The organism is Candidatus Schekmanbacteria bacterium RIFCSPLOWO2_02_FULL_38_14 (genome assembly GCA_001790855.1).
In the GTDB taxonomy this organism is placed as follows: Bacteria; Schekmanbacteria; GWA2-38-11; order GWA2-38-11; family GWA2-38-11; genus 2-02-FULL-38-14-A.
Map to the genome: position 1 here is coordinate 1 of MGDH01000018.1, position 57,671 is coordinate 57,671.

A 57,671-nucleotide genomic window follows, 5' to 3' on the forward strand; every position below is an offset into this window, starting at 1 on the left:
GCGGTTTTGTGTTCCTTTTCCTTTTCAGCAAACTTTTCATTGGTATTTTTAGTGACTCTGAAATACATCTTCCAAGTTCTTCAGACTGATTAAACCCTCTGCTCCTCTTTTTTATCCAGTGAAGAGGAACAGGTATTAATACATCAGCTTTTAAAAATTCTGGTTCCCCCTTTATTCTTTTTATCATAATCTCAGACAATATATCCTTAAGCTGTTCTTTTTTATTATATTTATAAATGTGTATTATTTCCTTTAAGGTTCCAGCATATTCTCCCAATCCCAAAATAGCGTCATATCTGATACGATTGCCTTTATTCTGACATTTACCGCATACAGGTTTCTCAATACCTTCTAAAGCATTTTTAGATACAAAGCCTCTCCCGCATTTTGCACAGAAAGGCGGATTAATCTCTTTTATCTGATCCAGACAGGATTCACATATATACTTACTTCCGTCTCCTGATGTATCCTCTTTGCATACAAGGCAGAAAGGGGGATAAAGGAAATCTGTAAAGGAAGACAATAAAGAGATTAAATATGAAAACATAAAACCTTGCTTCATTGAAAAAAACTATAAATTCAAATATCATATTTTCAAATAATAAAACAACGCCAAAATTACGTTTTGTTATTTGACATTAGATTTTCTAGTGTTTATATTTTGTAGCAAATAAAATGATTATCAGGTTAAAATAGGATAGGAGGAATAAAAAGAATGGTCCCATTTAATATAATGAAAAACCTTTCAACGCCAACTGATTCAAAAATACTGTTTATAGTCCTTGATGGATTAAGCGGGCTTCCTGATGAAAAGAGAGGGAAAACAGAGCTTGAACAAGCCAACATACCAAACCTTGACTCCCTTGCAGCAGATTCAGTTTGCGGAATGTCAGTTCCTGTTGCCCATGGAATTACTCCGGGAAGCGGTCCATCCCACCTCTCACTTTTTGGATATGACCCTCTAAAATACGAAGTCGGCAGAGGTATTCTTGAAGCGCTTGGAATAGACTTCCCCCTTGAGCCTTCTGATGTAGCCTTCAGAATAAATTTTGCAACAGTTGATGAAAACAATATTGTTACTGACAGAAGGGCTGGAAGGATAAGCTCAGAAAAATGTAAGGAAATCTGCGAAGAACTTGATAAAATAAAAATAGAAGGGGTTGAAATTTTTGTAAGGGCTGTAAAGGAACACAGGGCTGCGATGATTCTGAGAGGAAAAGGGCTTGCAGGAAACATTGCAGACACTGACCCTCAAAGGATAGGACTTAAAGTAAAAAAAGTTATTGCCATTGACAGTGAAAGCAAGAAAACAGCAGCTCTTGCAGATGAATTTGTAGAAAGGGCAAAAGAGGTTTTAAAAAAACATTATCCTGCAAATATGCTTATGTTAAGAGGTGCGTCAAAGCACGAGGAATTTCCATCAATGCAGGAAATCTACAAATTAAATCCTGCAGCCATTGCTACTTACCCTATGTACAAGGGAATTGTAAGGCTTATTGGGATGAATGTCCTTGACGCAGGAGAAACTTATGAAACTGAAATAGAAACTCTTAAAAGCAATTTTTCTAAATATGACTTTTTCTATTTCCATTACAAAAAAACCGACTCAACAGGCGAAGACGGAGACTTTGAAAGAAAAGTCAAAGCCCTTGAGGATTTTGACAAGAAACTTCCTGAGATTTTATCGCTGAACCCCGATGTGGTTGTCCTGACAGGAGACCACTCCACACCATCTGTGCTCAAAGCCCATAGCTGGCATTCTGTGCCTGTCCTGATTAACTCAAAATACTGCAGAAAAGATGAAGTGAAAGTTTTTAATGAAACAGAATGTACAAAAGGCGGTCTTGGCACAATTCAGGCAACTGATATAATGCCTCTTGCTATGGCAAATGCGCTGAAGCTGCTGAAGTTTGGAGCGTAGATTATAGGGTCAAGTAGTAAACGATTTCGGTCAAAAAATTCTACTTATCTCTTACGGTTTCAACTCCCTATAATACCCCTCAAACCACTTCCGTTTGAATAAATCATTGACCTTTGGGTCAGAGAGTTTCTTGTAGAGGTCTATCTTGGTATTAAAACTTTAAAGGGGACGGTTCTCTTTATTAAGAAAAGAGAACCGTCCCCTTTAACACGGGGCCGCGGGCGGGGTGGATGTTGATGTTGGATGTGGATCTCATGTCCCTTTTGCATCGATGGCAGCTTCAAGGGCTTTGACCTTCTTTTTGAGCCCGATTTTCGGGTTCAGCTCCATAGCTGCCAAATACTCTGCGAGTGCAGCCCTTACGTCGCCTCGTCTCTCCGCTATCTCGCCGAGGATACGGTGGGCGCTTGCCTTCGTGTTGGGGGACATCTTCTTTTCCAACGCCTTCCTGATCCACTCTTCAATCTCTGCGATCGCCTCAGCGCAGCAGTCGCCAGAAAGCTTGTTGTCAAGGCGAGATCGTGCCAGGTCGAAGAGCTGATATCCGTACTCGTCACTGAGTGCGCGCCGCATACTCGCGCGCCCCAGAGCTTCAGCATCGAGGAATTCACCGTCGTACGTGTAGCGGAAGATGTCCTCCGATTCACCATGCACAACGACGTGGCGCGATGCCTCATCGAACGTAATGCGTTTCGGCCAGACAACAGGGACGGATTGTTTCCACAGAATCACTGAGTCATGAAGATCCACAAGGAAAACGCTCTCGCCATCCTCTGGCCGCGGGGATTCGTGCGGAGCCGTTAGCGTGTGAAATGCGAGGTAGCGTCCATCTGCCGAGAGGGTTGGAAGTTCGACTGCAGCGCCAGCGCGATGCTGGAGGACGCACCTTTCTTCAGGGGTGAACACTCGCAGGCGACAACGCGGCCCAAGAAACTCGCTGGACGGCCCCCACTCATACACAGCGAAAACGCCTGCGTCGCAGATTGCCACGGTTTCCGGCCGAGAAAGCCCGTCCAACCGGCATACCTGCTTATCATGGTCGAATAAGAGCACCGCGTCGGTTGGATTGTTGCTGGACCAACTGCCGGCGTTGGAATCGTGAATCTGTCCGTGGGTGAGGAGCCACCGCTGATTCGGCGAGCAGATCCATCTGCCATGGAAGCCTATTGTGTCAATACTGAGCCACTCATCGTGCATTTCACCGATTTCGCTCACGGGTCCTCTCCTTTCGGAATATTAGTTGGTACAAACCCGTATTGTATCTCTCGCCACCGGAATCCCAAACTCCAAGGGCATCCAACATTTACTTTTAAACTTATTCTACAGCTAAAAACATTTTATATTGAAACAATTTAGTGTCAAGTTTTTCTCAGAGCACCACAAAAGGCAGAATTACATCACCATATTCATGCTGCTTGAAAGACCCTCTTAAAATATCATCAGCAACCTACCAAATGAAGTTTGCTTTGTCCTGGAAGTTGTTCATAATTGATATTGACTCCTAAAACTAATAAATCGTAGGTTCAGGGTGTAATGTATTATTGCGTTTATAACCGGGATAGCACATTATCAAGAAGTTTTTTAAACCTTTGCGTAAGATATGTCTTTCAGTTTTCCTTCTCTTATGTCTTTATGCGGTGTTGTTACCTGCCACCATGACTGTAATGCCATGCCCTTATTCCTCCATCTCGTCTAAGATTTTATGTATGATGGGTTTTATTTCTGGTAATCTTTCTTTAATGACTTTCCAGACAACTTCATAGTCTATACCAAAATAGAAATGAGTTATCTTATCTCTCATCTTTGCCATATCACTCCAGGGCACATCTTTGTATCTCTGCCTTATATGTTTTGGGATATTCTTTGTTGCCTCACCTATTATTTCAATTTTTCTAACTACTGCACTTGAAGTTTTATCATCCTGTACAAATTTATCGAAATCTATGCCTTTTATAAATTCATCGATTCTCGCAATACACTCCAGTATGTCCTTAATAAAAAGTTTATAGTCCCTTTTCATATATAAACAACCTCTTCTAAGATTATATCTTTCAATTCTGGTCTTATTCCCTCTTTCCTTACAAGATCCACTTTCTTCTTCAAAATCCTTGTGAGATATCTTTCAATTTCAATAAATTTGAGAAGGTCTGGAACTTCCTCAAACTCAACAAGAATATCTATATCGCTTCTCTTTCTCTGCTCACCTCTGATGAAGGAACCAAATATCCCTATCTCTTTTACCTTGTATTTTTTATACAGTTCTTCTTTATGTTTTCTCAGTACTTCATTAATTTCTTTGATTGATTGCATTTTTATCACTCCCTGCTGCCTGTCTGCCGTGCTGGCACAGGCAGGTTAGCATCTATATTCTACATCATAACCTTTACTTCCTCTCAAACAATTCTTCCTGTTTTTTGACTTCTGTTTTCTTTATTTCCTTCCCATAGCTTTCTTTCCCATATAGGAATCCCTGTATCATTTGCTTTTCCTTATCTCCATCTGGCAGAACTTCAGAAATTGCCTGTGCAACCTACCAGAATGAATTGTTGCTTAAATTTCCAGTTCTAGCAAGAACCTCTGTAATTGCTTTTCTGTTATTCTGCTCCCAATAGAGAAGATAGGCATGGAGAACATCAATCATTGAGAACGGTACCTCAGCATGCACTTTGTTACCCTAAGATTATGAAATTTGTCAACAGGAAAGAAACTGATATTAGCTAAAAGATTTGAAGAATAAACAATCAATTAAATGAACTACCCCGCAGCAGAGCTGCGAGGTATCAAAGTCTCCCCTCCCTTGATGGGAGGGGACTAAGGGGAGGGTGAAAGGCAAACCAATCACCCCCACCCTAACCCTCCCCCATCAAGGGGGAGGAAACTCTGGGAGACTCCGATGCAAAGCTTCGAGGAATTCTTTGGTTCAATCCTTCTGATAGGGCAATTTGTGTATAATACAGAATCCCCTGTAAATCTGCTCAAGAAGAAACAGCCTTACCATTTCGTGGTTTATTATCATTGCCGAAAGAGAAAGTTTTTTATCAACCCTTTTTAATACCAGCGGATTAAGCCCGTAAGTTCCGCCTACAACAAATTCAATCTCTCTACCTGTTTCAATCATCTGCTTTTTCAAAATAGCGCTGAAAGCCTTTGAATCCATCATCTCCCCTTCTGAATCAAGAACGATTTTAAAAGAAGAGTTTTTAAAAGATTTTATAATTTTAATGCTTTCCTCAAGCTTTGCCCTTTCAACATCAACATTCTTTGTATACTTTTGGCTTGCTATTTCAACAATCTCAAGCCTTGTGAATCTTTTTATCCTTTTGACAAAATCACTGATTCCCTCTCTAAGATAAGCCTGTTTGGTTTTGTCAACCCATATTATTCTTATTGCCATTAAATCCAACTCCTTTATAGACTGCTTAAAAAGGAGATAACGAGCGTCATTGCGAGGAGCGACAGCGACGTGGCAATCTCTAAACAATTGTTTTAGATAAAACTGAGATTGCTTCGTTTCACTCGCAATGACAGTAAAATGGGCTTATCAACAATTTGTTACAACCTATTCTTTTCATTTATTGCAATTCCGCGGTGTAACTGTATGGAACCCCGTATCTAAAATTTTTAGGTCCCTTGGACAGAACAGTAGTGACAAGATATACCTCAGTGTATGTTGTTCCGAATCCGCTTATCTGGACTGAACCCTGTTGGTTTGAATCAAGAATTATCTCTTCTACCTCAGGAGCCCCAAGAGAATCTATTTTCACAACAACAGCCCCCCATTTGACATTAACAAAATTATATCTCTTCTTCCCTGCAAAGCCTATATTCAAAGTCTCACCGCTTCCGCCTGAAAATTTTATGTAGTTTGCCCCAAGATAACTTGGAGGATTAGGAAAAAACGTTGATGATATCGGGTCAATTGATTCGCTGACAGAATAGGTTTCGTGCACCATCATATCACTTACAGGACCATAATGCTCACCCTCCTTGTAAGATTTGCTCATTGTCACATTCCTTGCAGAAAAATCCTTAAAAGCCTTGCTCAGGTTAGTGTCATTGTTTTTAAAAAATATTTTATTAGCATCAAGGGCTGAATATTTTTTACAAAGCTCCCAGATATCCTTGAATATTCCGCTTCCACCATAGTATTCAGATAAATATTTTACCCAGATTACATCCCCGTATTCACGCAACATGCCTTTTTTTGTAAGCGATTTTCCAGGAAATTCTCCCCAGCCATCTTCTGCAAGATACTGGTAATAGTCATTAACATAATCAAAAACCTCATCCTCCATCCACGTTGCCGTTGCTTCCTGCCACCATACAGCCGTAGCCATGTTATATGCATACTGAATAGTATGGTTGAACTCATGGGCAGCAGTCACCTTCATAGCCCCTATTTCATCTCCCTCAGAGTCATCATTTATAGTATTCGGCATAAGGTTATTCACAAGAATATAAGGCGTGTCGTCTGAATAGATAGTTGTATAAGCATAGTTCCCTTTCCCGAGGGAAAGCCTCTTGCTGTCAGAAGTATTTGCTATGTAAATATCTATTTTATACTGACCTGAGCTTTTTGGTTTTTTCAGTTCCATTTCGTTAACTTCCTTATTCCAAGATTCCTCAAGATATTCTCCCCATTTTTCAACAAGGTCAGGAATATCATCATTATCATCATCAGCAGGGTTAACACCCTTTCCTGTTGCTGAATTGTATGCCTCATCTCCCCATCTGATTACAAAATTACTTGTAGCATAATAATTGGGCGCTTCCTTAAAAGTATTGCTTCTGCTAATCTTATACGATTTTCTATAGCTTCTTTTCAAAGGTTCGGGCTGTTTCTCAAATAGGTATTCCATAATCATTTTTCTGTTTTCATCACTGAAAGAATTTATATTTTTCCTGATTTCGCTGATTACAGGAGTAGCACACCTCCGGACCCTTTTATCCTCTGTCATTCTGAAAGTAAAAACAGTGCTCTCAGGTTCAGCTCCCACTACTGAAAAAAATTCATTTAAGAGAAGAGTATTTCTTTCAATCAAGCCGCCTTTATAGACTGCGTGATTGTCAGCAAAAGAGGAGTTTTCAAGGAAAGCAATTACCAATAAAACCACAAAAAAATATTTTTTCATTTTATTTTCAATTTATAATTATTTATTATCATTTTTAATCCTTGTTATTTCTCTTCCTGAAACCTTTACCAGCGCTTCTCCACTTGTCTCCTTCCACTTTTTCACTTCATTGCTGAAACGCTCCAGAAAGCTTTTTAATAACTCATCCATCTGTGTCTGCATCTCCTCCATCTTTTCCCTCATCCGCATAATTATCTCAACTCCTGCCAGATTTACTCCCAAATCCTGAGTCAACCTCTGAATCATCTCTACCTTTCTTACATCATCATCTGAATAAAGCCTGGTGTTTCCGCCAGTTCTTTTTGGAGAAATCAAACCTTCTCTCTCATAAAGCCTTAAGGTCTGGGGATGGACATCAAGCATTTCAGACACTACCCCAATAGAGTAATATCCTTTTTTCTTTGCCATATTCCTTCTCCTCTCTGAACCCTTGCCTCAAAATGCTGGTTTTTTTGTTCCTCTGTTTTTTTTTCTGCTCTCTACCCTTAACCCTATCAAAGACTCATCTCCTTTGGCACAACAACTATACCCGTATCAGATACGAAAAATCTTTTTCTGTCCTCCTCAGGATTTAAACCAATAGTTGTCCCCTGAGGAATCTTAACTTCCTTGTCTATTATGGCTCTCTTTATTTTACAGTACCTTCCTATGTCAACTCCATCCAGTATTACTGATTCTTCAACCTCGCTCCCCCTGTGGATATAAACATTCGGTGAAAGAACTGACCTGTTTACTCTGGCGCCGCTGATTACTGACCCGCTTGAAATCAGCGAGTCCTGAGCCAGACCTGCTCTCATTTCCGAGCTTTCTCCTGAAACAACAAGCTTTGCAGGAGGATATTGCCCCTGATACGTCCTGATAGGCCATTCTTCATCATACAAACTGAACGCAGGCTTAACAGAGAGTAAATCCATATTTGCTTCCCAGTAGGCGTCAACAGTCCCGACATCTCTCCAGTACTTTACCTGTTTGTTATCCTCTTCCCTGAATATAAAACCAAAGACCCTGTAATTAGAAATCATCATTGGAATAACATCCCTGCCAAAATCGTGCTCTGTATCTTTCCATGCGTCATTGTGAAGCGCTTCATAAAGTATATTGGTTTTAAAAACATAAACACCCATTGATACCAGAGCAGAAGACTGGTCGGACAAAAAAGCCTTGGGATTTTTTGGCTTTTCCTCAAAACCTGTTATTCTGTAAGAATCATCAACCTCAACAACTCCAAACTGCGAAGCCTTTTTCCTCTCGAAAGGAATTGTTGCAACGGTTAAATCTGCGTTCTTTTCGATATGAGCCTTCAGCATTAAGTTGTAATTCATCTTGTACACGTGGTCTCCTGAAAGGACAAAGATATAGCTTTGTTTTTCTCTTTCAAGAAAATATATGTTCTGGTATATTGCATCAGCAGTTCCCCTGTACCACTGCTCCCCGATCCTTTGCTGAGGATGCAATGAAATAATATATTCTCCAAGGTCGGGATTGAACACATTCCACCCAAGCCTGATATGCCTGTCAAGAGAAAGCGATTTATACTGAGGAATAATACAAATCCTTCTTATATTGGAGTTAGCACAGTTGCTAAGAGTAAAATCTATGAGCCGATATATTCCTCCAAACGGCACAGCTGGCTTTGCCCTGTCTTTTGTAAGGGGATATAGCCTGCTGCCAACCCCGCCTGCTAAAATCAGCGCTAATGTTTTTTTTGTCTCCATAATTTATTTTTAAATCCCAAATTCCAAAATAAAATGTAGAAACGGGTCTTTAGACCCATTAATAACAGACCTAAAGGTCTGTTTCTACAAATACATATCATATACAATTTGACCTTGCTCATGGTTTCCCAACAGCCTATCAAACAAATCACAGAAACCCTGAACTCTCCATTTTCTTCCTGAGCCATTTTTCTGAACCCCTGCCAAGTGTATCTCTGAGCCAGAGCCCCCTGCAGTCGCTGCATACCTGGACAGAGTTGAATTTTCCCTCAAGATGGGCAACTCTGATTTCCTGAAGCTTTTCCCCTTTCCATATTTTATTAATGCTGCTTTTCCTGAGATTTCCGAGTATGCCGCGATGATAGAAATCAATACAGCATACTGAAACAGTTCCATCCCAGTTTATTGCAAGAGCAAGCCATAAAGAAATACAAGGGTACCTTTTATCGCTTGTGTATCCGGGCTTATTATTCTCTTTTCGTATAAAACCTGGCCAGGAAAATTCCCTGCTAATCACCACTTCATCAGCAAGTCTGTTCCATCTCTTCTTAAAAGCCTCGACCTCGCCAAGGTTTTCCTCTAAAGGAATAAGTTTTACTCTTATAAGAGGCTTAGCCAGATTAAGTTTTTTTTTAGTTTCTATAAAATTTTTAATATTCTCCTCAACCTTATCAAACCCCGGGACTCTTTTGATTTTCCTGTAAGTCTCCTCAGTTGCAGCATCTACGTTTATTATTATACTGTCAATTCCTGATTTCAAAATATCCTCCATCATTTTTCCTTCTAAAAGTATTGCATTTGTGCTGAGGTGAGTCTGATAAGCTGCCTTTTTGTTAACAGCATACTCAATCATCTCTGGCAATCTTGGATGCAGAAGCGGCTCTCCGTCTTTATGGAAAAAAATTGTTGTCCTCTTACCAAATTTCAGGCTTTCATCAATTATATTTTTATACAGCTCAAAATCCATGTATCCTTTTTCAACTGCAGGAGTTAAACCTATATCAGACTCATCAGGATGGGCGCGCACGGTGGCGGCCCCTACAGAATTAGAATTTTGTAGGGGCTGGCTCAGTCCATGCCCTCTTTCAAAACCTACTGATGACTGCGGACACATACTGCATTTAAGGTTACAGAGATTTGTTGGCTCGATAAAAAGTGAAGCAGGAAACTCCATTGAAATCTGGCGTTTCTCAATCACGTTCCTGATAAACTTGCTTTTGGTAGCAATGAGAGCAATTTTTTTTGCAGAATTTTCAAAAATATTATTGAGCATACTTTTAAAGGGCTATGCAGGTTAAAAACATCTGGTCTGGAGTTTTGACTTTTGCATCTTTACTTATTATTGAATCCTTCCATCATAGAACGATTGAGAAGTCTTTCCCATTCATAATCCACTCTTTTCTGAATATCCTTTATCTCTTCCTCTTTAAGGTGCCTGAATCTCATCTGGTGTTTGAAGTATTCTGAAACAGGTATCTTTTTTGGTTGTACATTTATTATATATTCTTCACCATTTATCACTTCATATAGCGGAAATACCTTTGTAAGGGTTGCAAGCCTCGCAATTTTTATGGTCTTCTCTGTAGATGACCTCCATCCCGGAGGACATGGGGCAAGTATATGAAGAAATCTTGTTCCTTTCATGTCCCTTGCTTTTTCAGCCTTTCTGGCCAAATCCTCAGGGTATGCGACTGATGCTGTTGCTGCATAGGGAATCTTGTGCCCTGCCAGTATTTCAATAATGTTCTTTTTTGGACTGTCCTTGAACTGTCTCTCAGGAGTCGTTGTTGTCCACGCACCGTAGGGAGTTGCAGAACTGCGCTGTATTCCAGTATTCATATAAGCCTCATTATCGTAGCAGCCATATATAATATTCTCATTCCTTTCAGCAGCTCCTGAAAGCGCCTGAAGCCCGATATCAAAAGTTGCTCCATCTCCTGCCCACGCAAGGACATGAACGTCCCCGTTTCCATTCATATCAAGCGCTGCCCTTATTCCTGAAGCTGTTGAAGCCGCAGTTTCAAATGCGCAGTGCACAACCGGAACCTTCATTGTTGAATACGGGAATGGAGACTGGATTACTGAAAAGCATCCGGCAGGAATTACAACTACTGTCCTTTTTCCAAGAGCCCTGATTACATACCTCATTGCAAGAGGTGCACCACATCCCTGGCATGCAAAATGCCCCGGATGCATATGTTCGATTTCTGTTTTTTTCAGATCTTTAATCCCGCCCAAATTCCACCCTCCTCTCCGCGCTCATGGTTCAGAGTATACTTTGTAATCTCCTCTATTGTATTGGGAGTTATGTCTCTTCCGCCAAGTCCTGCAATGAATTCAAAAACCACAGGCATATTGCTGTAGCCAGAAAGGGCTGCCCTTATCTCCTGGGCAAAAATGCCACCTACTCCAAACGACATGTTGCGGTCTATAACTGCTATCTTGTCATATCCTCTCACGGCGTCTCTGATTTCCTGGCTTGGAAACGGCCTGAACATTTTTATTCTAATCATTCCTATCTTGTTACCCCTTTTTCTTAAATTATCTATCACAATCCTCGTTGTGCTTGCTGCAGTTCCTGTAGTTATTAATAAAACCCTTGCATCCTCTGTTTTGTATTTTTCAATAATACCATACCCTCTTTTAAAAATATCCCTGAACTCATCATTAACTTTAACAGCTACATCCCTTACCCCATCCATTGCTTTTTTTATCAGATATCTCATCTCCATATAATGCTCAGGATATGCAATGCTTCCAAAGGCATTTGGATTATCAACATCAACTTTTATTTGCGGCTCATAACCGGGAAGAAAAGAATCTACCGTTTTCTGGTCCGGAATATCCACAGGCTCTAAAGTATGGGAAAGGTAAAATCCGTCATAAGCAAGCATCAACGGAAGCAAAGTCTTCTCAGCTATCTTGTAAGCCTGAAAAACAGTATCAAGGATTTCCTGATTGCTCTCACAATACATCTGTATCCATCCTGTATCCCTTTGTGCGAGAGAGTCAGTTTCCTCAGTCCAGATATTCCATGCAGGGCCAAGCGCCCTGTTGACATTTGCCATTACAATAGGAAGCCTTGCCCCTGCTGCCCAGTGCAAGAGCTCATGCATTAATAGCAGTCCCTGAGATGATGTTGCAGTAAAAGTCCTTGCACCTGCTGTTGATGCACCTATGCAGGAAGCCATTGCAGAGTGCTCTGATTCAACCTTTAAAAACCGTGTATTAATTTTCTTGTCAGCACACATCTCAGAAAGAAGCTCAACCACCTGAGTCTGCGGAGTTATTGGATATGCCGCAATAACATCAACCCTTGAAAGCATTACTCCAAAGGACACTGCATGGTTTCCCATAATCAGTTTTTTCACTATCTTTCCTCCTCTTCCATTGATATGACATATCTCGGGCATTCTTCAGCACATATTCCGCACCCCTTGCAGTGGTCATAATCGAAAATATATCCCTCTTCCCCTTCTTTTCTCAGAACTGAAATATCAGGGCAGAATATATAGCAATTATCACAGCAAGTACATGAACCGCAGCTAAAGCATCTCTCTGCATCCCGCAAGGCAATCTCCCGGGACAAACCGAGCTTTACTTCTTTGAATCCCTTCAGTCTGTTCTTGACAGAAACATATGGCATCCTGCCACGTTCAGATACTTCAAAATAATCAAGGTTTATGTTTTCAAAACCTACAATTGTCCTGTTCTTCTCATTGTCCCCGGCTCCGTCAGTATAACATCTCATTGAAACGCTTCCTTTGGAACCGAGCTCAATATCTTCCATAAAGGCAAGAGGGTTTTTCCCTTTTATAAAACAGTCAATTGCTATTGCCCCTCTCTTGCCAGAGCCTATGGCATGGACAACAGTGCGGGGCTGGTCTATAATATCACCGCCGGCAAAGACTCCGTTAATTGATGTAGCTCCGACCATATCAATCTCAACAGCCCCTTCATTTATCCTGATATCTTCCGGAAGGTATGAAAAATCGGTTTCCTCGCCTGTTGCTGTTATTATGTTATCAGCCTCGATGATGAAATTTGACTCCTTTACAGGCACAGGAGTTCTTCTTCCGCCTGAATCAACATTTCCAAGACGCATCCTCACACATTCCATTCCGATTATTCTTCCGTTCTCTTCAATTACCCTCACAGGAGCTGCCAGAAATTCAAGTATAGCGCCTTCCCTCTCTGCTTCTGATATCTCTTCCTCATTAGCAGGCATCTCATTCTTTGTTCTGCGGTAAAGAATCTTAACTTTCTTTTTTAAACGCAGAGCGCTTCTTGCCACATCAATTGCCGTGTTTCCACCGCCAATCACGGCAACAAACTCTCCAAGTTCAACTCTCTGTCCTGTGTTTACTCTTCTGAGAAAATCAAGCCCTGAGTAAACTCCCGGCAAATCATCTCCCGGAATTCCAAGTTTCCTGTTCTTATGAGCCCCTGTAGCAAGAAACACGCAATCATGTCCCCGCCTGATTTTTTCAAACTCAATATCTTTTCCGATTTTTAAATTGGTTTTGACTTCAACTCCAAGAGAAAGAATCTGGTTGATTTCCCATTTCAGGATATCCTTTGGAAGCCTGTAGTCTGGTATTCCAACAGCAAGAATCCCGCCTATTTCCGACAAAGCCTCATAAACAGTAACATTGTATCCAATTCTTGCAAGATGAAAGGCACAGGTAAGTCCTGCAGGACCTGAACCGACAATTGCAACCTTCCTTTTCATTTTATTCCTGACATTTGCCTGTCTTTCTTTTGCTAAAAAAGCCTCTCCCTTTTTAGTTGTTCTTGCAAAATCAGCTACAAGCCTTTCAAGGGAATTAATAGATACTTCCCTGTCAAAATTCCTCCTGTTGCAATTATCCTCACACGGATGGTAGCATACCCTTCCGCACACTGAAGGAAACGGATTCTCTTCCATTATCAGCATATATGCTTCAACATATCTTTCCTCTTTTATCAGCTCTATGTACTTCTCTATGTCTTCCCCTGCAGGACATCCCTCCCGGCAGGGTGCAAGCTTGTCCTGGTATCTGGGCTTGATATATCTCCATGTGCCGGTTTTGTTCCACGAAATAGAATTAAACGCTGCTGGCATCTCAGGCATATCAGAAACTTTTTTGTAGCTTACGGGTCTTGAATCAATCATATGAACCTTTCAAAATACCATTGTTCTTAATAGGCGGGACATTCCTGTCCCGCAAAGACGGGGTTAGAAAACCCCGTCTATCGAAACGAAACATAGAAGTTTTATTTTATTAAAACGGCTTTTTCTCTCTTCAAATTCTCTTTGAGCTCAAACCTGCACATCTTATATGCATCCCTTGCAGCCAGTATGTTTTTTTCAGTATTAACAAGAATCTCCTCTGCTATTGCTTTTTCCAGTGACTTAAAAGGAACAATCTCTGTAATCTTCAAAAAAGCCCCAAGTATTGCTGTGTTTACAATAGGGGATGAAGGATTCCCGAGGCCATGGGAATAGGCAATTGAAGAAGCATCAACTGTGGCAACACTAAAAGAGGAAAGCTGAGGATAATCATCAGGTTTTTTATGGGTATTAATAAGTATCATGCCGCCTTTTTCCAGTCCCTCTGTTACATCAACGCTTTCAATCAGAGTAGAATGAAGGACTACTACATAGTCCGGCTCATACACACATGTGCGCAGTCTGATTGGTTCATCATCAATTCTGATAAAGGCTGCGACAGGCGCGCCTCTTCGCTCTATCCCAAAAATGGGGAAGGACTGGACATGTCTTCCCTCATTGAACAAAGCCAATGAGAGGATTTTTGAAGCAACTACTGCTCCCTGTCCTCCCCTGCCATGAAATCTGATTTCAATCATCTTTTGTATCCAAATTTTGTTTTCAAAAATAATTATAAGTTCAAATGTCAAAATCCAAATTTCAAATGAAGTTCAAATTATTAAATGCCAAAATATTCAATTTAGGCTTTAAACTTCCCCATTCATTTGAGCTTTGAGCTTTGGCATTTGACATTAGCTCCTCTACTGACCGTTACTCCTTCGGTGTATACAGCACCACCACTGCCTTGGGCTTAATATTTCCAATGCCGTTGAAAGCGTGAGGAATCTTGGAATCGAAACAAAGGCTGTCTCCTTTTTTCAAAGTAATTATTTCATTTTCCAGTTTATATTCAAGCTCGCCTTCAAGAAGAAAAAGGAACTCCTCTCCTTCGTGGCTTACAGGAGCAACCTCCTCTTCTATATTAATATCAAATTCAACCAGAAAAGGCTGCATATGATTTTCTTTCCTGTGAGATGAAAGCATTTCATAGGAATAACTCAAAGGCATTGCCTTTCTCTGAGGCAGTTTCCGTTCAACCTTTTTTCTCTCATTAACCCTGACTATATCAAATTTCCTGTCAGACCTCTCTTCACTGAAAAAATATACTATTTCAACACCCAAAGCCCTGGAAATCTTTAAAAGAGCCGGAATCGGAGGAGCAACCGTATCATCTTCTATCTGCGACAGCACAGTCTCTGAAAAACCTGTTTTCTCAGACAGTCCCTTTAAAGAAACTTCCCTGCTTTTTCTTAGCCCTTTTATTTTTTCTCCAATCTTTAAACCCCTTACCTCCTCTTTAGTATTCTTATTATCTAAAGCCATTTAATGACTCCTTTAAGCTATAAGTTGGAGTGCAAAACAGAAAGTTAAAATTATTAGTTTTTTTAAAAAGCTTACAGCTAACAGAATTATTTTGATTTTGTCATTTGCCACTTTATTAAGATTACCTTAGTTTTTTTGTCTGTTCAAGGAGTTTTCTTCACTGTCAAAATTTAATATCAAAGCCTTTGTACTCCCCTCTGTAATCCTCCCATACAACTTCTACATCTGTTACTTTTGACAGCGAAGGGCCCTTTTTTAATCTAAGGATAAACTTTTCAATTTCTTTTTTCTCTCCCTCTGCAACAGTTTCCACATTGCCATCGTAAAGGTTTTTTACATGTCCGTTTAATCCAAGGTTTGCTGCCTCTCTTACAGTAAAATAGCGGTAACCTACGCCTTGAACAAACCCCTTTACTACTGCCTTTATCCTGACCTTATCATTCATAACCCAGAAAACCTTTTGACAAACCTATTGTGTTTAAGATAAAAAACAAAAACTTGATTAGATAAGAACTTTTTTGCTCTCTAAATTATCATATTTCGCTGTTATATGCAACTTAAAGAAAAATTTCGGAAAAGAAAAGCAAAATTAGGAGTAATCGGTCTTGGTTATGTCGGACTGCCTCTGTGCCTTGAAATGGCAAATGCAGGCTTTGATGTAACAGGAATTGATGTTGATAAAGAAAAGGTTAAGAAGATTAACAAAGGAATCTCATATATCTTAGATGCCAAAGTTCAAAGTCCAAATGCAAAATAAATTTCAAATGATTAAATGCTAAAATGAATTAAAAATTAAATTTTGGATTTTAGATTTCATTTGAACTTTGAGCTTTGACATTTGAATTTTTAATTATTTTTCTTTAGAAGGAACATCATGCAAAATTGTCTTATTGCCGGCGGAGCGGGTTTTATAGGTTCTAATCTCTGCAAAGAATTACTTGAGAGAGGACACTTTGTAAGGGTTCTTGATAATCTTTCAACAGGAAAGATTGAAAACATAAAGCCATTTATTAATAAGATCGAATTCATTCAGGGAGATTTAAGATCCGGAGATGATGTCAGAAAAGCCTGCTCGGAGGTTGATTACATATTCCACCAAGGAGCAATTCCTTCAGTCACAAGGTCTGTTCAGGACCCTATACCATCAAATGATTCCAATATTTCAGGCACATTAAATTTATTAATTGCTGCAAGGGAAGCAAAGGTAAAAAGATTTATTTTTGCAAGTTCCTCTTCTGTGTATGGTGATTCCCCTTCCCTTCCAAAGAAAGAGGATATGAAACCAAACCCCCTTTCCCCATACGCAATTACAAAACTCACAGGGGGATATTACTGCAAAGTATTTTTTTCCCTCTACGGGCTTGAAACAGTAGCTCTCAGGTACTTCAATGTCTTTGGTCCAAATCAGGAACCAACATCCCCGTATTCAGGAGTCATATCAATATTTATAAAAAAGCTTCTTGAGAAAAATTCTCCCCTTGTTTACGGAAATGGAGAACAGTCAAGAGACTTCACCTTCGTAAAAAATGTTGTCCAAGCAAATATTTTTGCAGCAACTTCTCCTGATGCAGCAGGAAAAATCATCAATATCTCCTGCGGAGACAGAATTGATCTCAATAAAATGTTAGGACAGCTTAATAGAATTTTAAACTTGGATATAAAACCAACCTACATCGACCCGAGGCCCGGTGACATAATGCACTCTCGGGCTGACATCTCTCTTGCCAGAGAAATTTTAGGTTATAAACCCCTGGTCTCATTTGAAGATAGGTTACTTGAAACAGTCAGGTGGTATCAAGAAGATAGAAAAGAAATAGACAATTGAAATTCTGGCAGAACAGGCGCCTGCCTGCCGGCAGGCAGGTCTCGCCTGTCTGATAGGCAGGGTTTTCTAACCCTGCCAAACTAATTTTCAGAAAAAAGGCAAAAGAATGAATCCACAGATATTCAGGGAATATGACATAAGAGGGTTAGTTGATGTTGACTTGACTGAGGATATTGTTACAAAAATAGGAGTTGGATTTGGTACATACATGGCAGTATCAGGTAAAAGAAAATTATCTGTTGGCTATGATATCAGGCTGAGTTCAGAGCGTTTTAAGGATGCCCTCATCAAAGGGCTCACATCTGCTGGCTGCGATTGCATTAATATCGGAATGGTGCCAAGCCCTGTTCTTTATTTTTCCCTGTTTCATCTTGATGTTGACGGAGGTGTGATGATAACAGGCAGCCATAACCCTCCTGAGTTTAATGGACTGAAGCTATGCGATAACAAAACATCTCTTTATGGTGAAGAGATTCAGAGAGTCAGAAAAATCATCGAAGAAGGGAAATTCAGCAAAGGAAATGGAAATATCACTTCAAGAAATATAACTGAAGACTACATAGAGCTTATAAAAAATAAAATAAAGCTAAGAAGAAAGCTCAGGGTAGTTTTGGATGCAGGAAACGGAACAGCATCTTTAATAGCTCCAAAACTGATAAAAGGAATAGGCTGTGATGTAACAGAGCTTTTCTGTGAACCTGATGGAAGATTCCCGAATCACCATCCTGACCCTACAGTTCCAAAATACCTGGAATCGCTCATTGCAACAGTAAAAAAAGAAAAAGCAGATGTTGGTATTGGGTATGACGGTGACGCTGATAGAATCGGTGTGATTGACGACAGGGGAGAAATAATATGGGGCGACCAGCTTCTTGTCATATTTTCAAGGGAAGTCCTGAAAAAAGGAAAAGCCCCTATTATCTTTGAAGTAAAATGCTCACAGGTGCTCAATGATGACATATTAAAACACGGAGGAATACCAATAATGTGGAAGGCAGGGCATTCTCTTTTAAAGAGCAAGATGAAGGAAGAAAAATCTCCTCTTGGAGGTGAGATGAGCGGACATATGTTCTTTGCAGATGGCTACTTTGGGTATGATGATGCAATCTATGCCTCATGCAGGCTTCTTGAAATCCTCTCAAATACAGATTTAAGGCTTTCTGAAATACTTAAAGACCTTCCAAAGATGTATAATACCCCTGAAATCCGTGTTAACTGCCCTGATGAAACAAAGTTCAGTGTTGTTGAAGATGTAAAAAAATATTTCAAGGAAAAATATAAGACCATTGACATTGATGGTGTAAGAATAACCTTTGAAAACGGCTGGGGCCTTGTAAGGGCTTCAAACACACAGCCTGTTCTTGTCCTGAGGTTTGAAGCTGATTCCCAGAAGGCACTGGAAGAAATAAAAAAAATTGTCTTTGACAAACTGGCTCAGTATCCCGGAGTTTCAATCCCTGAATAAATCTGATTTCTCTTATAATTTTTTTCAAATTCCCCCCTTACCCCCCTTTTCCCTGCCTGCCGGTAGGCAAGTAAAAAAAAGGGGGATGGGGGGATTAATTCCAATATTCCTTTGTATGGCCCTAAAACTTATGAAACTTACAATAATCCTAATCTCTGTAATCATATTAAACATACACAACAACTATCTGGATTTAGAAAAAAAGGATTTCAACAGCTCTGATGCCAAATCTCTGTATATGCTGAATTCAAGCAATTCTGCCACTATTTCCTTATAGGATTTCTCTCCTGAAACAAAGTCATATATCAGCTTATACAGCTTTTCGTTTCTCTGGGATATGTGGATAATTCCATCAATTATATGGTAATTTGTTGATATATTGCAGAGCCTTCTCATTAAAATTCCGTGATAATAATCTTCAGTCAAATCCATGCACTTATAGGCATATTCTGAAAAAGCCTTTCTTGAGAATCCGTATCTGTGCATTACCAGGGCAGCCCTTATTCCTGTAATCATTGCAACATTAATTCCCTGGCTCTTAAACGGCTTCATCCATCCTGTTGCATCCCCAACAATAACATAGCGGTGGCCATATGTGTTTTTTGCGGCAGAAGTCGGGAATCTTCCCGCATAGTAATTTAACTGGCTCTTGTCATATTCCGGAAGCAGCGATTTTACCTGCGGCTGGTTTAAAAAAAAGTCCATGTCAAGGGATGTCACATTCTTTCCTGCTATGTTAATTATTATGTGGTCACCCTTTGGACCAATAGCACCAAATTCCACTGTTGGAAGAGATGAAAGAAGAAAGGCAAAGATTGAGTCATTAAATTTTTTATTGATAAATTCCGGGTCTGTATGAATTTTCGTGATAAAAGTCTTAAGATAACCTTTAGGCCTTTTGTATGGATAAAAGTTAGCAGTTGCATGTTCAAACTGATTCAGCATTGCCTCATCAAGCCCAAACGCACCAACCACAGCATCTGCCCTGAAATACTGGCTCTCGCAGTAAATCCTCACTTCATCATTGTTTGCAGTCCTTACAAATTCAACTCCGCTTACCCTGCTGTTAACAACCTCTACGCCAGTCTCCCTTGCCTTATCAAGAAGAAACCGGTCAAACTCAACCCTGCGGACAGTGTAATACCTCTTATCCCTGTTTTTCTGGTCAAGAAAAATTTCTTTTCTGCCGGAGCGAAGGACATATCCCTTTATAGTCCGTTTTATAAGCTCTTCAGGAAGGCTTATGCCTAACTCTTTTACGAGACACTCTTCAACCTTAGGAGAAAGAATCCCCATGCACTGATTATAATGAAAATTGAAATCCTTTCCTTCAAATATAACAACCCTTATATTCTTGTTCTCTTTCTGTGCTTCAAGAAGCAGTTTTATTGCACAGCTTGCGCCGCTTGGTCCTCCGCCGATTATTGCAATTGTTGTTCCGTTTTCAATAAATGGAGGTTTCTCTCTTCCTGTTTTTACTGACTTGGGCTGAGTTGCAAAACCCCTTCCGTCAAAATCATATTCAGAAGCTTTGTCAAAGTCGATTTCCTTAGGTTTTTCTCCGGAAAGTTTCCTTGAAATTTCACTGATTTTTTTTAAAAGCGTCTTTAAAAGCTGCCAGACAAGTGTAAGCTGAAGCCTCGGGTCTAACCCCTTCCAGAAGATTTTCTTGTAAGGCATTTCTCCTGTAAAGAGATACCACAGGGTTTTGCTGAAAAACCTGACCTTTGGGGCAAGCTTTTCCTGCTCAAAATTTGCTATTGAGAACTGAAGCTCAGAGAAAAATGGGTGTGATGCTGCAAACTCATTTACTTTAAAGAGAAATTTCCCAAACCGGTTATCAAAAGAAAACATTTTTCTGCATCTTGGATAATAATATTTCTTAAATGCTTCTTTTGAAACACCATGCCTGATTGCACTTTCAGCAGCAAAAAGAGAAGTATAAATCGCAGACTCAATTCCATTCTTTAAATACCTGCTGTCACAGGCATCACCAACCATTACAAGCCGTTTATAAAAAGGAACCTTTGCAGCAGTAACAGGAATCTTTGGATGGCAGTGGCAACTTATTCTCCAGCCCTCTGGCAGATAGGCGCGAACCTCCTTGTAATCCAAGACCTCTTCAAGGGCTTTTATCTTCACATGCTCGCCAATAGCGCTTATTGTAACAAACCTTCCTTTAGGCGTGAAGGCTACAAACTTAACATTCTTCTCGCCAAGGGTAAATATGTGTATCATATCCCTGTGCCTGTCTTTTATAAATCCGGGCTCCACTTCTATCTCTGCCTGACATGCATGCCATGTTTCAGGAGGGAAATATCCGAAATCCCATTTCTTTGAAAGCCTGCTGTTCACACCAAAAGCCCCGACAACAAGGTCAACCTCTTCTGTCTTTGTCCCTTCTCTTAATTTAATTAATGGCTTTTCACTATCTCTATCAGAAAGAATAATATTTTCTACAAGCTCAGGAACATGGTTGGCTCCTGATTTTATTGCGTTATCAAGCAGATATTTATCAAAGCTTACATACTCATCAACACAGGGTTTTGGAGTGATTCCCCTGAAAACAGTATAGATTGGAGAAAAAGGGTCCTGAGGTATTGCAACAACCCTTTTGTTAGAGTGGAATGCATAACCTTTTACCTCGTGCCTTATGACTTTTGTCCCAAGAGGCATCCCTTCATTTTCAAGCCTTCTGTAAAGGTTGCTTCCAATGACTCCGGCACACATATTGCAGTCCTTTGGAAGGTGGGTTGCAAAAGTCTTGCGGTCATAGATGTCAACCTTCAAGGCAATTCCGGTTTCTCTTGCAAATTTTAAAATGAAATGAGCAAAAAAGCTTCCTGCGGGTCCCCCTCCGATTACTGCAATCTTAGAGCCGTTTTGAAGTTTTGTGTAAGGTTCCATAAAAATGGGTCTTTTATTCTTAATATCTTTGCAAGAAACAGCTCTGTCAAGGGATTTCTATGAGGCTTCTGAAAAACCCGCCTCATGGTCATTGCGAGAAGCGTTAACGACGTGGCAATCTCAAAAATGTCATTGTTATTAAAGAAATTGCCACCTGCCTGCGGTAGGCAGGCAATGACAAAAAAGGAATTCTCGGACAGCCTGCTCTGCTGCGAGTTAGTTCATTTATATAACCATTTATTAGTTCTCTATTCTGAATAACTCTTCTTTTAAGAATAACGAGAGCACTGCTGCCATTAGTGCGCACAGGGAGAAGAAGATAAAGGCATTGCCATAAAAAATATTACCATTAGTTTTTGTTATTAGAAAGCCTGCAATTACCGGTGAAAGAAACGCGCCGCACTGGCCTATGAAATTACTGATTCCTGCAGCAGTTCCTACTATTTCTCTCGGATATCTTAACTGAATGAATGCAATAAAGGGGCCCCAGTTAAGATTTGCGAAGAAGCCAAGAAGGACAAAGAGTAAAATCAGCATTGATATATTTCCTGTCTGAATTTTTCCTATGGCATAAAGGCACGGTATGCAGCCTAAAAATGAGATAAGGAGAATCGGCTTTATTTTTCCATGAAAAACCTTGTCCATAAGATAGCCGCCAAGAATCTGTGAGGCTCCTCCTACTATAAAAGGTATGGCAGCTATTACTCCCATCTCCGCGATTTTAATTTTGTGCTGTTCATAGAGAAAAGATGAAATCCAAGTAGTGTTTCCCCAGAAAACCGCAAGGTTAAAAAAAAAGGCAATAGAGTAAAGCCAGAAAACAGAATCCTTCAGAATTGCCCCATAAACATTTTTTTTCTCTCCTGCAAGCGCCGGAAGAAGTCCTGAGCTGATATAGTCAAATTCATTTTTTTCCAGTCTGCCAAGTTCATATGCCTGTTTTGGAGTGTTTATAATAAAATAATAGAGAAATATTATTCCGATTAGTCCGGGAATTGCCAGAAAGAAAAAAACATTTCTCCATCCAAATGATGCTGCAATCAGAGTGGCGACAATTGGAGCAACAGCAGGGCCCATGGTGAATGAAGTGCTGTATATCCCTGTAGCCCGTCCTTTTTCTTTTGTAGGAAACCAATCAGCGCATATTTTTAAGCTTGGAGTCCAGTGCTGACCTTCTCCCAGCCCAAGGGCAACTCTGATAAGAAGGAATTGTTTAAGGTTCTGAATAAGCCCTGTAACAAAGGTTACAACCGTAAAAGCAGATATGGCAATTGTCATCATTATTTTTGCGCCAAAACGGTCAGCCATGTGACCTGCAAAGACCTGAGCAATAGCATAGGCAAGAAAGAAAATTGATGCAGCAAAACCGATTTCTGCATGGGTGAGGTGCAAGTCCTCTCTTATCAGAGGGAGAAGGGTTAAAACACTTATCCTGTCCCAGTAGTTTATGAAATAAAGAAGCCAGAGGGTAAAAAGTATCTTGTAACGAAATCTGCCGGTTTTCATTTCTTTATTTCCTTGTGATGAGGAATCTTTGACCAGTTTGAAAGTATATATATTATAACAAGAATATCACCTGCCCCTTTAAGCAGAAATGGCGTTGTAAATCCTATATTGTCAAATAAGTAGCCTCCTATGAGGGCAAAAAACATTATCCCTATTGCTCCTGTTGTGTTGAATCCCCCAAGAACAGAACCTACAATTTCCTTTGGTGCCAGGTCTGCTGTCAGGGTTTGTGCGGCAATGGTCATTCCAGAAATTCCGAATCCAAGAAAAGTCATAAAAAGATAAATAAACGGCGAGAAAGGGGAAGAGAGAAACCCGAGTCCCAAATATGCTATGCCGCTTAGACCAAGGCACAGACAGAGAACGCTTTTCCTGCTCCATCTGTCAGTAAGATAACCAAAAAGCGGTGATGAGAGCGCTGCAAGAATCACATTGAAACCCATAACAGCAGAAGCAAGCGCTGTTGCAAATGCAGAGGTTTTGCCAAAATTCTGCGCTACCTTAACAGCCCATGTAATAAGAAAGAGCCCGAGAATTGACTGGTCAGCCCTTGCAGAAAAGGCGGAAACAAAGCATACCCGCAAACCAACGCTTTCCTTTGCGGCAGTAAGAACTCTTTTCCACTCCTTTTTTTCAAGCGAGTGATGAGGAGCCTTGCTTTTTGAAGTTCTATCTACTATGCCTGCAGCAACAACAGTGAATCCAAGAACTCCGAGAATCGGTCCAAGATAGAAAAATTCCATAATTCCAACAAGCTGAGGAAGCCTTGAGAGGAAAATAAGGGAGATTACAGCTCCTAATATTCCAATAAGGTTTACTGCCCCCATCCCTTTCCCCCTGCTTTCAACAGAGGTATAGTCAGCAATCAGGGTTATGAGCTGAGGCCAGAGAAAAAGAAAAGCCAATGCATTTACCCCGCGCAGAATATATACAATTATTACAGGGTCAATTCCAAGTGATGCTGCTATTGAATTCGAGTATCCATAGACGAAGAACACGCTTCCAAAAAGGATATATCCTGTTGCCATCAGAATTTTTCTTCCAAACCTGTCTGAAAGGATTCCTATGTAGCCGACAAATGCAATGTTAACTATCTCCATAATAATCTGGAGGTTGGCATTTATCTTTCCGTATGATGAAGGGTCAATTTTAATAACCTTCTCAAGCCAGATTGGCTGGATAATATGGAAAAGAGGGAGGATTATATTGATAAGAAATGCTGCACAGATAAGGGACCAGAAGTTAACTGGCTTAAGACCTTCAGCAATTCTGACCCAGAGGGTTTTGTAACCAGATTTTGTCATTTTTAATCCTTATATATATTTAACAAAAAAATCTTTTAGCCCTTTCAGCTCTTCATATTTCTCAAGATTCTCCTTCACATATCTCAGTGTATCCGGGATATACTGCAAATAGAAATCATTTCCTTTTCCCATTTTTTGAAAAGCAAATGTTCCTATGGCTTTAATGTTTCTCTGGACAGACATAAAATCAAATAATTTTCTAAACTCTTTTCTGTCTGTGTTGGTGCTGTAATGCTCATCAATCCTGAGAATATAATATTCTATAAGTCCATCCCTTAAAGAATCATCAAGAACCACATAAGAGTCCCTCAGCAGTGACGCAAGGTCATACTGGCAGAGTCCCATCCTTGCATCCTGAAAATCTACCATTGCAAGCTCATTGCCAACAACCATCAGGTTTCTTGAATGGTAATCCCTATGGGCAAAAACTCGTGGCTCTTGCGCAAGTTTCTGTGAAAGTTTTAAAAATTCATTATTTAAATTTATTAAATCATCATTGCTGATTTCTGCCATAAGGAGACCTTCAAGGTAATGCTCTCTGAAAAAATTCAATTCAAACATAAATTTTTCAACATCGAATGACAGGGTAAAGGCTATGCTTTTTGGCTTTTTTGGGATGGATGCTTTTACCTGCAAATGAACAAGAAGAGCAACTGCTTTTTCATAGAGGTTTTTTTTTCTTTTACCATCAAGAAAAGATAACCTCCTTTCCATAGTTTCATCACCCAGGTCCTCAAGCAAGAGGAATTTTTCATCTCCGTCAAAACCATATATCTCAGGAACCCTCAACCCTGATTTTTTCAGATGTTCCTGCACATCAATAAAGGAAAGATTTTTGCCTGAAAACCCTTCCTGCAGTTCCATTACAATTAATGACTTCTTTGCGCCTCCAGTTTTGTAGCTGTACCTGTAAAAAGAGCGGTCTGAAGCATCTCCTGGAAGTTTTTCAGTTTTCAGAGTCTCAATTTTCCCCTTATGGAGATTTTCAATAGCAAGCTTGATTTTCAAACTCATGGAAGGATTTATTTGTCCACAGACTTTTGTATTAATATAATCTTGAAGTTTATCTCTTTCCAATTGTAATTCAACTTGTTTTGAATTTATAAAAATATTTTTTTTATTATCCATAACTACACCTAACGACAGACATTACTCGCGAGTGTCCGAAGGGCGCAAGTTAGGTGCATGCCTTTATTAGATTTGCTTTTACATACTAAATGATGTTGTCACTCTTTTTTCGATTACACTTCTCACACAGAAGTTCTATGTTTCTTGCAGTGTTACTTCCACCTTTTGAAACAGGTACCATATGGTCAAATTCTAACCTCTCTCGGCTTCCACATTTTACGCATGATCCATCATCACGTTTCCAGACGAATCTCTTTACTTCATCAGGAATTCTTTGTCTATCAGGCTTTATACATTTCTCCTGAATAGGAATAGTATCATAGACCCTATCAATTAATTGTTCAGGTCTCCTCTTTATTAATTGTTCAAGTCTTCTCTTTCCATCTTTTTTTATAGAGAGTCCATGACTTGGCAGGATTGTATCAAAACTATAGTTCAACAACTTTGGTAGATTATCCCATGCCTTTTTGTAGGAAAAGCAAGACCATTCTGCTGAAAGGTTTAATTCCTCAGGTGCCATTTTAGGATTTAAAAGATTCTTCCCTAAAACTGTATCACCTGTAATAAGTACCTTGTTTCGATAGAGCAAGCATATATTTCCTTTTGTATGCCCTTCAATGTGAATTATTCTTAAATCTTCATTAAAGAATTCATCATCTTTTAAACTGATATCCACTTTACAGGGCGCAACATCAAAATGTTTTTGAAGCTCTTCAGGAACAAATTGAGGATTTGAAACCTTTTCTCTGCCTTCAATGAATGGTATGTCAGCGCTGTGTGCAGCAACAGGAACATTTAATTCTTCTTTAAGTTGGGCAAGGTTTCCTGTGTGGTCCCCATGGCAGTGAGTGCATATGATGACATCAACTTTGAACTTGTTTTTTTTCAAAAAGTTAAGGATTGTATGGTGAGAGCCCTTTTTAAAAAATTCAAATCCTCCTTCGCCAAAATTATATCCGTTTTTTGAAAGAAAATTCAAGACATCATTGTGCAATGGCTTTAGCCCGGTATCTACCAGTATCTTTTCAGACCCGTCTATATAAAATGCTTTTGTATTTGCCAGCTCAATTTCATGGACACCATGAAAACTGTTCATTGCTCTCCCTCTTAAAAAATATCCCGTCCTGCAAAAAAATCAGGACGGGATTATGTTTATATTCTTACTCTTAAATAATTGTTTTTCAACAATCACTATTTTTTAATAAGAGGCTCAATTGATTTCATTGCCATAGCAAGAAAGGGCTTTGGTGTGATTTCCTTTACAACTTCAACAAGAATTTCAGGTGTTACTTTCCCGCCATCCCCGACTTTAGCAACAAGGGTTTCATTCGCTTTTTTTCTGGTCATTTCCTGAAAAGGTTTTGGTGAGCCGGAAATGAGTTTATCATAGATTTCTTTTGAGTTTCCTTCCCATGCGAATTCAGCCATTTTTTTCCTCCTGTGTAAGGTTTTTTAATAAGTAATTAATGAAATTTGTTTTGATTATAATTATTATCAAAAAGTTGTCAAGGATGAAAAAAACATAAAAGCCGCCCTGATAATCAGAACGGCTTTTATGTTTTTATAAAAACTCTCTCAGGTGAGAGAGAATGGCCCATAGTGTTTTATTGTTTGAGGATTATGAGACGAAAAACATCTCCATTTTGTTCAACTTTTAAAACCTTATGCCCTTCATCTGTAACTGACCTTGGAACATTTTTGATCGGCTCTCCATCTTTCAGAAAAACCTCTAAAATATCGCCTGCCTGAAGGGATTCAAGCTTAAGCTTGGTTTTCACAAAGGTCATCGGGCATGTTTCTCTGGTTATATCCAATGTTGCTGTAATGGAATATTCGTTCATTGCTCTTTAAGATAACCCTCCTTTTCTGCTTTCCAGATATAATCTCTCTTTAAGTTTGTCAATTAGAATTTATCTGAGGGCTTAAAGGAACTCTACTTTAGAGACTTTTTCAAAGACATATTATCTAATCCCACAGAACTGTTCGTAGTCAATCAGCTCTTTTATTGATGGGTTTTCACCACAAATAGGGCAGGCAGGGTCTTTTCTTATCTTTAATTCTCTAAATTCCATATCCAAAGCATCATACATTAAAAGCCTTCCTGTTAAAGGCTCTCCGATTCCAAGTATGATTTTTATGGCTTCTATTGCCTGTATAATTCCAATTATTCCGGGAAGTACTCCTAATACCCCTGCTTCCTGGCAGCTTGGGACTGCTCCCGGAGGAGGTGGTTGAGGGTAAAGGCACCTGTAGCAAGGGCCATCAAAGGGTTTAAAGACTGTTGCCTGCCCTTCAAACCTGAAAATACTGCCGTGCACATTTGTCTTTTTTGCAAATACACAGGCATCATTCACAAGATAACGGGTTGGAAAGTTATCGCATCCGTCTAAAATCACATCATAGTCTTTAATAATTCCCATTATGTTTTTGGAATCTATTCTCTCTTTATATGTTATTACCTTAACATCGCTGTTTAGTTTGTTTATTGTTTCTTTTGCAGATTCTACTTTTGGTCTTCCCAAGTCAGTGGTGCTGTGGATTATTTGCCTCTGAAGATTGCTCAACTCAACAACATCTCCGTCTATTATACCAATTTTTCCTATTCCTGCAGCTCCAAGATAATATGCTGACGGAGAGCCAAGCCCTCCTGCCCCGATAATCAGAACACTTGACTCAAGAAGCTTTTTCTGTCCCTTTCCGCCAACTTCAGGCAGGATTATATGACGGCTGTATCTTTCTATCTGTTCTTCAGAAAAATCAAACATTAAAAACTTACTCCAATAATTAGTCTATAGACCCACGCAACACAATATTATAAAGTAAAAATCAAATCCCCCCTCGCCCCCCTTTAGCAAAGGGGGGTTGGGGGGATTTGAACATTCAATTTATTTAACCTTTGACTTCTTTAAATTCATAAAAAATTGTTTTTGTCAAGGGCTTTTAACTCAATAAAAAAATAGGTCAAGCAAAGAAATTGAAAATGTATAGTAAGTGCAATTCCCACAGGTTGCTGCAGGGTTGGCAGGGTTGGCAAACGAATCTATAAAAACTGTTACTTGCATTTTGAGATTTTCTGCAGTTTATTGGAGGAGCTTCAATTTATTTGACAATTGGATATTTTTCTGATAGCAAAATCTGAATATGGAAATGGTAGAAATGATAAAAGTTGGAATCATCGGAACATCGAGCCTGACATCAGGCGAGATTTTAAAAATTTTAATAAACCATCCAAAAGCAAAGCTTGCCTATCTTGAATCAGAACATTTTACCGGGAAAAAGGTCTGGGAAGTCCATAAATTCTTAAAAGGAATTCTGGATTTGACTCTTAAGGCTTTTTCTGAAGAAGAGATTATTGAAAACTGCTCTGTGGTTTTTATTTCAAAGCAACATGACTATGCCTCAAAGATTTCAAGAAAATTGATTGAAAATGGAGTGAAAGTCATAGACCTTGGCGCTGATTTCAGGCTCAAGGATTGTAAGGAATATCAGAAATGGTATGGGGTTGACCACAAAGACCACGCTCTTGTTAAAATTGCAATTTACGGACTTCCTGAAATATATGGAAATAAAATCAAAAAGGCAATGCTTGTTGCAAATCCCGGGTGCTATCCAACAAGCATAATACTTGGCTGCAATCCTTTGGTTAAAAATGAATGGATTGACTTGAAGGATATAATTGTCAGTTCTTATTCTGGAATTTCAGGCGCAGGAAGGTTTGCAAAACCCGGAATGAATCTTTTTATGGACAACTACCGCAATCTTTTTCCTTACAATGTGGCTTCTCACCGCCATACCCCTGAGATTGAACAGGAGCTTTCCGTAATTTCCGGAAGTTCAGTTAATCTGACATTTGTTCCCCATGTTGCACCTCTTGATAAGGGAATTTTAAGCACAATTTACTTGAAACCTGAAAAAAAATGCTCTGAGGATGAAATCAGGGAACTTTATAATGAAGCCTACAGGAAATGTCATTTTGTAAGGGTATATGGCAAAGGTGAATACCCTTCAACACTGAATGTGGTTGATACCAATTTCTGCGATATAGGGATAAAATATGACGAGCGCAGTAATAGAATTATTGTAATTTCTGCAATTGATAATCTTGTAAAGGGAGCTGCAGGACAGGCTGTTCAGAATATGAATATTATGATGGGTATTGATGAAACAGAGGGATTGCCTGTTGGCAAAAAAATTTAAATAATAAGTTCAAATTTCAAAATCCAAAATTCAAAATCAAATAAGAGCTTCAAGTGATTATTTTTTCACTTAAACCTTTGAATCCCTGACACTCTGAACCCTTTTTTATTTGAACTTTGAGCTTTGGCATTTGACATTTTATATCATCTCCATCATTACACCATAGCGCAGCCCTCTTGTGCTCACATGTAGCTCATAGAATTTCAGATAGTTTATTATCTCTTCAAGAATAATAGCTCCAGCAATAATAACATCTGCTCTATCAGGTTCAAGACCTATTATCTTTTTCCTCTCATCCATGTCCTTTTTCTTCAAAACAGAAATAATTCTTTTTAAATTTTCACTTTTCAATTTCCAATTTTCAATTTTCAACCTGTCATATCCTGGGATTTTCAGGTCTATCTGCGCAAGGGTGGTGACTGTTCCTGCAACTCCGATTAGAAGATTATCCTTGTTAGGCAAATCCCCCCAACCCCCCTTTGCTAAAGGGGGGCGAGGGGGGATTTGCTTGAGATTATTTTTTATTGCTTCCCTTATATTTCTAACCTCATTTTCTTCTACAGGGTCTGATTTCAAGAACTTTTCTGTCAGTCTCACTGAGCCGATTTCAAGGCTTTTAGAATATTGAATTTTATCATCTGCTCCAAAAATTATTTCAGTGCTTCCTCCTCCAATATCTATGATTGTTGTATTAATACCTTTATCTTCTATTCCTGAAACTGCTCCAAGAAAAGAAAGCTCAGCTTCTTTTTTCCCTGATATTACTTCAACTATTATATCTGTTTCATTTTTTACAAGATTTAAGAAGGCTGATGAGTTTTCTGCCATTCTTAAAGCGCTTGTTCCCACTACCTTGATATTTTCTGCTCCTGATTTTTTGCACTTATCAATATAGTCCTTCAGAACGCTGAGGGTTTTTGTCATCGCTTCGTTTTTTATCAGTTTTGTATCATAAACCCCTTTGCCGATTCTTGTAACTTTTAAATCTTCGTGGATGGGTTCAATGTGTTTATTTTTATCAATTCTTCCTATTAATAATAAAACTGAGTTTGTTCCTATATCTATTGCACCATAAGTTTTCATAAGGTTACTTCAAAAATTAGTTTAATTATTTTTATTCTTGACTCTTGACTATCTTTTAGCTTGCATATATCAAATATGTTTTAAAAGATTAAAGCAAAAAAGGATTTGTAGAAACAGACCTTAAGGTCTGTTGTCAACAGGTCTAAAGACCTGTTTCTACATTTTAAAAAACTTACTACTTACAGCTCAATGCTTATAGCTTACAGCCATTAAAAGTCTTAAATCAAGGAGAAGTTTATGAGTGAAGTTTTGAATAATAATAGTTTCATAAGCTCTATTGACAAAAGTAACATGTACAGGGAACTGGATAATTTTCCAACAACTCTTTCTGAAAAAGTAGCTCTCTCACTTCCTAAAGAATACTCATCTGTTAAAAATATAATGATTGGCGGAATGGGTGGTTCAGGAATCTGTGGAGATATAATTCAGTCCCTTTTTCTTGAAAAAGCAGATGTGCCGGTTGAAGTAGTAAAAGACTACACCCTTCCAAAACATATAGGGCCAGACTCTTTGGTTATAGCAATCAGTTATTCAGGAAACACAGAAGAAACTCTTTCGCTTTATGATGAAGCCCGCAGGAGAAAATCAAAAATCATTGCTATCTCAAATGGCGGGGAATTAGAAGAAAAGGCAAGAAAAAATAAATGCCCTTTTATGAAAGTCAGGGACAGCCTTATGCCAAGGACAGCCCTCGGGCACCTTCTCAATCCGCTTTTTAACATAATCCTTAAACTTTTTCCAAAAGCATTACCTTACAAGGATATCCTTGAAGCTGAGAAAATCTTAAAAAAGCTTCAAGAAAAATATACCCTTTCATCTCTGGTTTCTGGAAACAGGGCAAAGGAGATTGCAAAGAGGGTTGAAGGTAAGAATATAATGATTTTTGGTTCTGAACAAATAACAAAGCCCGCAGTATTCCGTTTAAAGACTCAATTTAATGAGAATTCAAAACTTTCGGTCTATTATAACTTCTTTCCCGAACTTGGGCATAATGAAATTATAGGGCTTGCAGATGACCCTGAGTCAAAAAAGAGTACAATAGTTGTATGTCTGCGTTCTTCTATGGAAAATCCTGAGCTTAAGAAATGTATTGATGTAGCTCTGGAAATTATAAAACCAAAGGTTGGAAGCATTATAGAATTATGCGGAGAGGGGAAATCAAAACTGGCTCAGATGCTTTCTCTTATCTGTCTTGGTGACTGGACAAGCTATTATTTTGCAATTCTCAGAAAAGTTGACCCTACACCAGTGCCGTCAATCAATCAATTCAAGAGAATGAAGAAAGAGAGATAATTGGAAATTGAAAATTTATTTACTTCTTTAATCTTTTGTACTTAATAACATCTCCAGATGGTGTACCGCCGATTGCATCTAAATACTGCATTTTAATTCTGTTTTTCCCATTGCTTATAAGTGTTATTCTTACAAAATCACTTGGCGAACCAATTTGAGTGGCTCCTAAAATGGTAATATCAGCAGTTTTTTTGTTTTCGTTAACAGTTCCTGATGCATTTATTGTGGGAAGATCTACGCCATTATAATTTGTGTCTACTGTTCCTGAAATGTTATTTCCTTCCATTTTCAGAATGTAAACTATAATAATAGGCACTTGTTGATACTCAATGCTTGCTTCAAATTTTCCTGCAAAAGGTTTTTTTGGTTTGAATTTAAAATTTCCTCCTGCAAAGGCACTGCTGCAAACCAGAAACATTGGGATAAGAAAGATTAAGATTAGTAAACGCGACTTTTTCATTTTGAAAAACCTCCTTCTAAAAAGATTGTTGTAGAATATTATGCAAAAATTATGCCAGAGTAATCTTGGAAATATTTAAGTTGCTAACTTCTTGAAAAAATAGAGTATGATCTCTTAAAACATTTCAATTGAGAAAATAACTGAGATTGTAATGGTACAAAAATGAACATATCCGTTATATAACTAACTTAAAATTTGTAACCAACACTCATTGAAACTATATTTGCATAGCTGTTGTATTTTGCATTGAACCTGAACATGTTATTGAATCCGACCCTTGCAGTCCGGGTTGAGGCTTCTTCAAAGAAGATAGCCATATTGGAAATATCAAACTTCCATTTTCCAAGCTTGTAGCCGAGTCCAAGGGTTACAGCGTGTTTGTCAGCATCAGGTACCATCGGGTCAAGACGGTTGTTAGGAACAGTGCTTGGGTCATAAGCGTAACCTCCCCTTAGTGCCAGATTATTGTTTAACCTGTATTCAAGTCCTGCCCTGTAGGTTACTGTATCCTTCCACTGCTGGGAAATCTTTACGTTTTTCATCCTTTTATTCCTGAACTGAATTCTAAGTGTATCACTCCGCGACCAGCCTCTCCAGTCAATGTCAAACTCAGCAGTAAGATTTTTAGAGATATTGTAGGATACGCCTGCTAAAAGCTGCGGAGGCATTGTTATCTTTGTTCTTGCCCTGCTGTTAAATAATGTTGCATTTATAAGAGCTACTGTTGGACTGTTTGCACTGTTAGCTTTATTGAACTCTGTCCTTCCTGAATATCTTATTCTTATTGGAGACCTGTAGGACAGACCGATTTTTAGATTATCAGTAACGCTGTATAACCCTCCGGCATTTATTCCTGCGCCACCCCCATCCCCTTTAAGTTTTGAATGTCCTTCTATTCCGGTCAAAGTTCCTGGAGTAAAGCCGGGTATGCTGGCTGCGGCAAGATTTTCATAAACAAGCCTGCTGTTCAATACTACGTCTGAGTATACTCCAATACCTCCAACTCCAATTGATAGATTTTTTGTTGGTTGCCATGCGATGACAGGATTAAAGAAAAAGGTTTTGAGCATCGCGTAAGTAACAATGTGTCTTCCGGGCCAGCCACTCTGCCAGTCTGATGCAAGGCCAAATGGCTGGTAAAAACCAAAACCTGTTGCAAACTTGTCATTTATTTTTCCTGTTACATAGAAATAACTTGGAGTGTCTAACCTGTCTTTTGTTGAGCTTTTATCACCGCCTCCGGATTTATTGTATGTAGTTTTTACAGTTACCAGATTAGTTCCCAAAGTCATATTGATTCCATCAAGCTGTGTGATTCCTGCCGGATTGTAGAATATTGCAGATGGGTTGCTTGCCCTTGCAGCAAAGGCGCTTGCCCCACCCATTGCCTCTGCATCCTGCTCGCCAATAATAAAGCCATTGCCAAAGGAGGCAGAAGGGTGCAGAAATATAATGATTGCTAAAACAAAGAAACTTATCAGATATTTTTTCATGCTATTCCTTTCTTTTAGAATTCAAGTAAAGCAAACTTAATTCTTTATCTATGCAATTATTATGCCAACTCTTCCAATCCATTAAACTCTTGAAACCACAATAATAATACACTGTAAATTCTCATAGAGAAAGAAATATGTTAATTTTATGTCGCTTTAATGTTCTTAGTGTACAGAAATGTAATGTTACTAATGATAGCTTAAAATGGCTGGATGATTTCCTTTTTCTTTTCCGCAAACCATTTATATATGGTTGGCAGAACAAGCAATGTTAAAAGTGTTGATGATACCAGTCCGCCTACCACCACCGTTGCCAAAGGTCTCTGAATTTCAGAGCCTGGACCTTGAGCAAAGAGCATGGGAATAAGTCCCATAATGGCTACAAAAGCTGTCATAAGCACAGGCCTTAAGCGTTTCTCACACCCTAAAGTTATAGCCTCTTCAATATTCAAACCTTCTTCCCTCAGCTTATTGATGTAAGAAACAAGGACTACGCCATTTAGAACTGCCACACCAAAAAGGGCAATGAAGCCAACTGATGCGGGGACACTTAAGTATTGTCCAGAAATAAAAAGACTTAGAATACCGCCTATCAGAGCAAGTGGGAGGTTTAAGATTATCAAAAGAGCGTATCTCATGGAGTTAAAAGTCGAGAATAGCAGAAAGAAGATAAGACCAATTGTCAGGGGAACAATAATCAAAAGCCTCTTCATAGCCCTCTGCTGATTTTCAAAAGTACCTCCCCATGTAATGTAATATTCAGGTGGAAGTTTTACCTGTTCTCTTATTTTCTCCTTTCCCTCCTGCACAAAACTCCCTATGTCTCTTCCTTCAACATTGCATTCAATCACAACTCTCCTTTTGCTGTTTTCCCTACTTATTTGGACAGGACCTTCAGTAATTGAGATTTTGGCAAGCTGGGCAAGAGGAATATTAGCTCCATTAGAAGCCTTCACCCCGTTAGAACGCCCCATCACTTGGGATGGGGATGAATCTAAAGCCCCGTCCTTTCTAACGGGGTTCACAAAAATATTACCAATCGCTTTAATGCTATTTCTTTTCTCTTCAGGAAACCTTAACACCACTGAAAACCTTTTATCTCCTTCAAAGACTTCTGTGGCAGCTTTTCCACCAATAGCAGTCTCAATTATTTCTTGAATATTTGCTACATTGATTCCATATCTTGCAATTTTCCTCCTATCTATATCTATTGTCAGGTAAGGCTGGCCAGCCACCTGTTCAACTCTCAAGTCCCTAACTCCATCAACTTTAGCCATCACTCTTGCTATCTCCTCAGCTTTTTCTTTTAAAACTTCCATATCATCTCCAAAGAGTTTTATGGCAATCTGGGACTTTACTCCGGATATAAGCTCATCAACTCTCATTGCTATGGGCTGAGTGATATTAAGACCTATACCCGGAATCTTCTCAAGTTCTTCTCTAATCTTTTCTATGAGTTCATTCTTAGTCCTTGCTGTTTTCCACTTCTCCCTTGGTTTAAGCCTTACAAAGGGGTCGCTCAAATTCGGCCCCATGGGGTCTGTGGCAATCTCAGGCGTTCCTATCCTTGATACAACTCCTTCAACTTCGGGAATATTGAGAAGCGCTTTCTGCACCTTTTTTTCTATCTCCACAGATTCTGTAAGAGAAATACTTGGAAGCCTTATAATCTGTGGCATGATAGTTCCTTCATCAAGGCTTGGTATGAATTCAGTGCCAAGAAAAGGGAATAGAGCAATGCTTCCTATCAGAAGAATCAAAGCAGCGGTTATAACCACCTTGGGATGTTTCATAACCCAACGGAGGAGAATAGTATAAGGTTTCTTTACCCAATGGATAATAAAACTTTCCTTCTCCTTCCCCGGTTTTAAGAATAAAAAACAGAGAACCGGTATTACAAAGATAGAAAGGATGAGGGATGAGAGAATAGCTATGACTACTGTAAAGGCTAAGGGTGAAAATATCTTTCCCTCCATTCCCTGAAGTGTCATGATGGGGATAAAGGTTAAGGCTATTATAAGTTCCCCAAAAAAACTGGGTTTCCTCACTTCAATCACAGCATTTAAAACTGTATGCAACTTATGTTTTGATGCCCCGGTTTCTGACAAATGCCTGTGGACATTTTCCACCTGGATGATGGCTGCATCCGCAATCATGCCTAAGGATATGGCAAGGCCTCCTAAAGACATAAGGTTTGCAGAAAGACCGAGCCTCTCCATTACGATAAAGGTTGCAAGAGTTGCAAGGGGCAAACTTAAGGCCACAACAAAGGCACCTCTTATGTCTCTCAAGAAGAGATATAGAACTATGATAATGAGAATACCACCCTCCTCAATGGCCCTTGTTACGGTTCCAATACATTTTTCAACAAGCTCAGTCCTGTCATAATAAGGCTTAATCTTTATCCCTCTCGGAAGAATACTGCTCTCATTTATTTCCTTTACCTTTTCCTTAACCTTCGCTACTACATCCCTGCCGCTTCCTCCCTTTATCATCATGACAATCCCAGCAACAACCTCTCCCTTACCATCCTTCACAGTAGCACCCTGCCTCGTCTCTGGACCAATCTTTACTTCAGCTACATCCTTAACAAAAATAGGTGTTCCTGCTTCTTCCCTGACAATGATATTTTCAATATCCTGAATAGATTTGATAAGGCCAAAACCTTGAACTATATATCGCTCTGATGAGTGCTCGAGAATATTGCCTGCTGCATTTGTATTATTTTGAAGGACGGACTCAAAAATTTCCCTCAAGCTCAAGTCATATTTTCTCAGTTTGTCTGGATGGACAAGCACCTGATACTGCTTAACAAATCCTCCAAAAGCATTGACCTCTACAACTTCTGGGATGGTTTTTAAGATGGGTCTTATAACCCAATCTTGAAGAGTTCTTAATCCCATAAGATCTTTTTCTGTGAAGTTGGGATTGCCTTCCTTTTCAAAGGTATACTGATAAATTTCTCCAAGAGCTGTCGATATTGGACCTAAGCTTGCCTCTATACCTTCAGGTAACTTCTCCTTAGCTTCAATTAATCTCTCAAGAACCAACTGCCTTGCAAAATAAATATCTACATCATCTTCAAAAACAATTGTTACGAGAGAGAGCCCGAATTTTGATAGGGAGCGAAGTTCGACAAGTCTTGGAAGTCCGCTCATTTGAACTTCTATAGGGAATGTTACAAATTTTTCAACTTCAATGGGAGAACGACCAGGAGATTCTGCTATGACCACAACCTGGATATTTGTCACATCTGGGAAGGCATCAATGGGAAGCCTTTGGAAAGAATATATTCCAAAAACGGCTAACAAGATGACTCCGATTATTATAAGAAGCCTTTGCTCAAGGGCAAAAATGATTAACTTTTCAATCATCTTATTCTTCCTCCAATTCCGCTTTGAGAAGTTCTGATTTTAGATAAAAAGCTCCATCAGTGACCACACTATCTCCGGCTTTAAGCCCTTTTAGAACTTGATAAAAACCATTTATTTCTTCTCCTACTTCTATTTCTCTTTTTTCAAAGGTATTGTTGCTCTTTGCAATAAAGATAATTTTCTTTCCATCCTCCATCTGAATTGCTTTTTCAGACACAACCAACAACTCTGGGGACGATTTAGTTATAATCTGTACATCAGCAAACATTTCGGGTTTCAGAATCCCCCCATTCCCCCCTTTAAAATCCCCCTCAGCCCCCCTTTTCCAAAGGGGGGTGTGGGGGGATTCAGGGGGATTATCAATCTCAATCCTTACTTTTGCCATACGGGTTGAAGCATCTACAATATCACTAATATAAGTGACTTTTCCTTTAAACTCTTCTTTAGGATAAGTTGAGACTTTAATATTTGCTTCCAACCCCTTTTCAACTGATGATATATCCTTCTCAGGAACATCAGCTATAACCCATAATCTTGATAAATCTATAATAGTAAAAAGCTGACTTGAAGACTCAATTACTTCTCCTAAAGTCAAGTTCCTTTCAACCACTGTTCCAGAAAACGGAGATCTTATTGACATTTGAGGATTGATTATGTGGGTTGAGGTCAATCTTTCTATATCTTTATCACTTATTCCAAAAAGGTATAATTTCTCTTTAGAGGCTTGAAACTCTGCTTTGACATTTAAATACTCTGCCTCTCTCCGTTGAAACTCACCAAGTCCGATTGCTTTACCGTCAAAAAGCCTTTTTGCACGCTCATACCCCTTTTCAGCTACCCTCAAATTCGCTTCAAGTTTTAGAAAATTTGACTCTGCTTCTCCAAGTTCAGGACTGTCTATTGTGGCAAGGGCTTCACCTTTTTTAACCTCGTCACCAAGATTTACTTTTATCTCAATAACCCTTCCAGGTATTCTGCTTCCTATACGGGCAACTCTGTTTTCATCAGGCATTATTTTGCCAGGAAAATTATGAGAAAGGCTTAGTTTTTTTAATGTTACCTCTTCAACTTTTATCCCTGCTATTTTTATAGAGGAAGGATCAAAATGAACTATATTTAGATTGGTATCTTGCTTGGTTACATTTTCTTTGTTCTCTTTTTTTGGAGAACATGCGTTGAAAGTAAAAACACCAATTTGTAAAATTAAAATCATTAAAAGTAAATTAATCAGATTTTTTTTCATCTCAACTCTCCTCCAGCAAGTCTTTCCAAACGTGCTTTGCTTGAATTTCCCTCGAAGAGGGTCTGGTAATATTCAAAAGATACCTGCCTGTAAACTCGTTGGGCATCTAAGAAATCAATCAAACCGGATTCCCCTTCCACATATCTTAATTTTGCAATTCTCAAAGCCTCTTCCGCTTGTTTGAGAAGCCCTTTTTCAAAGATTTCTATCTGTTCAGAGGATATTTGATAGTTTTTAAGTTCTTCTGTGATAAGCCTTGAAAGCTCAATTTTAATTTGATTTAATTCCTCTTGTGCTTTTCTTTCCTCTGCAGAAGCTCTTGCTATTGCTCCCTGATTTCTATTCCAGAGAGGAAGTGGTAGTGAGAAGCCAAAACCAAAAGACCTTTTATCTATTTCTCTTGCAAAAATAGTTTTTAGGGAAATGTCAGGAAAACGGTTATTCTTTTGAAAAGAAATATTATATTGCTGTTTCTGTAAGCCACTCTCCTTCTGGAGTAACAAAGGTTGTTTTTTATATGCAATGTTCAGAAGTGGATTAATTTCATATATTTCATAAGGTGCTTTTAGTTCACCTGAAACATCAAAGCCTTCTGGAAGAAATTTTCCTAAGAGGCTATTTAAATTTGATTTTGCAATAATAATTTTATTCTCTGCTTTCTTTAACTCTTTCTCAGCACGCAGAACTTCAACTTGGGCTTTTATCAATTCAAACTCTGGTGCCTCACCTGACTCAACCCTTACCTTTACAGAAGTCAAAATTTTCTCTGAATCTGAAAGGTTTTCTTTTGTTAAAGTAAGCTCTTTTTCAAGTTTTAAAATTTCATAGAAAGATGTTTTAACTTGAGAGGTCAAATCTAATTTGAACTCTTCCAGTTCAAGGGTTGCTATATCTACATCTTTTCCTGCAACTTTTTTTCTATAAAACCTTTTTAAAGGCCATTCAAAGGGCTGGCTTAAGGTGAAGTTGTACTCCTTTCCTCTCTTACTTTCTCCTCCAAGTGCCCTTCCTCGCAAACCCTCTCCCTCTATTTCAGGATTTGGATATAGAGAGGCTTGAATTAAATCGCCCTGACTTGCGTCTACTCCTGCTTTAAAGGCTTTTAGCTGAGGATTTTCTTTAATGGCTATTTCAATCACTTCTTCAATGGGATAAAAATGGCTTTCTTCAAATGCATGAAGAAGGAAATTAAAAAGAGAAATTAAAACAACAAAGGTAATGATTAAAAAATTTTTCACACCTATTCCTTTCGCTACGAAAAATTAAAAGAAATTATTTGAAATTAAAAAATAGAATAGAAATTTAGAATTTTGGAGGTCTGTAAAGTAGATTGATTGAAATTGAAGGGATGAAGATGCAGTAGTAAATCGTAATTAATGAAATAAACAAATACAAGACAATTCCATTAGATAAAGGGATAAAACTTAAATTCAAACAGAAAGAACAGATATGGGAGTTAATATCAATTCCATATGGGCTTCCACATTCATCGCACAGAAAAAAGTCCACACAATATGCAAATAGATATAGAACTAGAAAAATTATTATCACTAAAAAATAAATCTTTTTCATATTGCTTTTTATAAATTATTAATTTTCTTTTTTGTCAAGACAAAAAATTGTGAGTGTAGTAAAATATTGCTTATGAAAGTCAATTCCTATATACTTCATTTGTACATCTCCTTTATTGTTTTTAATCAAGCAGTAGTTTATTCCATCTACTACTTCGAGGATCACAACTTTTTTATGTTATCATTGCGAGCTATGAGCTTGCCGCGTTGCTACTTTTCCCGCAACGACTAAGAGTAGTTTTTTCAGAGACTAATATATAAGGCATTAACATTGAAGAAGCAGTCATGGAATGAAAAATATAGTGAAGATGAATATGCGTTAGGAATTGAGCCTGCGGAATTTCTTGTTGAGCATATTGGAAGGCTTACAAAAGGAAAAGCACTTGATATTGCAATGGGCGAGGGGAGGAATGCAGTTTATTTAACAAAGAAGGGTTATGAGGTAGACGGTGTTGAATTTTCAGAGGAGGGGATAAAAAAGGCATTAGCCCTTGCCCAAAAAAACAATGTTACTATCAATGCTATAAGGGCTGACCTTGAAAAACACGAGCATAGAATAGAAAAAGAGAAATATGATTTAATCTCCTGCTTTTATTATTTGCAGAGAGACTTGTTTCCGGAGATTAAGGAAGGATTAAAAAAAGGAGGGATGGTAATCTGCCAGACCTTTACAACAGACAACCTGAAATACCAGCCCCACCCCAAAAACCCTGACCATGTATTGCAGCCAAATGAGCTTTTCAGGTATTTTCTTGATTTGAGAATTATTTTTTACAGGGAATGTGTTTTGAATAACGAGACTGCTGTTGCAAGCATTATTGCGCAGAAGATATAGTAAAAAGGTCTTAGGGTCAAGGGTCAAGGATGAAAAATTAAATCCCTCCAGCCCCCCTTTGATAAAGGGGGGTAAGGGGGGATTTTTCATAAAAGTAAAAGAGGTAAATTAAAATGCAGAATCTGAAATACTTAATAATTGATCTTGATAACACTATTTATCCTGAATCAGCAGGTGTGTTCAAGAAAGTTGACCAGAAGATAAATCGCTATCTTGAGGAAAAAATGGGGTTTTCAAGAGAAGAGGTTAATCCGCTGAGGCTTAGATATTATAAAGAATACGGCACAACACTCAGAGGACTTATGATTAACTATAAAATTGCTCCTGAAGACTATCTTGAATATGTACACAATATCAATATGAAAGAGCTTCTTTCAAAGGATACAAAACTTGATAAGGTATTGAAAGGCATTTCCATAGAAAAAGTTATTTTTACAAATGCCTCTAAGGCTCATGCTGAAAATGTTCTTAATACACTGGAAATCACGGATAATTTTGTTCGTATATTTGATATTGTTGCTATGGATTATCTGGCAAAACCTCACCCCGTAACATATGAAAAACTTCTAAATACGCTTGGGGTAAAAGGGGAAAGGTGTCTTTATTCTGATGATATTGAAATAAACTTACAGCCGGCAAAAGAACTTGGCATGAAAACGGTTTTTGTCAGCAACAACGGATATGAGAAAAAGCCTTTTGTTGATTTTGTGATAAAAGAGATTAGCGAGATTGGAAAGTTTTTTAGCTGTAAGCTATAAGCTCTCTAATCCCTCAAACATCTTTTTGAGTGTCTTATATGTCTTGCTTATATGTTCAGGAATGACTCTTACATCAGCAAGAACAGGCATAAAGTTAGTGTCGCCTTCCCATCTTGGTACTATATGGAGATGGACATGGTCTTTGATTCCGGCTCCTGCAACTTTGCCAAGGTTTATTCCGACATTGAATCCATCAGGCTTAAAGGTTTTTTCAAGAATCTTTAAGCAGACTTGCATTGTTTCAAATATCTCCAGGCTTTCTTCCTTATTTGCTTCAGTAACATTACCAAAGTGTCTGTATGGGGCAATCATAATATGACCGTTGTTATATGGATAGAGATTCATGATTGCAAAACAGAGGTTTTTCCTCAGAAGAATCAGATTGTTTTCATCTTTATTTTCTTTTGATTTGTTGCAGAAAATGCATCCATTTTCTTTATTGTTCAGGATATAATCCATTCTCCACGGCGCCCATATGTTCTCCAATACCAGTCTCCTTTTTTCTGAAAATTCTAAATTCTAATTTGGATTTAGAATTTTAATTTTTATGTTTATAATATTTCTCCATAAGCTCTTTCTGGAGGGAGTTCATTTTTTCTTCATCTTTCTTGTTATGATGGTCATAACCTAAAAGGTGAAGAACCCCATGGGTCAGCAGAAGCGTTACTTCTTTTTCAAGTGAATTCTTAAAGATTTTTGACTGAAGTTTAGCCATTTCCAAAGAGATTGCTATATCTCCCATTTCTTTTTCATTGCCTTCCTTTAGCTCTTTTTCCTGGTCTGCAGTAAATGCCAAAATATCAGTAGCACGGTTTATCTTGCGGTATCTTAGATTTAATTCTTTGATATATTCATTATTTACAAGAACAATATTGAGGCTTGCCTTTTTTTCTCCAAGCTCGGCAAGAATATCATTTAAATGTTTTTTTAGTTTATTTGTATCTATTTTAAGATCAGTCTTGGAAATATTCTGGATGGTAATTTTCATTTGGGTAATTCAAAATCCTATTCTTAACAGCCCATCAAACCCTAAAGTCCTTTTCCATTCTTGTTGTTTTCATAAGCCTTGATTATTTTTTTTATCAAATCGTGCCGTACCACGTCTTTTTCATCAAAGTAGACGAATTTAATATCCTCTATATCAGAAAGGATTTTCTGTGTTTCAATCAAACCAGAAGATTTTCCTTCTGGCAAATCAATTTGTGTAATATCTCCGGTAATTACTGCTTTTGAATTAGACCCTAACCTGGTTAAAAACATTTTCATCTGCTCAGAAGTAGTATTCTGAGCTTCATCAAGAATTACAAATGAATCGTTCAATGTTCTGCCTCTCATAAAAGCCAGAGGTGCAATCTCAATTGAACCCCTCTCAACCAGATTTTCTATTTTTTCTTTATCAATCATTTCATATAAGGCATCATAAAGAGGACGCAGATAGGGGTGTACTTTTTCATACATATCCCCTGGCAGGAATCCGAGCCGTTCTCCTGCCTCTACTGCAGGTCTTGCTAAAATCAGACGGTTTACTTTTTTATTCATTAAAGCTGAAATAGCCATTGCCATTGCAAGATAGGTTTTCCCTGTTCCTGCAGGACCTATTCCTATTACTATATCATAATTTTTGATTGCGTCTATGTATCTTTTCTGGTTGCTGCTTTTTGGTGAGATAGATTTCCTTAATGCCAAATGTATTTTTTCAAGAAAAACATCGTCTAAATCATCTTTAATGCTATCAGTGGCGGTGTGTGCAATGTGCCTGATGTTGGATTTGTTGATTTCTAAACCTTTTTCTGAAAGGTTATGCAGTTTTTTCAATGTATTGTATGCTCCATTGACAGGTTCCTCTTTTCCTCTTAGTAAAACAGTCCTGCCTCTTGCAAATATTTTTATCTTATAGGTATCTTCCAGAAATCTGAGATGCTCATCAAGAATTCCGTAAAGAACTTTTAGATTGGTGCTTTCTCCAAAATTTATCTTCTTTTCAAAATCCACTATTTTACTTAGATTGCCTCCTTGAACCACTATTAATTTACAGAGATTTTCAATGTTTGTCAATTGGTATTTAGGAGCTTTGGATTACACAGATTTCTATCAGTTTGCCGAAAAAGTGCCTTTTTGACCGGGATTGCGGAGTAATGTCATTGCGAGCGAAGCGAAGCAATCCAGACGAGATTACCACGAGCCGATAAATCGGCTCTAGTGAAATGACCCTTTGGGTCAGATTGCTTCAGGGCTAAAGCCCTTCGCAATGACGGGCGAGGAAACAGATATTTTTAAAAGGATTCCTTTCAAAAATCATTAGGTCTTGACACTGGATTGCCTTGTAAATATTATTAAAAAATCATAGGGTAAAAAAATTTAAGTATTCAAACCACATTAACCCCTTGAAGCAACTGACATGAAAGCAATGGTTTTAAAGTCTTGCAGTCCAATTGAGCAAAACCCATTGGTAGAAGCAGAAGTTTCTGTTCCTGTGCCAAATGAGAATGAGGTTCTTATTAATATTAAAGCCTGCGGGATATGCCATACTGACCTGCATATAATAGAGGGGGAACTCCCCTCAAGAAAGCTTCCATTGATTCCAGGGCATCAGATAGTTGGCGTTGTTGAAGGGATGGGTGAAAGGATTTCAAGATTTAAAAAAGGTGACAGGGTTGGTATTCCGTGGTTAAACTCTGTATGTGGAAAATGCAGTTTTTGCAAAAAAGGAAAGGAAAACCTCTGCGACAATATCAGCTTTACCGGCTACAATGTGAATGGAGGCTTTGCCCAGTATATTAGCATGAATGAAAGGTTTGCTTACCATATCCCTCAGGGATTTTCTGACCTTCAGGCAGCTCCTTTGCTCTGTGCAGGAGTAATAGGGTATAGAGCATTTAGATTAAGCGAAATTAAAGAGGGTGAGCGACTTGCCCTTTATGGGTTTGGCGCTTCAGCGCATATTGTAATCCAGATGGCTGTTTTTGATGGAATTGAAGTTTATGTTTTTACAAGAAACAGGGAACACCAGAGGCTTGCAGAAAAATTAGGGGCATCATGGGTCGGAACTGCAAAGGATAAACCTCCTTCATTTTTTGACAGCGCTATAATATTTGCTCCAGCAGGAGAACTGGTAACTGAGGCTCTATGGTATTTGCAGAAAGGCGGAACTATTGCGCTTGCAGGAATACATATGTCTCCAATCCCTGAGATGGATTATAATCTGGTCTATAATGAAAGAACTATAAGAAGCGTTGCAAACAGTACAAGGCAGGATGCTGAAGAACTTTTGAAAATTGCAGCAAAAATTCCAATTAAAACTGAGGTCGAGGTATTTCCTCTAAAAGATGCAAACCAAGCACTCCAGCACCTGAAGTACAGCAAAATTCAGGGCGCCGGAGTGTTGGAAATCCCTTAACCCAAAAGTTATTGAGATATTGTAATTATAAATGATATCAAAATCTTTAATTCAATAACATATTGACATATCATTATTATAAATTAAGATTCATATCAGAAATTTATACCTAATTATTATTATTAGAAAATTCTAACTAAAAAAGTAAAAGTAGCTAACAGATACTCTCCTTAAATATAGGAAATTTACCTAAAAGTTTAAAACTATCAATATATGAATCGTAAAATCATTTTATTTATCATCCTGTTTCCATTTATCTTGGGGTTGATATTCTCCGGGTGTAAAAAAGAGGAAGAAACTTATAAAAAAGTTCGCCTTAATGTTAAAGAAACAGAAGAAAATAGTCCTGCTGCTAAACCTCAAAAAAAACCGCTTCGTATAGCAATAGCGCCTGTAATCTCGCCAAAAGAAAGTTTTAATGTTTATAGTGACTTAATAGAATATATTTCCAAAAAAGTTGGAAGGTTGCCGGTTTTTATTCAGGGCAGTAATTACGCTGAGATAAATAATTTAGTCAGATACAGGCATTGTGACGTTGCCTTTGTATGCGATTATGCTTATCTGCAAGGAAAAAAAGATTTTGGAATGGAAATATTAGTGGTTCCACAAGTGAATGGGAAGGCAAAATATCAATCTTATATTATAGTGCCAGAAAAAAGCACTATTAAAAGTTTTTGGGAATTAGAAGGAAAAAGTTTTGCTTTTGCTGACCCTTTATCAAGTTCTGGATATCTGTATCCCAAATACTTACTAAAAAAGAATGGAAAAACGCCTGAAACTTTTTTCAGCAAGACTATTTTTACATATGGACATGATAATTCCATTGAAGCTGTTTCTCAAGGGCTTGTAGACGGAGCTGCTGTAGATAGTTTGGTATACGACTTTATGGTTGCAAATAAAAAGACTTATAGAGTTAATGCAAAGATAGTTCATAAATCTCCTTTCTGGGCTTCACCACCAATAGTTATTCATCCTGCAATTAATCCTGAAACTCGCTCAATGTTGAAAAATGTTTTCCTCTCAATGCATGAGGATAAGGAAGGTAAATTAATTCTCCGCAGGCTTATGATTGACAGATTTGTGGCACAGAAGGATAAAGCATACGATTCAATTAGAAAAATGGCAAACGAGATAGGTTACTAAAACGAAAGTGAAAAAAAATATACTTTGGCTAAGGGAAAGAGTTCTCTCCGTTAGTATACGTATAAAAGTTATGGGGATTGCTTTAGGGATTGTTTTCCTTTTTGCATTAACCATTATTTTCCAAATAAGAGAGAGTTTTGAAAAAGAGTTAAGAGAGGAATTGAAAACAAGTGGCATTTTTATTGCTAAAGAAATGACTTCAAGAAGTTCAGGTTTTATCTTAACTCCCAACCAGTTTGCTCTTAATCTGCTAATAAAAAACATATTTGAAAATAATGAAAATGTAGAGTATGCTTTTATTTTGTCCTCTTCAAATGAAATCTTAGTCCATTCTTTTGAAAATGGTTTTCCAAAGGAACTCTTGGCAGTTAACAGGGTATCTCCTGGCAGTAAATTCCGTGTAGAGATGTTGGATACTGAAGAGGGAATTATAACTGACGTAGCTGTTCCTCTCTTTGGAGGAAAACTTGGAACTGTAAGAGTTGGGATGAATGAAAAACATTTGCGGAATAAGCTTAATGCCATCACTTTACAGATTTTAATCGTTACAGCCATAGTTTCCTTGTTAAGTATTGGCGCAGCCTCTCTCTTAACCATAGTATTAACAAGGCCAATTACTAATCTTGTTAGTTTTGTAAATGCACTTGGGAAAGGTGATTTCGAACAGAGAGCGAGAATATGGGCTGATGATGAAATAGGAAAGCTAAGTAATGCTTTTAACGATATGATTCAGAAATTGAAAAACTTCAAAACTGAATTAGAATTTAAAGAGGAAATGACGTCACAGCTTTTAAAAAAGGTTATTAATGCCCAGGAAGAAGAACGTAAAAGGATTGCCCGGGAATTGCACGACCAAACCAGTCAGTCACTCACATCATTAATGATAGGATTAAAGATATTGAAGTCAGCTAAAACTCTGGATGAAGTGACCAAGCGGTCTGATGATTTGCGGGAATTGACATCAAAGACACTGGAAGAAGTCCACGACCTTGCTATCCAATTAAGGCCTACAGTGCTGGATGATATAGGACTGGATATTGCTTTACAAAAATATGTTGCAGACTATTCCATGAAATTCAATATAAAAGTGGATTATCATTCCATTGGTTTTGACTCTTTTCGTCTTCCAACTGAAATAGAGATAGTCATCTATAGAGTTGTTCAGGAAGCACTCGCCAACATTTTAAAACATTCAGAAGCAAGGAATGCGTGCCTGCTTTTGGAAAACAGAGGTAACTTACTGAAAGTAATCGTTGAAGATAACGGAAAAGGATTTGATGTAAGAAAAGTAATGAGTTCAGAGATTGATGGAAAACTTGGTTTGTTTGGAATGCAGGAAAGAATTAACTTAATAAGTGGAGATATTACTATTGAATCAACTCCGGGGAATGGAACTAATATATATATTACAGTTCCAATTGATAAAAAACTATCATATGAAAAAGATAAAAATACTTTTAGTTGATGACCATGCTGTTCTTCGCTCGGGATTAAAGCTTTTATTAAACGCACAACCAGATATGGAAGTTTTAGACGAAGCAACAGATGGGTTGGAAGCAATAAATAAAGCTGTAAAACTCTTTCCAGACATTGTTTTAATGGATATATCTATGCCTGGTATCGGAGGTCTTGAAGCTGCAAAGCGAATCAAGGCAAAATGCCCTAAAACAAAGATTCTGGTTTTAACCATGCATGATGATGAAAAATATCTGGATGAGTTCCTGAGACATGGCGCTTCAGGGTATGTTGTAAAAAAGGCTGCAGATACAGAACTTACGGCTGCTATACGCGCTGTTAATAGAGGCGAAATAGCACTACACCCCGCTGTAACCAAAAAACTTATTAATAATTATCTAAATATTTCCTCGCCTTCCAAAAAGAAAAATGGACAGCATGACCATTTAAGTGAACGGGAGCAGCAGGTATTAAAACTTATAGTTCTCGGCCATACCAACAAGGAAATATCAGAAGCCCTGTTTATAAGCATAAAAACTGTAGAGACTCACAGAACAAGAATCTTGCAAAAGCTAAACCTGAACACAAGGGCTCAGCTTGTCCAGTATGCAATGGGAAAAGGTATTTTTAAAAAATCCTGACAAACTCTTAAAACTTATTCTTTCAAAAACCAAGCCTGCTTTATCATGTTGTAAGGTTTTCCCCTACACAAAAATCAATGTTTTCCCCGATTGTAAATCTTCTGGTTCTCATATTATAAGTAATAAATATGAAATAAAAAATCTCACTTTTCTTTTTATAAGGAATAAATTGTGGGGAAAATCCTATCTACTTTCTTTATTCTTGTTTTTATAGCTTCATTATTTTCATGCTTGAAAAGCTCAGAAGAATTACAACAGCCAATCAATTTTAATCACAAGAAACATATTGAGCAGGGAATTGAATGTGAAACCTGCCACATATACATAAAAGAAGAAAGCTTTGCAGGACTTCCAGAGCTTCAAACCTGCCTCGACTGTCATGGGAGTCCTATAACAAAAAGCACTGAAGAGGAGAAGATAAGGAATTTTGCAAAAAAGGGAATAAGTTTAGAATGGAAAAGAATATATAGGCTTCCTCAGCATGTATATTTCTCCCATAGAAGGCATGTAGCTTTTGCAAACTTAGAATGTCAAGTTTGTCATGGCGCAATTGGAGATGCTGTGAAGCCTCCAACAAAGCCTTTAAAGATTTTGATAATGAATGATTGCATAGATTGCCACAAGAGTTCCAAGAAAAGTAAGATAAGCGCTGATTGTATTGATTGTCATAAATAAAAAGATGATTACACAGATTATTTAGGAAGATTATACAGATTTATGAAGAGAAGAAGATTTTTAAAGACATTGGGTGGAACATCAGCAGGGGTAGCACTCTCTTCTTGCACCAAGATAGAGAGTTTAAACAAAAAAATTGTAACTATAATTCCTGCAAAAGAAGAAGTAGTAGTTCCTAAAGGAGTAGAGAAATGGGTGATTTCATCATGTGGGCAATGCTCTGGAGGTTGCGGAATTAAGGTAAGACTTATAAATGAAAGAGCTGTAAAAATTGATGGTAATCCACTGCATCCTGTAAACCAGGGAACCCTTTGTCCTAAAGGACAGTCAGGGTTACAGCTCCTTTATAATCCAGACAGATTAAAAAGTCCTCTGAAAAGAAAAGGAAATAGGGGAGCAAATCAATGGAAAAAAATTAGCTGGGATGAGGCTGCTAAATTAGTGGTTGAAAAACTAAAAGAGATTCGAACAAATGGAAAAGCTCACCAACTAACTTTTCTATCAGGCGAATGTGGTGGTCTGATGAAAAGTTTGAGCAAAAGATTTTTAGAATCATTCGGCTCCCCAAATTATTTTGATATTTCTGGTTCAATGGATGGTAATGACCAGGGGCCCTCAGACAGTCTTTTTGCAACTCAGGGTATCAGAAAAAATCCAGTCTATAATCTGGAAAAAACTAAATTAATTCTTTCCTTCGGCTCTAATTTTTTGGAATCTTTTTCATCTCCTGTACAGATTTCCCAGGCATATGGCTATTTCAGGAGAGAAAGGACAGGCTCAAGAGCCAAACTTATCCAAATAGACTCCAGGCTTTCAGTCACTGGCGCAAAAGCTGACGAATGGATTCCAACAAACCCGGGCACATTAGGCGCTCTTGCACTGGGACTCGCTTATATAATTATAAAAGAGGACCTTTATGACAAGGATTTTATAGATGAAGACAGTTTTGGTTTTGAAGATTTCAAAGATGATAATGGCACATTACATCAAGGTTTTAAAAGAATGGTGCTTGATGAATATACATCCGGTGTAGTCTCCAAAATCACAGGAGTCTCAACAAATAATATAATAAGGCTTGCCAGAGAATTTGCCACAAATAAACCTGCTATTGCCATAAGTGATAAAATAGGAATATATGATCAGATAGCAATTCATTGCCTCAATGCTTTATGCGGGAATATTGATGTTGAAGGAGGGGTTTTAGTACCTAGGGATGTCCCTCTTAAGAGCTTGCCTCCTTTTAAGCTTGATGAGATCTCAAAAAAAGGCTTGTCAATGACAAGGGTCGACGGAAGTAACCCGGAGCAATCTTCTGTTTTTTTTAACCCTTTTAAATTTATTATAGAAGCAAATGCAACAGGCAATCCCTATAAAATAGATGCCATTTTTATTTACAACTCAAATCCTTTATTTACTTATCCTGATAAAGAAAATTTGAAAAAATTCTTTGCAGAAATACCTTTCATCTTAAGTTTTTCCTCTTATCTTGATGAAACTTCAGAAATGGCTGATTTAATCTTACCAGATCACACCTATCTGGAAAAATGGGAAGATGTCCAGACAAACACCCTGAACGGATACCCTGTTTTAGGAATAAGACAACCTGTAGTCAGCAAAATTAATGATACCATGCACACTGGTGACTTTTTACTGAAGGTTTCAAAAGAGATAGGGGGTCCGGTGGCGCAGGCTTTACCTTGGAATGATTTTAAAGATTTTCTTTCCTATAGCATTGAAGGAATTTACGAAAATCAGAGTGGTAATATATTTGGACCAAAATTTGAAGAAGCATGGGTCCGCCTCCTTGAAAAAGGGGGATGGAGTATTCCTTTGCATTCATCTTTTGAAGAGTTCTGGAAAAAGGTATTAGAAAAGGGCGGCTGGTGGGATTCGATGTACTATTTTAATGAATGGAGCAGAATTTTTAATACCTTATCAGGAAAATTTGAATTCTATTTTCAAACCCTGAAGAATGAGGTTGATAAAACAAAGGATGAAAGAAGAAAAGAGATATTTAAAATGTTAGGAGGGACTAAAGACAAAGGAAAAGAGGATAAAATATATATGCCCCATTATGAGGCAAAAGCAGAAACAAATGGAAAGAGTTATCCCTTTTATCTTAACGTCTATAAACTTATGTCGCTTTCAGGTTTAAATGTAACGAATCAGCCATGGCTTCAAGGAATTCTGGCAGTCAATGTTCCAATTAAATGGAATACATGGGTTGAAATAAATCCAGAAACTGCAAAGAAAATGGCTATATCTGAAGGAGACTTGGTTGTTGTAGAATCAATAAAAAGGAAAATAATTGTTTATGCTCATTTATATGAAGGTGCAATGCCTGAGGTAGTAAATATTCCTTTTGGGTTAGGGCATTCAGCAAATGGACGGTGGGCTAAAGATATAGGTAAGAATCCAGTTTCTATCCTGGAAGAATTTTCAGATCCGTTAACTGGAAACTTCTTCAAAGATTACACACGGGTAAAAATCTATAAGGCTTAATCAAGAGGTATTTTATGGCAAAATGGGGAATGGTTATAGATTTGGATAAATGTACAGCCTGTCAAGCCTGCGTAGTTGCATGCCAGGCTGAAAACAACATTCCTATAGCAGGACCAAAAGAGACCCAGATGGGTAGGGCAATCCACTGGATAGAACTAATATCTCATATAGAGGGGGAGTATCCTAACACCAAAATCAAGCTTATACCCAGACCCTGTTTCCATTGCGATGAACCCCCATGTATCAAGGTTTGTCCTGTAAGGGCTACTTATAAAAGCGAGGAAGAGGGAATAGTTGGACAGATATTCCCCAGGTGTATAGGCTGTCGTTACTGTACCACAGCATGTCCTTATACGGTACGGTATTTTAACTGGGAAAAACCCGAATGGCCGGAAATGATGAAAAACCTTCTTAATCCTGATGTATCAGTGAGGCCAAAAGGTGTTGTTGAGAAATGCAGTTTCTGCTATCACAGGCTGGTAAAGGCAAGAGAAAAAGCAAAAGCAGAAGGAAGAGATTTCTCTCCTGATGAATATATACCAGCATGTGTCCAAACATGTCCAAGCAAGGCAATGTATTTTGGTGATTTAAGCAATCCCAACAGTAAAGTCTCAATTCTGGCAAGAACCAACAGAGCTTTCAGAATTCTGGAAGATTTGGGAACAGAACCAAAGGTTATTTATCTCTCGGAAGGGGAATAGGATGGAGTTAAAGAACGCTAAAGTAAAAGATGAAGATCATATCCTCTTAGATCCAATCCTCAAAATAGGAAAGGGTTTTTATCTGACGGTAGTTATATTAGGGTCCTTTGTCCTGTTAGCAATTTATGCCTATATTACTCAATTCCAGAAAGGACTGGGGGTAACCGGATTAAATAGACCAACCTTCTGGGGAGTTTATATTACTAATTTTGTATTTTTCATAGGAATAAGCCATGCCGGCACTTTAATATCAGCTATCCTGAGAATTGCTCAGGCTGAATGGAGAAGAGCAATTACAAGGTCTGCAGAAGTAATAACTGTTCTTGTTCTTTTCTTTGGAGTTGGGAATATTCTGATTGATTTAGGAAGACCTGATAGGCTTTTTAATATGCTACTGTACGGCAGGTTTCAGTCACCACTCCTGTGGGATTTTGTTAGCATTTCAACCTATCTAACAGCAAGTACAATATACCTTTATCTTCCTTTAATTCCGGATATAGCCATTTTAAGAGATACTTCCGGCAAAAGAAAATGGCTATATAGTGTATTAGCTTTAGGCTGGAAAGGAACAGAAAAGCAGCATCAAATTTTAGAAAAAGCCATAGCCATAATGGCAATATTAGTAATACCTATAGCAATTTCAGTTCATACAGTGGTCTCTTTTGTTTTTGCAATGACAATTCAACCTATGTGGCATAGCGCAATTTTTGGCCCTTATTTTGTAGCAGGGGCGATATTTTCAGGTATTGCTGCTCTTATCATCGCCATGGCAATTATTAGAAAAGTTTATAAACTTGATAATTATCTGAAGGATATACATTTCAATAATCTGAGTCTCCTTTTGCTGGTAATGAGCTGTCTCTGGTTCTATTTTACATTCTGTGAATATATAACTGTCTTTTACGGCAGTGAACCAGTTCATTTAGCTGTCTTGTACTCTAAATTCAGCGGTGAATATGCCCTATATTTCTGGACTATGGTCGCAACCTGTTTTGTAATACCATTTTCTATCCTGTCAAACAGCAAGACCAGAACAATTACAGGTAGTGTAATAGCATCAATATCTGTAACCATTGGTATGTGGCTTGAACGTTTTACAATAGTTGTTCCAACCCTTGTTAATCCCAGACTCCCCTATGAGCGAGGCATTTATCACCCAACATGGGTTGAGGCAGCTATAACAGCAGGCTCTCTCTCATTGTTCATTCTTCTATATATGATATTTACTAAGTTTTTCCCTATTGTATCTATCTGGGAAATAAAAGAGGGGAGAGAAAAAGGTGTAGCTGAGGTACAGGAGAGGATTAAAACTTACCTCCCTGGGTCTGAGACTTGAAAAATATAAGGAGATGTTTCAAATGGGATTTTTGAAATTAGTCTTTAGAAAATGGCGAATGAACTACAAGGTGTTCTTTTTAATATTAATCATATTTTCTTTTCTGCCATTAAATATTCATTCTGAGAAGAATACTAATCTTTTCCCTGAAAACCCTCTGGAAGGCTCGAAGATATTTGTGATTAAAGGTTGTGTAAAGTGTCATGCCATTAAGGGAGAGGGAGGAAATATAGGGGCAGATCTAGGCAAAGTCACCTTTAAAGATACATTGCTTGATATGGCAGGAATTATGTGGAACCATTTTCCGTTTATGAGTGAAAAAATGGAGGAGGAGAAGATTGACTGGCCAAAGTTTTTAAGTGGGGAAATGGCAAGTCTAATAGGCTACCTTTATTATATAAATTATTTTGATGAGCCAGGCAATACTAAAAAGGGAGAAAATTTATTTTCAGTAAAAGGGTGCGCGCAATGCCATGGCATAGAAAAAAAAGGTGGCAAACCAGGACCAAGTTTAAGTAAGTTTAAACGTGACTACTCACCAATCTTCATGGCACAAGCTATGTGGAATCATGGTTCTGAAATGGAGGCATCCATGAAGAAATTAGGGATTAAGAGACCTCAGTTTAATGATAAAGAGATGGCTGACCTATCTGCTTATATTAGAAAAGAAGCAAGAGGGGAAAAGAAGGGATATGGTTTTATGTTGCCTGGAAATCCAAAAGAGGGGAAACAACTTTTTAACAAAAAAGGATGCATACACTGTCATGCCATTTCAAATGAAGGTGGAAACATAGGGCCAGACCTTGGCAAAAAGGCAGAAGAGCTGCACAGGAGTCTAAATGAAGTAGCAGGCATTATGTGGAATCACTGGCCTAATATGTATAGAAAAATGATAGAGATGAGAATAGAGGTTCCAAGTTTTTCAGATAAAGAGATGGCAGACATAATAGCATATCTCTATTTTCTTGGATACTTTGATGAAAAAGGAGATATGAAAAAGGGGTCTATAATTTTCAATGAGAAGGGGTGTATTAAATGTCATTTTTTTGATGGAAAACAAATGATAGGGCCTGATTTGAGAAAATTATCTAATACTACTTCTTCCATAGAAGTTGTTACAGAGATGTGGAACCATGCCTCAAAGATGAAAAATAAAATGGCAGAGCTTAAAATCCAATGGCCCAAATTCAAAAAAGGCGAGGTAGCAGACCTTATGCAATATCTCAGGTCTTTAAAAAAATAACAGGCTGCTTAATGTCATTTCTGCCTGCCTGTCGGCACCTGTCTGCCGCCTGACTGCCGTCAGGCAGGTCAGGCTGGGACAGGTAAGAGCAGGAATCCAAAAGCAAAGGAGGTTAATAATCTTTTGAATCAGCAGAGAGAAGTAATAAAAAATAAATCTGTAAATATTTTTCAATTACTGATGCTATTTGCTTTCTACTTGTTTGTTGGATCCATAATTGCCTTTGTTGTCAATGGAATTTATAATGCATTGGAAAATAATGATGCTTTTATGTATTCTATAGTTATAGGAGCAATAGTTATTCCTGTATTTTTGACTTTAACTATTCTGGTTACATTAGTTTTCTGGGTCATCGTGAGAGAAGGCAGGAAGGATATGAGGTAGAGTTTATGAAGAATCTAAAGAAAATTACCATCTATATGTTTTCAGTTTTTTTGATAGTAGGGTCATTATTAACCGTAGGAATAAATGTTGTTTGCAGCACAGAAAAATACCTTTTGCCTGGAGATGCTAAAAAAGGGTGGCAGAGTTTTTTCACCAAAGGGTGCATCAAATGCCATTCTGTTTGGGGAGAGGGAGGTACAGCCGGTCCTAATCTTGGCATTACACCCTCTAAGCATTTGACTGAAGCAGAGCTTACAGCAGCCATGTGGAACCATGCTCCGGCAATGTGGGAGAAAATGTTAGCAAAAGGGATAGATTTTAAAGCCATAAGCCAGGAAGAAATGGCTGATATATTCGCATTTCTCTACTTTATTAGATATATGGATGAGCCAGGTAATAAGGAAAATGGAAAAGAGTTGCTGGCCACAAAAAAATGCACTAATTGCCATGCAATTCATGGAAAAGGAGGCAGAGTAGGGCCCGAGCTGACAAAATGGGGAACATATACTAATCCAATTCTGTGGGCGCAGATGATGTGGAATCATGCACCCCAGATGGAAGAGGAAATGAGGAACAGAGGAATAACCTGGCCAATATTTGGTGAAAACGAGATGGTTGATATTATTGTTTATGTAAAGAGTGTCAGTAAATCGGGAGATAAAATTTTTATTTCACCAGGTGACTCAAAAGACGGTAAAATACTGTTTTCTAAAAAGGGTTGCAGCCATTGCCATTCTACCGAGACAGGTAGCAAAAAGGATGGACCAAATCTTGGAAGGGATTTAAGAAAAAAAGAATCTTTCCCAAGGACTATTACTCAGGTTGCAGGCCTTATGTGGAACCATTCTCCTGAAATGTGGAAAGAGATGAAAGAAAAGGGAATGAAGAGGCCAGAGCTCAATCCTCAAGAGATGGCAGATTTAATCGCATATCTTTTTTCTCTCCAATATTTTGATGAGCAAGGAAACAGAGAAAAAGGAGAAAAGGTATTTAAAGAAAAATATTGCATAAAGTGTCATACAGTGAATGGCAAAGGCGGTCTGAAAGGTCCTGACCTTAAGGAATGGCGCAGGCAGGTTTCGCCAATTTCCATGGCGCAAGCTATGTGGAACCATGGTCCTTCAATGTTGGGAGAAATGAAAAAAATGGGCTTTAAATGGCCAAAGTTTGAAGGAAATGAGATAGTGGATTTGATGGAATATTTAAGAGAACTGGCTAATAAAACACTTTAAGTTATATTATGTGAAAAAGGGAGGTTATTAAAATGAAATATAAAAAACATTTTATTTTCCTTATTTTTTTTCTCCTGCTTTATATTAATGTAATTTATGGATTTTCCAAGGATTGGCTGGAAAAGTTAAGTTCTGAATTTAAAGGACAAGAATTTATCTCATCCAATATCTGTGGCAAATGTCATGTTGATATTTTCAAGTATTGGAAGAATTCTATGCATTCCCTCTCTTATCAAGACCCGATTTTTATGAATGCGTATAAACAGGCTTTTTTCGATACTGACGGGAAGGCAAAAGAGTTTTGCCTTAGATGCCATGCCCCTATTGCTTACTATAGTAAAGACTTTGGATTCAAAAATGAAGTGAGCAAAGAGGGTATTACATGTGACTTCTGTCATTCTGTTTCTGGAATAGACCTGGATAATTTTAATCAACCTTATAAAGTTGAACCTAGTAAGACAAAATATGGTCCGCATAAGAATATGGAATCTCCGGTTCATATTACCAAGGCAACAAATTATTTTAGAAGATCTGAATTCTGTGCCGGCTGCCATGAGCTTAAAGGAAAGAACGGAGTCAACATCATAAGTACTTACTCAGAGTGGAAAGAAGGGCCTTATTCCAAAAAAGGAATCCAATGTCAAAACTGCCATATGCCTTACGGTCCAGGCTCCATCGTTGACCAGAACCTAAAAAAGAGTGTGGTTAGAATGAATTTGCATGATGTCTCCGGAGGTCATTCAGTGGAACTTCTTGGTAAAGTAGCAAAGGTAGAAATTATAGAGCTTAAAAAGGGGGATGGAACTATTTCTGCCAAAGTTAAAGTAACAAATGTCAAATCCGGACACAAAATACCTACAGGCACCCCTACAAGAGAGTTGATTCTCAAAGTAACAGTAAAAAATTCCAAAGGGAATACACTGTGTCAAGACTCCAAAGTTATTAAAAAAACCTTGGCAGATGAGCAAAATAAAGAGCTCCTGACTGACAGCGATATTATTCTGAATGCAAATAGTATCTTGAGTGATAACCGGATTCCCCCAGGAGGCTCAAGAGAGTTTCTCTTTTCATTAGACTGCAATTTAAAAGGTGAATTTTTTGTTGAAGCATCGCTGATT

General features: G+C 38.2%; 52 protein-coding genes (1 of these 52 running past the window's edge). 20 read left to right on the top strand and 32 right to left on the bottom strand.

Features of this window, described 5'->3' with window-relative positions:
• Positions 1-547, bottom strand: a 547-nt coding sequence (locus A3H37_00390) for a hypothetical protein (protein OGL50203.1), incomplete at its 3' end; no start/stop codon positions are given.
• Between the two features lie 168 nt (positions 548-715).
• On the opposite strand from A3H37_00390, the gene A3H37_00395 reads away from it, so the two are divergent.
• Positions 716-1,921 (top strand): phosphoglycerate mutase, encoded by a 1,206-nt coding sequence (locus A3H37_00395; GenBank protein ID OGL50204.1) that lies wholly within the window; start codon positions 716-718, stop codon positions 1,919-1,921.
• Positions 1,922-2,173: 252 nt separating this feature from the next.
• Here the strand turns inward: A3H37_00395 and A3H37_00400 are convergent, their stop codons facing one another.
• The 14 genes from A3H37_00400 to A3H37_00465 form a co-directional block, all read right to left on the bottom strand.
• Positions 2,174-3,136 (bottom strand): hypothetical protein, encoded by a 963-nt coding sequence (locus tag A3H37_00400; GenBank protein ID OGL50205.1) that lies wholly within the window; start codon positions 3,134-3,136, stop codon positions 2,174-2,176.
• 460 nt (positions 3,137-3,596) lie between these two features.
• Positions 3,597-3,941, bottom strand: a complete 345-nt coding sequence (locus A3H37_00405) for a hypothetical protein (protein OGL50206.1) — start codon at positions 3,939-3,941, stop codon at positions 3,597-3,599.
• Positions 3,938-4,231 carry a nucleotidyltransferase gene (locus A3H37_00410; GenBank protein OGL50207.1) on the bottom strand — a complete coding sequence of 98 codons (294 nt, stop codon included), beginning with the start codon at positions 4,229-4,231 and terminating at the stop codon, positions 3,938-3,940. Before A3H37_00410 ends, A3H37_00405 begins: the two co-directional genes overlap by 4 nt.
• A gap of 610 nt (positions 4,232-4,841) precedes the next feature.
• A complete protein-coding gene (locus tag A3H37_00415; protein ID OGL50208.1) occupies positions 4,842-5,315 on the bottom strand; it encodes a hypothetical protein in 474 nt (157 codons plus the stop codon).
• A gap of 178 nt (positions 5,316-5,493) precedes the next feature.
• Positions 5,494-7,053, bottom strand: a complete 1,560-nt coding sequence (locus A3H37_00420) for a hypothetical protein (protein ID OGL50209.1) — start codon at positions 7,051-7,053, stop codon at positions 5,494-5,496.
• A gap of 18 nt (positions 7,054-7,071) precedes the next feature.
• Positions 7,072-7,461, bottom strand: a complete 390-nt coding sequence (locus A3H37_00425; GenBank protein ID OGL50210.1) for a MerR family transcriptional regulator — start codon at positions 7,459-7,461, stop codon at positions 7,072-7,074.
• 86 nt (positions 7,462-7,547) lie between these two features.
• On the bottom strand, positions 7,548-8,768 hold the full coding sequence (locus tag A3H37_00430) for a glucose-1-phosphate adenylyltransferase (GenBank protein ID OGL50211.1): 1,221 nt from the start codon (positions 8,766-8,768) through the stop codon (positions 7,548-7,550).
• A gap of 148 nt (positions 8,769-8,916) precedes the next feature.
• A complete protein-coding gene (locus tag A3H37_00435) occupies positions 8,917-10,041 on the bottom strand; it encodes a hypothetical protein (GenBank protein OGL50212.1) in 1,125 nt (374 codons plus the stop codon).
• Positions 10,042-10,100: 59 nt separating this feature from the next.
• Entirely contained in the window at positions 10,101-10,964 is an 864-nt protein-coding gene (locus A3H37_00440; protein OGL50303.1) for a 2-ketoisovalerate ferredoxin oxidoreductase, read from the bottom strand.
• 20 nt (positions 10,965-10,984) lie between these two features.
• Positions 10,985-12,142, bottom strand: coding sequence for a pyruvate ferredoxin oxidoreductase (gene porA / locus A3H37_00445; protein ID OGL50304.1), 1,158 nt, complete (start codon positions 12,140-12,142; stop codon positions 10,985-10,987).
• A complete protein-coding gene (locus tag A3H37_00450; protein OGL50305.1) occupies positions 12,139-13,881 on the bottom strand; it encodes a hypothetical protein in 1,743 nt (580 codons plus the stop codon). Before A3H37_00450 ends, porA begins: the two co-directional genes overlap by 4 nt.
• A gap of 143 nt (positions 13,882-14,024) precedes the next feature.
• Positions 14,025-14,618, bottom strand: a complete 594-nt coding sequence (locus tag A3H37_00455) for a pyruvate ferredoxin oxidoreductase (protein ID OGL50306.1) — start codon at positions 14,616-14,618, stop codon at positions 14,025-14,027.
• 172 nt (positions 14,619-14,790) lie between these two features.
• Positions 14,791-15,402 carry a hypothetical protein gene (locus A3H37_00460; protein ID OGL50213.1) on the bottom strand — a complete coding sequence of 204 codons (612 nt, stop codon included), beginning with the start codon at positions 15,400-15,402 and terminating at the stop codon, positions 14,791-14,793.
• A 163-nt stretch (positions 15,403-15,565) separates the two neighbouring features.
• Positions 15,566-15,847 (bottom strand): acylphosphatase, encoded by a 282-nt coding sequence (locus A3H37_00465; protein OGL50214.1) that lies wholly within the window; start codon positions 15,845-15,847, stop codon positions 15,566-15,568.
• A gap of 105 nt (positions 15,848-15,952) precedes the next feature.
• On the opposite strand from A3H37_00465, the gene A3H37_00470 reads away from it, so the two are divergent.
• The 3 genes from A3H37_00470 to A3H37_00480 all read left to right on the top strand — a co-directional run bounded on the left by A3H37_00470 (position 15,953) and on the right by A3H37_00480 (position 18,692).
• Entirely contained in the window at positions 15,953-16,159 is a 207-nt protein-coding gene (locus A3H37_00470; protein OGL50215.1) for a hypothetical protein, read from the top strand.
• Between the two features lie 117 nt (positions 16,160-16,276).
• Positions 16,277-17,227: a Vi polysaccharide biosynthesis protein VipB/TviC gene (locus A3H37_00475; GenBank protein ID OGL50216.1), complete on the top strand. Its 951-nt coding sequence runs from the start codon at positions 16,277-16,279 to the stop codon at positions 17,225-17,227.
• Positions 17,228-17,333: 106 nt separating this feature from the next.
• Positions 17,334-18,692, top strand: coding sequence for a phosphomannomutase (locus tag A3H37_00480; GenBank protein ID OGL50217.1), 1,359 nt, complete (start codon positions 17,334-17,336; stop codon positions 18,690-18,692).
• 183 nt (positions 18,693-18,875) lie between these two features.
• Here the strand turns inward: A3H37_00480 and A3H37_00485 are convergent, their stop codons facing one another.
• From A3H37_00485 to A3H37_00520, 8 genes are all read right to left on the bottom strand, one after another.
• Positions 18,876-21,599 carry a hypothetical protein gene (locus tag A3H37_00485; GenBank protein ID OGL50218.1) on the bottom strand — a complete coding sequence of 908 codons (2,724 nt, stop codon included), beginning with the start codon at positions 21,597-21,599 and terminating at the stop codon, positions 18,876-18,878.
• 240 nt (positions 21,600-21,839) lie between these two features.
• Positions 21,840-23,105: an MFS transporter gene (locus A3H37_00490; protein OGL50219.1), complete on the bottom strand. Its 1,266-nt coding sequence runs from the start codon at positions 23,103-23,105 to the stop codon at positions 21,840-21,842.
• A complete protein-coding gene (locus tag A3H37_00495) occupies positions 23,102-24,409 on the bottom strand; it encodes a hypothetical protein (protein ID OGL50220.1) in 1,308 nt (435 codons plus the stop codon). The genes A3H37_00490 and A3H37_00495 overlap by 4 nt, the downstream gene beginning before the upstream one ends.
• Before the next feature lie 9 nt (positions 24,410-24,418).
• Positions 24,419-25,537, bottom strand: a complete 1,119-nt coding sequence (locus A3H37_00500) for a hypothetical protein (protein ID OGL50221.1) — start codon at positions 25,535-25,537, stop codon at positions 24,419-24,421.
• An 85-nt stretch (positions 25,538-25,622) separates the two neighbouring features.
• Positions 25,623-26,633, bottom strand: a complete 1,011-nt coding sequence (locus A3H37_00505) for a hypothetical protein (protein ID OGL50222.1) — start codon at positions 26,631-26,633, stop codon at positions 25,623-25,625.
• 95 nt (positions 26,634-26,728) lie between these two features.
• Positions 26,729-26,965, bottom strand: a complete 237-nt coding sequence (locus A3H37_00510; protein OGL50223.1) for a hypothetical protein — start codon at positions 26,963-26,965, stop codon at positions 26,729-26,731.
• Between the two features lie 176 nt (positions 26,966-27,141).
• Positions 27,142-27,378: a tRNA methyltransferase gene (locus A3H37_00515; protein ID OGL50224.1), complete on the bottom strand. Its 237-nt coding sequence runs from the start codon at positions 27,376-27,378 to the stop codon at positions 27,142-27,144.
• A gap of 120 nt (positions 27,379-27,498) precedes the next feature.
• Complete coding sequence (locus tag A3H37_00520; GenBank protein ID OGL50225.1) at positions 27,499-28,302, bottom strand: adenylyltransferase; 804 nt, start codon at positions 28,300-28,302, stop codon at positions 27,499-27,501.
• Between the two features lie 391 nt (positions 28,303-28,693).
• Between A3H37_00520 and A3H37_00525 the strand changes: the two genes are divergently transcribed.
• A complete protein-coding gene (locus tag A3H37_00525; protein OGL50307.1) occupies positions 28,694-29,734 on the top strand; it encodes an N-acetyl-gamma-glutamyl-phosphate reductase in 1,041 nt (346 codons plus the stop codon).
• A gap of 138 nt (positions 29,735-29,872) precedes the next feature.
• On the opposite strand, the gene A3H37_00530 is transcribed toward A3H37_00525, so the two are convergent.
• On the bottom strand, positions 29,873-30,817 hold the full coding sequence (locus A3H37_00530; GenBank protein OGL50226.1) for a hypothetical protein: 945 nt from the start codon (positions 30,815-30,817) through the stop codon (positions 29,873-29,875).
• Between the two features lie 237 nt (positions 30,818-31,054).
• Between A3H37_00530 and A3H37_00535 the strand changes: the two genes are divergently transcribed.
• Positions 31,055-32,110, top strand: coding sequence for a bifunctional phosphoglucose/phosphomannose isomerase (locus tag A3H37_00535; protein OGL50227.1), 1,056 nt, complete (start codon positions 31,055-31,057; stop codon positions 32,108-32,110).
• A 19-nt stretch (positions 32,111-32,129) separates the two neighbouring features.
• On the opposite strand, the gene A3H37_00540 is transcribed toward A3H37_00535, so the two are convergent.
• The 5 genes from A3H37_00540 to A3H37_00560 form a co-directional block, all read right to left on the bottom strand.
• Positions 32,130-32,570, bottom strand: coding sequence for a hypothetical protein (locus tag A3H37_00540; protein OGL50228.1), 441 nt, complete (start codon positions 32,568-32,570; stop codon positions 32,130-32,132).
• Positions 32,571-32,758: 188 nt separating this feature from the next.
• Positions 32,759-34,063 (bottom strand): hypothetical protein, encoded by a 1,305-nt coding sequence (locus A3H37_00545; GenBank protein ID OGL50229.1) that lies wholly within the window; start codon positions 34,061-34,063, stop codon positions 32,759-32,761.
• Positions 34,064-34,263: 200 nt separating this feature from the next.
• Entirely contained in the window at positions 34,264-37,437 is a 3,174-nt protein-coding gene (locus tag A3H37_00550) for a cytochrome-c peroxidase (protein ID OGL50230.1), read from the bottom strand.
• A gap of 1 nt (position 37,438) precedes the next feature.
• A complete protein-coding gene (locus A3H37_00555; protein OGL50231.1) occupies positions 37,439-38,680 on the bottom strand; it encodes a hypothetical protein in 1,242 nt (413 codons plus the stop codon).
• Entirely contained in the window at positions 38,677-39,918 is a 1,242-nt protein-coding gene (locus A3H37_00560; protein OGL50232.1) for a hypothetical protein, read from the bottom strand. Before A3H37_00560 ends, A3H37_00555 begins: the two co-directional genes overlap by 4 nt.
• 586 nt (positions 39,919-40,504) lie before the next feature.
• Here A3H37_00560 and A3H37_00565 point away from each other — a divergent pair.
• Both A3H37_00565 and A3H37_00570 read left to right on the top strand, forming a co-directional pair.
• The gene (locus A3H37_00565; GenBank protein ID OGL50233.1) at positions 40,505-41,086 is read left to right on the top strand and encodes a hypothetical protein; all 582 of its coding nucleotides are present in this window, start codon (positions 40,505-40,507) and stop codon (positions 41,084-41,086) included.
• 122 nt (positions 41,087-41,208) lie between these two features.
• Complete coding sequence (locus A3H37_00570; GenBank protein OGL50308.1) at positions 41,209-41,844, top strand: pyrimidine 5'-nucleotidase; 636 nt, start codon at positions 41,209-41,211, stop codon at positions 41,842-41,844.
• Here the strand turns inward: A3H37_00570 and A3H37_00575 are convergent.
• The 3 genes from A3H37_00575 to A3H37_00585 are packed head-to-tail and all read right to left on the bottom strand — an operon-like array spanning position 41,839 to position 43,866.
• Positions 41,839-42,330 (bottom strand): HIT family hydrolase, encoded by a 492-nt coding sequence (locus tag A3H37_00575; GenBank protein OGL50234.1) that lies wholly within the window; start codon positions 42,328-42,330, stop codon positions 41,839-41,841. The two genes, A3H37_00570 and A3H37_00575, sit on opposite strands and share 6 nt — an antisense overlap.
• Before the next feature lie 52 nt (positions 42,331-42,382).
• The gene (locus A3H37_00580; GenBank protein ID OGL50235.1) at positions 42,383-42,832 is read right to left on the bottom strand and encodes an rRNA maturation RNase YbeY; all 450 of its coding nucleotides are present in this window, start codon (positions 42,830-42,832) and stop codon (positions 42,383-42,385) included.
• 41 nt (positions 42,833-42,873) lie between these two features.
• A complete protein-coding gene (locus A3H37_00585) occupies positions 42,874-43,866 on the bottom strand; it encodes a phosphate starvation-inducible protein PhoH (GenBank protein ID OGL50309.1) in 993 nt (330 codons plus the stop codon).
• Positions 43,867-44,242: 376 nt separating this feature from the next.
• Between A3H37_00585 and A3H37_00590 the strand changes: the two genes are divergently transcribed.
• The 12 genes from A3H37_00590 to A3H37_00645 all read left to right on the top strand — a co-directional run.
• Positions 44,243-45,241: an alcohol dehydrogenase gene (locus tag A3H37_00590; protein OGL50236.1), complete on the top strand. Its 999-nt coding sequence runs from the start codon at positions 44,243-44,245 to the stop codon at positions 45,239-45,241.
• 213 nt (positions 45,242-45,454) lie between these two features.
• Positions 45,455-46,384 (top strand): hypothetical protein, encoded by a 930-nt coding sequence (locus A3H37_00595; GenBank protein ID OGL50237.1) that lies wholly within the window; start codon positions 45,455-45,457, stop codon positions 46,382-46,384.
• Positions 46,385-46,391: 7 nt separating this feature from the next.
• Positions 46,392-47,849, top strand: a complete 1,458-nt coding sequence (locus A3H37_00600) for a hypothetical protein (GenBank protein ID OGL50238.1) — start codon at positions 46,392-46,394, stop codon at positions 47,847-47,849.
• The gene (locus tag A3H37_00605; GenBank protein OGL50239.1) at positions 47,821-48,480 is read left to right on the top strand and encodes a DNA-binding response regulator; all 660 of its coding nucleotides are present in this window, start codon (positions 47,821-47,823) and stop codon (positions 48,478-48,480) included. Before A3H37_00600 ends, A3H37_00605 begins: the two co-directional genes overlap by 29 nt.
• A 171-nt stretch (positions 48,481-48,651) precedes the next feature.
• Positions 48,652-49,155, top strand: coding sequence for a hypothetical protein (locus A3H37_00610; GenBank protein ID OGL50240.1), 504 nt, complete (start codon positions 48,652-48,654; stop codon positions 49,153-49,155).
• Positions 49,156-49,197: 42 nt separating this feature from the next.
• A complete protein-coding gene (locus tag A3H37_00615) occupies positions 49,198-51,657 on the top strand; it encodes a hypothetical protein (GenBank protein ID OGL50241.1) in 2,460 nt (819 codons plus the stop codon).
• A gap of 14 nt (positions 51,658-51,671) precedes the next feature.
• Positions 51,672-52,358, top strand: a complete 687-nt coding sequence (locus A3H37_00620; GenBank protein ID OGL50242.1) for a hypothetical protein — start codon at positions 51,672-51,674, stop codon at positions 52,356-52,358.
• A gap of 1 nt (position 52,359) precedes the next feature.
• Entirely contained in the window at positions 52,360-53,694 is a 1,335-nt protein-coding gene (locus tag A3H37_00625; protein OGL50243.1) for a hypothetical protein, read from the top strand.
• A gap of 22 nt (positions 53,695-53,716) precedes the next feature.
• Positions 53,717-54,937 (top strand): hypothetical protein, encoded by a 1,221-nt coding sequence (locus A3H37_00630; protein OGL50244.1) that lies wholly within the window; start codon positions 53,717-53,719, stop codon positions 54,935-54,937.
• A gap of 123 nt (positions 54,938-55,060) precedes the next feature.
• Positions 55,061-55,321 (top strand): hypothetical protein, encoded by a 261-nt coding sequence (locus A3H37_00635; GenBank protein ID OGL50245.1) that lies wholly within the window; start codon positions 55,061-55,063, stop codon positions 55,319-55,321.
• Between the two features lie 5 nt (positions 55,322-55,326).
• Positions 55,327-56,553 (top strand): hypothetical protein, encoded by a 1,227-nt coding sequence (locus A3H37_00640; protein ID OGL50246.1) that lies wholly within the window; start codon positions 55,327-55,329, stop codon positions 56,551-56,553.
• Positions 56,554-56,585: 32 nt separating this feature from the next.
• Positions 56,586-57,671 carry the 5' portion of a hypothetical protein gene (locus A3H37_00645; GenBank protein ID OGL50247.1) on the top strand. The gene runs 84 nt beyond the window's last position, so the window shows 1,086 of its 1,170 coding nt (coding positions 1-1,086); its start codon is at positions 56,586-56,588; the stop codon falls past the right edge of the window.

Bases quoted from the DNA above. Each gene is read 5' to 3' on its own strand.
- A3H37_00395 (OGL50204.1), top strand. From the start codon at position 716: ATGGTCCCATTTAATATAATGAAAAACCTTTCAACGCCAACTGATTCA.
- A3H37_00405 (OGL50206.1), bottom strand. From the start codon at position 3,941: ATGAAAAGGGACTATAAACTTTTTATTAAGGACATACTGGAGTGTATT.
- A3H37_00410 (OGL50207.1), bottom strand. From the start codon at position 4,231: ATGCAATCAATCAAAGAAATTAATGAAGTACTGAGAAAACATAAAGAA.
- A3H37_00415 (OGL50208.1), bottom strand. From the start codon at position 5,315: ATGGCAATAAGAATAATATGGGTTGACAAAACCAAACAGGCTTATCTT.
- A3H37_00420 (OGL50209.1), bottom strand. From the start codon at position 7,053: ATGAAAAAATATTTTTTTGTGGTTTTATTGGTAATTGCTTTCCTTGAA.
- A3H37_00425 (OGL50210.1), bottom strand. From the start codon at position 7,461: ATGGCAAAGAAAAAAGGATATTACTCTATTGGGGTAGTGTCTGAAATG.
- A3H37_00430 (OGL50211.1), bottom strand. From the start codon at position 8,768: ATGGAGACAAAAAAAACATTAGCGCTGATTTTAGCAGGCGGGGTTGGC.
- A3H37_00435 (OGL50212.1), bottom strand. From the start codon at position 10,041: ATGCTCAATAATATTTTTGAAAATTCTGCAAAAAAAATTGCTCTCATT.
- A3H37_00440 (OGL50303.1), bottom strand. From the start codon at position 10,964: ATGCATCCGGGGCATTTTGCATGCCAGGGATGTGGTGCACCTCTTGCA.
- A3H37_00450 (OGL50305.1), bottom strand. From the start codon at position 13,881: ATGCCTGAGATGCCAGCAGCGTTTAATTCTATTTCGTGGAACAAAACC.
- A3H37_00455 (OGL50306.1), bottom strand. From the start codon at position 14,618: ATGATTGAAATCAGATTTCATGGCAGGGGAGGACAGGGAGCAGTAGTT.
- A3H37_00460 (OGL50213.1), bottom strand. From the start codon at position 15,402: ATGGCTTTAGATAATAAGAATACTAAAGAGGAGGTAAGGGGTTTAAAG.
- A3H37_00465 (OGL50214.1), bottom strand. From the start codon at position 15,847: ATGAATGATAAGGTCAGGATAAAGGCAGTAGTAAAGGGGTTTGTTCAA.
- A3H37_00470 (OGL50215.1), top strand. From the start codon at position 15,953: ATGCAACTTAAAGAAAAATTTCGGAAAAGAAAAGCAAAATTAGGAGTA.
- A3H37_00475 (OGL50216.1), top strand. From the start codon at position 16,277: ATGCAAAATTGTCTTATTGCCGGCGGAGCGGGTTTTATAGGTTCTAAT.
- A3H37_00480 (OGL50217.1), top strand. From the start codon at position 17,334: ATGAATCCACAGATATTCAGGGAATATGACATAAGAGGGTTAGTTGAT.
- A3H37_00485 (OGL50218.1), bottom strand. From the start codon at position 21,599: ATGGAACCTTACACAAAACTTCAAAACGGCTCTAAGATTGCAGTAATC.
- A3H37_00490 (OGL50219.1), bottom strand. From the start codon at position 23,105: ATGAAAACCGGCAGATTTCGTTACAAGATACTTTTTACCCTCTGGCTT.
- A3H37_00495 (OGL50220.1), bottom strand. From the start codon at position 24,409: ATGACAAAATCTGGTTACAAAACCCTCTGGGTCAGAATTGCTGAAGGT.
- A3H37_00500 (OGL50221.1), bottom strand. From the start codon at position 25,537: ATGGATAATAAAAAAAATATTTTTATAAATTCAAAACAAGTTGAATTA.
- A3H37_00505 (OGL50222.1), bottom strand. From the start codon at position 26,633: ATGAACAGTTTTCATGGTGTCCATGAAATTGAGCTGGCAAATACAAAA.
- A3H37_00510 (OGL50223.1), bottom strand. From the start codon at position 26,965: ATGGCTGAATTCGCATGGGAAGGAAACTCAAAAGAAATCTATGATAAA.
- A3H37_00515 (OGL50224.1), bottom strand. From the start codon at position 27,378: ATGAACGAATATTCCATTACAGCAACATTGGATATAACCAGAGAAACA.
- A3H37_00520 (OGL50225.1), bottom strand. From the start codon at position 28,302: ATGTTTGATTTTTCTGAAGAACAGATAGAAAGATACAGCCGTCATATA.
- A3H37_00525 (OGL50307.1), top strand. From the start codon at position 28,694: ATGATAAAAGTTGGAATCATCGGAACATCGAGCCTGACATCAGGCGAG.
- A3H37_00530 (OGL50226.1), bottom strand. From the start codon at position 30,817: ATGAAAACTTATGGTGCAATAGATATAGGAACAAACTCAGTTTTATTA.
- A3H37_00535 (OGL50227.1), top strand. From the start codon at position 31,055: ATGAGTGAAGTTTTGAATAATAATAGTTTCATAAGCTCTATTGACAAA.
- A3H37_00540 (OGL50228.1), bottom strand. From the start codon at position 32,570: ATGAAAAAGTCGCGTTTACTAATCTTAATCTTTCTTATCCCAATGTTT.
- A3H37_00545 (OGL50229.1), bottom strand. From the start codon at position 34,063: ATGAAAAAATATCTGATAAGTTTCTTTGTTTTAGCAATCATTATATTT.
- A3H37_00550 (OGL50230.1), bottom strand. From the start codon at position 37,437: ATGATTGAAAAGTTAATCATTTTTGCCCTTGAGCAAAGGCTTCTTATA.
- A3H37_00555 (OGL50231.1), bottom strand. From the start codon at position 38,680: ATGAAAAAAAATCTGATTAATTTACTTTTAATGATTTTAATTTTACAA.
- A3H37_00580 (OGL50235.1), bottom strand. From the start codon at position 42,832: ATGAAAATTACCATCCAGAATATTTCCAAGACTGATCTTAAAATAGAT.
- A3H37_00590 (OGL50236.1), top strand. From the start codon at position 44,243: ATGAAAGCAATGGTTTTAAAGTCTTGCAGTCCAATTGAGCAAAACCCA.
- A3H37_00595 (OGL50237.1), top strand. From the start codon at position 45,455: ATGAATCGTAAAATCATTTTATTTATCATCCTGTTTCCATTTATCTTG.
- A3H37_00605 (OGL50239.1), top strand. From the start codon at position 47,821: ATGAAAAAGATAAAAATACTTTTAGTTGATGACCATGCTGTTCTTCGC.
- A3H37_00615 (OGL50241.1), top strand. From the start codon at position 49,198: ATGAAGAGAAGAAGATTTTTAAAGACATTGGGTGGAACATCAGCAGGG.
- A3H37_00620 (OGL50242.1), top strand. From the start codon at position 51,672: ATGGCAAAATGGGGAATGGTTATAGATTTGGATAAATGTACAGCCTGT.
- A3H37_00625 (OGL50243.1), top strand. From the start codon at position 52,360: ATGGAGTTAAAGAACGCTAAAGTAAAAGATGAAGATCATATCCTCTTA.
- A3H37_00630 (OGL50244.1), top strand. From the start codon at position 53,717: ATGGGATTTTTGAAATTAGTCTTTAGAAAATGGCGAATGAACTACAAG.
- A3H37_00640 (OGL50246.1), top strand. From the start codon at position 55,327: ATGAAGAATCTAAAGAAAATTACCATCTATATGTTTTCAGTTTTTTTG.